Source organism: Kitasatospora sp. NPDC056531, from assembly GCF_042794375.1.
In the GTDB taxonomy this organism is placed as follows: Bacteria; Actinomycetota; Actinomycetes; order Streptomycetales; family Streptomycetaceae; genus Kitasatospora.
The window spans coordinates 220236-274488 of sequence record NZ_JBHTTU010000002.1 but is presented as its reverse complement, the minus strand read 5'-3'; the positions used below and the strand labels follow the sequence as shown (position 1 = coordinate 274488).

57 protein-coding genes and 1 riboswitch (2 of these 58 only partly in view) are annotated in these 54253 nt (G+C 71.7%); of the genes, 22 read left to right on the top strand and 35 right to left on the bottom strand.

The annotated features are described in order from the left end of the window. From ACFQ87_RS03930 to ACFQ87_RS03910, 5 genes are all read right to left on the bottom strand, one after another. Positions 1-264, bottom strand: the 5' end (the start) of a protein-coding gene (locus ACFQ87_RS03930) for a sensor histidine kinase (protein WP_380608963.1). The gene continues 1248 nt to the left of window position 1, outside the view; the window shows 264 of its 1512 coding nt (coding positions 1-264); it begins with the start codon at positions 262-264; its stop codon lies off the left edge, out of view. A gap of 12 nt (positions 265-276) precedes the next feature. Continuing rightward, positions 277-1104 (bottom strand): response regulator transcription factor, encoded by an 828-nt coding sequence (locus ACFQ87_RS03925; protein WP_380608962.1) that lies wholly within the window; start codon positions 1102-1104, stop codon positions 277-279. Positions 1105-1290: 186 nt separating this feature from the next. Next, positions 1291-1767: a carboxymuconolactone decarboxylase family protein gene (locus tag ACFQ87_RS03920; RefSeq protein WP_380608961.1), complete on the bottom strand. Its 477-nt coding sequence runs from the start codon at positions 1765-1767 to the stop codon at positions 1291-1293. Positions 1768-1910: 143 nt separating this feature from the next. Then, the gene (locus tag ACFQ87_RS03915) at positions 1911-3095 is read right to left on the bottom strand and encodes a damage-control phosphatase ARMT1 family protein (RefSeq protein ID WP_380608960.1); all 1185 of its coding nucleotides are present in this window, start codon (positions 3093-3095) and stop codon (positions 1911-1913) included. Between the two features lie 53 nt (positions 3096-3148). Continuing rightward, complete coding sequence (locus tag ACFQ87_RS03910) at positions 3149-3907, bottom strand: helix-turn-helix domain-containing protein (protein ID WP_380608959.1); 759 nt, start codon at positions 3905-3907, stop codon at positions 3149-3151. Between the two features lie 248 nt (positions 3908-4155). Between ACFQ87_RS03910 and ACFQ87_RS03905 the strand changes: the two genes are divergently transcribed. Both ACFQ87_RS03905 and ACFQ87_RS03900 read left to right on the top strand, forming a co-directional pair. Continuing rightward, the gene (locus tag ACFQ87_RS03905) at positions 4156-4818 is read left to right on the top strand and encodes a DUF4097 family beta strand repeat-containing protein (RefSeq protein WP_380608958.1); all 663 of its coding nucleotides are present in this window, start codon (positions 4156-4158) and stop codon (positions 4816-4818) included. Between the two features lie 47 nt (positions 4819-4865). Beyond that, on the top strand, positions 4866-5678 hold the full coding sequence (locus ACFQ87_RS03900) for an alpha/beta fold hydrolase (RefSeq protein WP_380608957.1): 813 nt from the start codon (positions 4866-4868) through the stop codon (positions 5676-5678). 183 nt (positions 5679-5861) lie between these two features. Here the strand turns inward: ACFQ87_RS03900 and ACFQ87_RS03895 are convergent, their stop codons facing one another. Both ACFQ87_RS03895 and ACFQ87_RS03890 read right to left on the bottom strand, forming a co-directional pair. Next, complete coding sequence (locus ACFQ87_RS03895) at positions 5862-6368, bottom strand: His/Gly/Thr/Pro-type tRNA ligase C-terminal domain-containing protein (RefSeq protein WP_380608956.1); 507 nt, start codon at positions 6366-6368, stop codon at positions 5862-5864. 72 nt (positions 6369-6440) lie between these two features. Continuing rightward, complete coding sequence (locus ACFQ87_RS03890; protein ID WP_380608955.1) at positions 6441-6866, bottom strand: hypothetical protein; 426 nt, start codon at positions 6864-6866, stop codon at positions 6441-6443. Between the two features lie 269 nt (positions 6867-7135). On the opposite strand from ACFQ87_RS03890, the gene ACFQ87_RS03885 reads away from it, so the two are divergent. After that, positions 7136-8362, top strand: coding sequence for a cytochrome P450 (locus ACFQ87_RS03885; protein ID WP_380608954.1), 1227 nt, complete (start codon positions 7136-7138; stop codon positions 8360-8362). A gap of 8 nt (positions 8363-8370) precedes the next feature. Further along, positions 8371-8565: a ferredoxin gene (locus tag ACFQ87_RS03880; protein WP_380608953.1), complete on the top strand. Its 195-nt coding sequence runs from the start codon at positions 8371-8373 to the stop codon at positions 8563-8565. A gap of 5 nt (positions 8566-8570) precedes the next feature. Here ACFQ87_RS03880 and ACFQ87_RS03875 read toward each other — a convergent pair whose 3' ends face one another. The 5 genes from ACFQ87_RS03875 to ACFQ87_RS03855 form a co-directional block, all read right to left on the bottom strand. Beyond that, positions 8571-9080 (bottom strand): GNAT family N-acetyltransferase, encoded by a 510-nt coding sequence (locus tag ACFQ87_RS03875; protein WP_380608952.1) that lies wholly within the window; start codon positions 9078-9080, stop codon positions 8571-8573. Positions 9081-9158: 78 nt separating this feature from the next. Beyond that, the gene (locus ACFQ87_RS03870; RefSeq protein WP_380608951.1) at positions 9159-11309 is read right to left on the bottom strand and encodes a transglycosylase domain-containing protein; all 2151 of its coding nucleotides are present in this window, start codon (positions 11307-11309) and stop codon (positions 9159-9161) included. Positions 11310-12058: 749 nt separating this feature from the next. Next, positions 12059-13180 carry a hypothetical protein gene (locus ACFQ87_RS03865; protein ID WP_380608950.1) on the bottom strand — a complete coding sequence of 374 codons (1122 nt, stop codon included), beginning with the start codon at positions 13178-13180 and terminating at the stop codon, positions 12059-12061. A gap of 41 nt (positions 13181-13221) precedes the next feature. Further along, entirely contained in the window at positions 13222-14301 is a 1080-nt protein-coding gene (locus tag ACFQ87_RS03860) for a hypothetical protein (protein ID WP_380608949.1), read from the bottom strand. A gap of 183 nt (positions 14302-14484) precedes the next feature. After that, positions 14485-14862: a DUF4267 domain-containing protein gene (locus tag ACFQ87_RS03855; RefSeq protein ID WP_380608948.1), complete on the bottom strand. Its 378-nt coding sequence runs from the start codon at positions 14860-14862 to the stop codon at positions 14485-14487. A gap of 102 nt (positions 14863-14964) precedes the next feature. On the opposite strand from ACFQ87_RS03855, the gene ACFQ87_RS03850 reads away from it, so the two are divergent. Beyond that, on the top strand, positions 14965-15534 hold the full coding sequence (locus ACFQ87_RS03850) for a TetR/AcrR family transcriptional regulator (protein ID WP_380608947.1): 570 nt from the start codon (positions 14965-14967) through the stop codon (positions 15532-15534). Positions 15535-15585: 51 nt separating this feature from the next. Here the strand turns inward: ACFQ87_RS03850 and ACFQ87_RS03845 are convergent, their stop codons facing one another. Beyond that, positions 15586-15786, bottom strand: coding sequence for a DUF397 domain-containing protein (locus ACFQ87_RS03845; RefSeq protein ID WP_380608946.1), 201 nt, complete (start codon positions 15784-15786; stop codon positions 15586-15588). A 46-nt stretch (positions 15787-15832) separates the two neighbouring features. Between ACFQ87_RS03845 and ACFQ87_RS03840 the strand changes: the two genes are divergently transcribed. Continuing rightward, positions 15833-16570: an NDP-sugar synthase gene (locus tag ACFQ87_RS03840; RefSeq protein ID WP_380608945.1), complete on the top strand. Its 738-nt coding sequence runs from the start codon at positions 15833-15835 to the stop codon at positions 16568-16570. Positions 16571-16644: 74 nt separating this feature from the next. Here the strand turns inward: ACFQ87_RS03840 and ACFQ87_RS03835 are convergent, their stop codons facing one another. Continuing rightward, positions 16645-16848 carry a DUF397 domain-containing protein gene (locus tag ACFQ87_RS03835; protein ID WP_380608944.1) on the bottom strand — a complete coding sequence of 68 codons (204 nt, stop codon included), beginning with the start codon at positions 16846-16848 and terminating at the stop codon, positions 16645-16647. After that, entirely contained in the window at positions 16841-17707 is an 867-nt protein-coding gene (locus tag ACFQ87_RS03830) for a helix-turn-helix domain-containing protein (RefSeq protein ID WP_380608943.1), read from the bottom strand. The genes ACFQ87_RS03835 and ACFQ87_RS03830 overlap by 8 nt, the downstream gene beginning before the upstream one ends. A 248-nt stretch (positions 17708-17955) precedes the next feature. Between ACFQ87_RS03830 and ACFQ87_RS03825 the strand changes: the two genes are divergently transcribed. The 3 genes from ACFQ87_RS03825 to ACFQ87_RS03815 are packed head-to-tail and all read left to right on the top strand — an operon-like array spanning position 17956 to position 18685. Continuing rightward, positions 17956-18318, top strand: a complete 363-nt coding sequence (locus ACFQ87_RS03825; protein ID WP_380608942.1) for an ATP-binding protein — start codon at positions 17956-17958, stop codon at positions 18316-18318. Beyond that, complete coding sequence (locus ACFQ87_RS03820; RefSeq protein ID WP_380608941.1) at positions 18315-18566, top strand: hypothetical protein; 252 nt, start codon at positions 18315-18317, stop codon at positions 18564-18566. The genes ACFQ87_RS03825 and ACFQ87_RS03820 overlap by 4 nt, the downstream gene beginning before the upstream one ends. Beyond that, positions 18554-18685 carry a hypothetical protein gene (locus tag ACFQ87_RS03815; protein WP_380608940.1) on the top strand — a complete coding sequence of 44 codons (132 nt, stop codon included), beginning with the start codon at positions 18554-18556 and terminating at the stop codon, positions 18683-18685. The genes ACFQ87_RS03820 and ACFQ87_RS03815 overlap by 13 nt, the downstream gene beginning before the upstream one ends. Positions 18686-18747: 62 nt before the next feature. On the opposite strand, the gene ACFQ87_RS03810 is transcribed toward ACFQ87_RS03815, so the two are convergent. The 5 genes from ACFQ87_RS03810 to hisC all read right to left on the bottom strand — a co-directional run bounded on the left by ACFQ87_RS03810 (position 18748) and on the right by hisC (position 24187). Next, complete coding sequence (locus ACFQ87_RS03810) at positions 18748-19374, bottom strand: hypothetical protein (RefSeq protein ID WP_380608939.1); 627 nt, start codon at positions 19372-19374, stop codon at positions 18748-18750. 13 nt (positions 19375-19387) lie between these two features. Next, entirely contained in the window at positions 19388-20599 is a 1212-nt protein-coding gene (locus tag ACFQ87_RS03805; RefSeq protein WP_380608938.1) for an ABC transporter permease, read from the bottom strand. Then, on the bottom strand, positions 20596-21399 hold the full coding sequence (locus ACFQ87_RS03800) for an ABC transporter ATP-binding protein (protein WP_380608937.1): 804 nt from the start codon (positions 21397-21399) through the stop codon (positions 20596-20598). Before ACFQ87_RS03800 ends, ACFQ87_RS03805 begins: the two co-directional genes overlap by 4 nt. A gap of 2 nt (positions 21400-21401) precedes the next feature. After that, positions 21402-22823 (bottom strand): efflux RND transporter periplasmic adaptor subunit, encoded by a 1422-nt coding sequence (locus ACFQ87_RS03795; RefSeq protein ID WP_380608936.1) that lies wholly within the window; start codon positions 22821-22823, stop codon positions 21402-21404. A 278-nt stretch (positions 22824-23101) separates the two neighbouring features. Next, complete coding sequence (gene hisC, locus ACFQ87_RS03790; RefSeq protein ID WP_380608935.1) at positions 23102-24187, bottom strand: histidinol-phosphate transaminase; 1086 nt, start codon at positions 24185-24187, stop codon at positions 23102-23104. A 336-nt stretch (positions 24188-24523) separates the two neighbouring features. Here hisC and ACFQ87_RS03785 point away from each other — a divergent pair, with 336 nt between their 5' ends. The 3 genes from ACFQ87_RS03785 to ACFQ87_RS03775 all read left to right on the top strand — a co-directional run bounded on the left by ACFQ87_RS03785 (position 24524) and on the right by ACFQ87_RS03775 (position 28259). After that, positions 24524-25681, top strand: coding sequence for a LacI family DNA-binding transcriptional regulator (locus ACFQ87_RS03785; protein WP_270145572.1), 1158 nt, complete (start codon positions 24524-24526; stop codon positions 25679-25681). Between the two features lie 158 nt (positions 25682-25839). Further along, positions 25840-27153 carry a metallophosphoesterase gene (locus tag ACFQ87_RS03780; RefSeq protein WP_380608934.1) on the top strand — a complete coding sequence of 438 codons (1314 nt, stop codon included), beginning with the start codon at positions 25840-25842 and terminating at the stop codon, positions 27151-27153. A 248-nt stretch (positions 27154-27401) separates the two neighbouring features. Continuing rightward, the gene (locus ACFQ87_RS03775) at positions 27402-28259 is read left to right on the top strand and encodes a hypothetical protein (RefSeq protein WP_380608933.1); all 858 of its coding nucleotides are present in this window, start codon (positions 27402-27404) and stop codon (positions 28257-28259) included. A gap of 36 nt (positions 28260-28295) precedes the next feature. Here ACFQ87_RS03775 and ACFQ87_RS03770 read toward each other — a convergent pair whose 3' ends face one another. From ACFQ87_RS03770 to ACFQ87_RS03760, 3 genes are all read right to left on the bottom strand, one after another. Continuing rightward, positions 28296-28598 carry a putative quinol monooxygenase gene (locus tag ACFQ87_RS03770; protein ID WP_380608932.1) on the bottom strand — a complete coding sequence of 101 codons (303 nt, stop codon included), beginning with the start codon at positions 28596-28598 and terminating at the stop codon, positions 28296-28298. 149 nt (positions 28599-28747) lie between these two features. Next, positions 28748-29716 carry an aldo/keto reductase gene (locus tag ACFQ87_RS03765; protein ID WP_380608931.1) on the bottom strand — a complete coding sequence of 323 codons (969 nt, stop codon included), beginning with the start codon at positions 29714-29716 and terminating at the stop codon, positions 28748-28750. Positions 29717-29729: 13 nt separating this feature from the next. Further along, positions 29730-30326, bottom strand: coding sequence for an NADPH-dependent FMN reductase (locus tag ACFQ87_RS03760; RefSeq protein WP_380608930.1), 597 nt, complete (start codon positions 30324-30326; stop codon positions 29730-29732). Between the two features lie 101 nt (positions 30327-30427). Between ACFQ87_RS03760 and ACFQ87_RS03755 the strand changes: the two genes are divergently transcribed. Further along, positions 30428-31264 (top strand): helix-turn-helix domain-containing protein, encoded by an 837-nt coding sequence (locus ACFQ87_RS03755; protein ID WP_380608929.1) that lies wholly within the window; start codon positions 30428-30430, stop codon positions 31262-31264. Positions 31265-31321: 57 nt separating this feature from the next. On the opposite strand, the gene ACFQ87_RS03750 is transcribed toward ACFQ87_RS03755, so the two are convergent. After that, on the bottom strand, positions 31322-32209 hold the full coding sequence (locus ACFQ87_RS03750) for a LysR family transcriptional regulator (protein WP_380608928.1): 888 nt from the start codon (positions 32207-32209) through the stop codon (positions 31322-31324). Positions 32210-32345: 136 nt separating this feature from the next. Between ACFQ87_RS03750 and ACFQ87_RS03745 the strand changes: the two genes are divergently transcribed. Next, positions 32346-32732 carry a VOC family protein gene (locus tag ACFQ87_RS03745; RefSeq protein WP_380608927.1) on the top strand — a complete coding sequence of 129 codons (387 nt, stop codon included), beginning with the start codon at positions 32346-32348 and terminating at the stop codon, positions 32730-32732. Positions 32733-32796: 64 nt separating this feature from the next. Here the strand turns inward: ACFQ87_RS03745 and ACFQ87_RS03740 are convergent, their stop codons facing one another. The 3 genes from ACFQ87_RS03740 to ACFQ87_RS03730 form a co-directional block, all read right to left on the bottom strand. Next, complete coding sequence (locus ACFQ87_RS03740) at positions 32797-34047, bottom strand: hypothetical protein (RefSeq protein WP_380608926.1); 1251 nt, start codon at positions 34045-34047, stop codon at positions 32797-32799. A gap of 334 nt (positions 34048-34381) precedes the next feature. Next, positions 34382-36196, bottom strand: coding sequence for a phosphomethylpyrimidine synthase ThiC (gene thiC / locus ACFQ87_RS03735; protein ID WP_380608925.1), 1815 nt, complete (start codon positions 36194-36196; stop codon positions 34382-34384). Further along, positions 36191-36326, bottom strand: a riboswitch (TPP riboswitch). (Overlaps the previous gene by 6 nt.) 161 nt (positions 36327-36487) lie before the next feature. After that, positions 36488-36688 carry a DUF5326 family protein gene (locus tag ACFQ87_RS03730; RefSeq protein WP_380608924.1) on the bottom strand — a complete coding sequence of 67 codons (201 nt, stop codon included), beginning with the start codon at positions 36686-36688 and terminating at the stop codon, positions 36488-36490. A gap of 265 nt (positions 36689-36953) precedes the next feature. On the opposite strand from ACFQ87_RS03730, the gene ACFQ87_RS03725 reads away from it, so the two are divergent. Next, positions 36954-38237, top strand: a complete 1284-nt coding sequence (locus tag ACFQ87_RS03725) for a hypothetical protein (protein WP_380608923.1) — start codon at positions 36954-36956, stop codon at positions 38235-38237. Between the two features lie 62 nt (positions 38238-38299). On the opposite strand, the gene tenA is transcribed toward ACFQ87_RS03725, so the two are convergent. Further along, the gene (gene tenA / locus ACFQ87_RS03720) at positions 38300-38971 is read right to left on the bottom strand and encodes a thiaminase II (RefSeq protein WP_380608922.1); all 672 of its coding nucleotides are present in this window, start codon (positions 38969-38971) and stop codon (positions 38300-38302) included. Positions 38972-38988: 17 nt separating this feature from the next. Next, positions 38989-39306, bottom strand: coding sequence for a cupin domain-containing protein (locus ACFQ87_RS03715; protein WP_380608921.1), 318 nt, complete (start codon positions 39304-39306; stop codon positions 38989-38991). A 108-nt stretch (positions 39307-39414) separates the two neighbouring features. Here ACFQ87_RS03715 and ACFQ87_RS03710 point away from each other — a divergent pair, with 108 nt between their 5' ends. Beyond that, positions 39415-39795 carry a phage holin family protein gene (locus ACFQ87_RS03710; protein ID WP_380608920.1) on the top strand — a complete coding sequence of 127 codons (381 nt, stop codon included), beginning with the start codon at positions 39415-39417 and terminating at the stop codon, positions 39793-39795. A 187-nt stretch (positions 39796-39982) separates the two neighbouring features. Further along, positions 39983-40525: an NUDIX domain-containing protein gene (locus tag ACFQ87_RS03705; RefSeq protein WP_380608919.1), complete on the top strand. Its 543-nt coding sequence runs from the start codon at positions 39983-39985 to the stop codon at positions 40523-40525. Here the strand turns inward: ACFQ87_RS03705 and ACFQ87_RS03700 are convergent, their stop codons facing one another. The 4 genes from ACFQ87_RS03700 to pdhA all read right to left on the bottom strand — a co-directional run bounded on the left by ACFQ87_RS03700 (position 40526) and on the right by pdhA (position 46039). After that, a complete protein-coding gene (locus ACFQ87_RS03700) occupies positions 40526-42202 on the bottom strand; it encodes a globin domain-containing protein (protein WP_380608918.1) in 1677 nt (558 codons plus the stop codon). A gap of 293 nt (positions 42203-42495) precedes the next feature. Continuing rightward, complete coding sequence (locus tag ACFQ87_RS03695) at positions 42496-43848, bottom strand: dihydrolipoamide acetyltransferase family protein (RefSeq protein ID WP_380609124.1); 1353 nt, start codon at positions 43846-43848, stop codon at positions 42496-42498. 5 nt (positions 43849-43853) lie between these two features. Next, positions 43854-44816: an alpha-ketoacid dehydrogenase subunit beta gene (locus tag ACFQ87_RS03690; RefSeq protein WP_380609123.1), complete on the bottom strand. Its 963-nt coding sequence runs from the start codon at positions 44814-44816 to the stop codon at positions 43854-43856. An 83-nt stretch (positions 44817-44899) separates the two neighbouring features. After that, the gene (pdhA, locus tag ACFQ87_RS03685; protein WP_380608917.1) at positions 44900-46039 is read right to left on the bottom strand and encodes a pyruvate dehydrogenase (acetyl-transferring) E1 component subunit alpha; all 1140 of its coding nucleotides are present in this window, start codon (positions 46037-46039) and stop codon (positions 44900-44902) included. 149 nt (positions 46040-46188) lie between these two features. On the opposite strand from pdhA, the gene ACFQ87_RS03680 reads away from it, so the two are divergent. Beyond that, positions 46189-46650 carry an Lrp/AsnC family transcriptional regulator gene (locus ACFQ87_RS03680; RefSeq protein WP_380608916.1) on the top strand — a complete coding sequence of 154 codons (462 nt, stop codon included), beginning with the start codon at positions 46189-46191 and terminating at the stop codon, positions 46648-46650. Positions 46651-46790: 140 nt separating this feature from the next. Here the strand turns inward: ACFQ87_RS03680 and ACFQ87_RS03675 are convergent, their stop codons facing one another. Beyond that, positions 46791-47378 (bottom strand): TetR/AcrR family transcriptional regulator, encoded by a 588-nt coding sequence (locus ACFQ87_RS03675; RefSeq protein ID WP_380608915.1) that lies wholly within the window; start codon positions 47376-47378, stop codon positions 46791-46793. Between the two features lie 147 nt (positions 47379-47525). Between ACFQ87_RS03675 and ACFQ87_RS03670 the strand changes: the two genes are divergently transcribed. From ACFQ87_RS03670 to ACFQ87_RS03660, 3 genes are all read left to right on the top strand, one after another. Then, on the top strand, positions 47526-48791 hold the full coding sequence (locus ACFQ87_RS03670; protein WP_380608914.1) for a hypothetical protein: 1266 nt from the start codon (positions 47526-47528) through the stop codon (positions 48789-48791). 150 nt (positions 48792-48941) lie between these two features. Then, on the top strand, positions 48942-50642 hold the full coding sequence (gene paaN, locus ACFQ87_RS03665; protein ID WP_380608913.1) for a phenylacetic acid degradation protein PaaN: 1701 nt from the start codon (positions 48942-48944) through the stop codon (positions 50640-50642). A gap of 149 nt (positions 50643-50791) precedes the next feature. Further along, positions 50792-52279 (top strand): FAD-dependent monooxygenase, encoded by a 1488-nt coding sequence (locus ACFQ87_RS03660; RefSeq protein ID WP_380608912.1) that lies wholly within the window; start codon positions 50792-50794, stop codon positions 52277-52279. A 59-nt stretch (positions 52280-52338) separates the two neighbouring features. Here the strand turns inward: ACFQ87_RS03660 and ACFQ87_RS03655 are convergent, their stop codons facing one another. After that, positions 52339-52905 carry a CGNR zinc finger domain-containing protein gene (locus ACFQ87_RS03655; protein ID WP_380608911.1) on the bottom strand — a complete coding sequence of 189 codons (567 nt, stop codon included), beginning with the start codon at positions 52903-52905 and terminating at the stop codon, positions 52339-52341. Between the two features lie 255 nt (positions 52906-53160). Between ACFQ87_RS03655 and ACFQ87_RS03650 the strand changes: the two genes are divergently transcribed. Beyond that, on the top strand, positions 53161-54253 hold the 5' portion of the coding sequence (locus ACFQ87_RS03650; RefSeq protein ID WP_380608910.1) for a protease pro-enzyme activation domain-containing protein. 1064 nt of this gene lie beyond the right edge of the window; 1093 of the gene's 2157 nt are visible here — the first part of the coding sequence; its start codon is at positions 53161-53163; the stop codon falls past the right edge of the window.

Below are 54253 nucleotides of genomic sequence, written 5' to 3'. Positions count from 1 at the left end.
GACCAGGTACTGGCTGGGCAGGCTGATCCGCCGCCCGGTGACGGCGGGCTTGCCGGCGTCCGGTGCGGTGAGCCGGCCGGGGGGTTTGCGGGACAGCGGCAGCCCGTACCGCTGGAGCTGTTCGTCCAGCTGCTCCACCAGCTGTCCCCGTACGGTGCCGAGCACGAAGGTGTCGCTGACCGCGAGCCCGGTGGTGACCAGCGCGAGTGCGAGGACCAGCAGCCGGGCGCGCAGCGACAGCCTGGAGGAGAACCGGGCGAACACGGGCGGGTCCGGTCAGCCCTGCGGGGGGCGGCGCAGCGCGTAGCCGATGCCGCGGACGGTGTGGATCAGCTTGGGGCCGTGGGCCGGGCCGGAGTCGAGCTTGCGGCGCAGGTAGGAGATGTAGGACTCGACGATGGAGAGGTCGCCGCCGAAGTCGTAGGCCCAGACGTGGTCGAGGATCTGCGACTTGGACACCACCCGGCCGACGTTGGCCATCAGGTAGTGCAGCAGCTTGAACTCGGTCGGGGAGAGCGCGACGGGGGTGCCGGCCCGGGTGACCTCGTGGGCGACCGGGTCGAGGCTGAGGTCGGCGACCACCAGCCGGCCGTCCTCGGCGGGCCCGCCGGCCCGGCGCAGGATCGCGCGGATGCGGGCGATCAGCTCTTCCAGGCTGAAGGGCTTGGTGACGTAGTCGTCCGCGCCGGCGGCCAGGCCCTGCACCTTGTCGCCGACGCCGTCCTTGGCGGTGAGGAACAGCACCGGCAGGTGGTCGCCGGGGTGCCCGTGCGCGGGGCCGGCGATCTGGCCGCGGGTGGTGCGCTCGCGCAGCTTCTCGACGACGGTGAAGCCGTCGAGGTCGGGCAGCATGACGTCGAGGACCACCAGGTCCGGGCGCTCGACGGCGATCAGCTCCAGTGCCTCGGTCCCGCTCGCGGCGGAGGCGACCCGGAATCCGGAGAAGCGCAGCGAGGCGGCGAGCAGTTCGCGGATGTTCGGCTCGTCGTCCACGACGAGGAGGAAGGCCTCGCCCTGGCCCCCGGCCACGGTGGAGCCGCCCGGTGTGGTGACAGTGCCTTGCACGGGGGTTTCGCCTCCCGGTCGGACGATGACGTTCAGCATGAGGCTAGCTCTCGGAGGCTATGCGGCATGGATGAATGTTGGATTAACACCTTATCGGTCGGTTTTTGGGCGACATAGCCCACAGGGGTGGGCTCGGTGGTGTGCGCACGGGCTTCGGGGGTCGGCGGGGAACGCCGACGGCCGGGGAGGGGGCTCCCCGGCCGTCGGTGCGGTGGCGACGGGCTCTCAGTGCTGGGCGAACTGGCCGGGCCGGTAGTCGCCGGCGGGCTGTCGGATCATGACGTTGGCCCGGTTGAAGGCGTTGATCAGCGCGATGACGCAGACCAGCGCCGCGAGCTGCTCCTCGTCGTAGTGCTTCGCCGCGTTCGCCCAGGCCTCGTCGCTGACCCCGCCCCCGTCGGCCAGCCGGCTGCCCTGCTCGGCCAGCTCCAGGGCGGCCCGCTCGGCGTCGGTGAAGACGGTGGCCTCGCGCCACACCGCCACCAGGTTGAGCTTGGTCGCCTCCTCACCGGCGTGCACGGCGTCCTTGAAGTGCATGTCGACGCAGAAGCCGCAGCCGTTGATCTGGCTGGCCCGCAGTCGCACCAGCTCCTGGGTCACGTACGGCAGGGTCGAGTCGGCGAGCGGCTTGTTGGCCGCGATGAGGTGCTTGTAGACCTTGCCCATGACCGGGCTGGCGAAGGCGTTCAGACGGGCTTCCATGGTGTGCTCCCTCTCGTTGCTGCTCACTCGTCGCTGCTCACTCGTTGCCGCTTTCGGCGTCTTGCCCTTTAAGACACGGCAGCCGGGAGGGTTGTGACAGCCGCCGGTGTGTCCCGCGTCACTCCGCTCGCGCGCAAGGACTCTCAAGTGCCGCGGTTGACCTGGACGACGGCATGGCGACCGCTGGTGCGCCATGCCTCGCCCGTACCGTCCAGGGCGGCGGCGGTGGCCGCGTCGAGGCCGACGATCACGTCCGACTTCAGCGTCCGCAGGGCGGCGACCGGGGACGGGAAGTGGCCGGTGACCCCGGCGAAGGAGGTGGTCGGCGGCCAGAGCCGGTCGCCCACCAGGCGGCGGTAGTTGAGGTCGCCCTTGAGGATCGTCATCACCGCCCCGGCCAGCTCCGCCCGCAGATCGGCGGGCAGGTCCCGGTACGGCAGCGGCGCGCAGAAGAACGGGTGGGTGCGGACCGCGAGTCGGCCACGGTCCAGGGCCCGCCAGAGCCGGCGCCCGATCGCCTCCGCGTGGCCCGGGGCCGCCCGCAGGCGCCGCACCGTAGCGAGGACGTCGGCCATGGTCGCGTCCGAGACGAAGTACGGCTGGGGCTTCACGTACAGGACGACCTCGGCGGCCCGTCCGCCGGTGAGGAGGTGGTCGATCAGCACCAGATCGGGCAGCAGTTCCCGGCCGGCGTTGTCCGCGATCACGGCGACGCGGCCGTCCGGGGCGTCGTCCAGCGCGGCCCAGAGCGCCTCGCTGTCGTCGCACAGCAGGCCGGAGGCCGCCGGGCCGTCGCCCTGCGCGTCACTGCCTTCCTCTGCCGTGATGCGGAAGCTGAGGTCCGCCCGGTTGCCCCACAGCGCGGAGGACAGCAGCGCATCCGCGTGCCGCCGCTCCGCCCCGCCCCCTTCGAACGTGTCGAGGGCCGCCAGTTCGTCGTCCACCGCCGCCCCGGCCAACTCGGCCTCCTTGAAGGGCGCGAACGGGTCGACGCCCTGCCAGGCACCGGGCCCGAAGTAGCCGGTGGCGTCCAACAGCCGCCGGTAGAAGTAGCTCTCCGCCCACAGGAACGGCGCCTCGCCCCACGGGCGCCCCCACAGGCCCTCGCCCCATGCCGACCACTGGACGCGGTCGTGGGCGCCCGCCGGCAGCGGCTCCAGGACGCCGGCGGTGCTCTCCGCCAACAGCCGCTCCAGCGAGGCCCGTTCGGCCGGTCCGTACGGCAGCGCGTCGAGTACCTGTCGGATGAGCTCCGGATGGCGTTCGTGGAACACGCCCCGGGCGAAGGACCCGGGGACGTCGCTACGGATCACGGGTGCGGTCGGCACGGGGAGGTCCTCGCTTCTCTCGCGACTCTTCCGACGGTGGCTCAGGCGGCGGCTCAGGCGGTGCTGTCCTCGGGGGCCTCTTCGCCGCTGTCCGAGGGCGCTTCGGGCTTCGTGTGGAGGATTTCACGGGCCTGCTCGGCGGCCCGGGCGATGCTCTCGGAGACGAAGTCCATGAAGCGGGCGACGTTCTCCAGGCGGGTGCCGGCCGGAGTGGCGGGGCCGAGGACCCCGGCGCCCTGTCGGGCGATCTGGACGAACTGGGCGTTGGCGCGGGCCGTGGACATCATCGACTGGTACCAGACGTCGTCGTCGACCACGTAGCGCTCACGGCGGCGGTCGTCGCGCTCCCGGCGGACGAGGCTCTGGCTCTCCAGGAACGCGATCGCCTTGGAGACGGACGCCGGACTGATCTGCAGGCGCTGGACGAGTTCGGAGGCGGTGAGGCTGCCCGCGTCGGTCGTGAAGAAGCAGGCCAGCACGCGGGCCGTCATCTTGGGCAGGCCCGACTGGATGAAGACGGAGGCGAACATCTCCTCGTACTCGCGCACGGCCTCGGCGTCACGGCCGTGCTCCGACGAGGGCGCGCCCGCCGTCCGGGGTGCGGGCTGCCTACGGCGCTGGGCGCGCTGTTCGGTGGCGCGGTGGGCGAGTTCGGCGCGGTAGCCGGCGGGGCCGCCGTTGCGCATCACCTCGCGCGTGACGGTCGAGGTCGGGCGCTCCAGGCGGCGGGCGATCTCCGCGTAGGCGAGGCCGTCGGCCAGGCCCAGCGCGATCTGCTGGCGTTCCTGCTGGGTGAGTCTGCCTCCCGGCATCGCGGCCTCCTTCGTGGTGTCCGTGGATGGCTTCAGCATAGCGTTCATTTCACATCCATTGCAACGGACGGGATGGCGCTTGTTGCATTCGATTCACACCCACTGCAACGATTTTCCCGCCTTTACCAGCAGCGATGGCGTTTTGACGCAACGAACGTGTTGCCAGATGTGCGAACGCAACGTAGCTTTTCCGTTGTCGAAAACGACGGGCCGACAAGGGGCCCGCCGCCGGAGAAGGAGAAGGAACCATGCAGAAGTTCGCCACCGCCGCTCCGATCGCCGCCGTCCTGGACATCCCCGCCGGCCGCATCCAGTTCATCGCCGCCGACCGCACCGACATCACCGTCGAGGTCCGCCCCGCCAACCCCGGCAAGAACCGCGACGTCCAGACCGCCGAGCAGACCGTCGTCTCCTACACCGACGGCGTCCTGCGCATCCACACCGCCGAGGCCAAGAACCCGCTGCTGGGCCCCGGCGCCGTCGAGGTCACCGTCCAGCTGCCCGCCGGCTCCCGCGTCGAGGCCCGCACCGACAGCTGCGAACTGCGCGTCGTCGGCCGCCTGGGCGACGTCGACTTCCAGGGCGCCTACCGCCAGATCAAGATCGACGAGACCGCGAGCCTGCGCCTGAAGGCCGTCGACGGCGACATCGAGATCGGCCGCCTCACCGGACCCGCCACCATCAGCACCGCCCGCGGCGACATCCGCGTCACCGAGGCCGTACGAGGCACCCTCACCCTGCGCACCGAGATGGGCAGCATCACCGTCGGCGCCGCCGCCGGCACCTCCGCCACCCTCGACGCCGGCACCAGCCACGGCCGCGTCACCAACTCCCTGCGCAACGACGGCACCACCGACCTCGACATCCACGCCACCACCAACCACGGCGACATCACCGCCCGCAGCCTCTGAACCCCCACCCCCGTCAACCGCTCCATAGCGCGAAGGAAGCCCCCGCCATGACCAGCACGCTGCACTTCGCCCCCGCCTGGACCGGCATGGTCGAGGTCGACGACACCGCCCTGGCCGTCACCGACACCGGCGGCTCCGGCACCCCGGTCGTCTACCTCAACGGCTCCTACGCCGACCAGTCCCACTGGCGCCGCGTCATCGCCGACCTCGGCCCCGGCTACCGCCACATCACCTTCGACGAGCGCGCCCGCGGCAAGTCCCGCACCGCCGGCGACTACTCCTTCGAGGCCTGCCTGCGCGACCTCGACGCCGTCCTGACCGCCCGCGGCGTCGAGCGGCCCATCCTGGTCGGCTGGTCCTACGGCGCCCTGATCGCCGTCCACTGGGCCGCCCGCAACCCCCACCGCACCCTCGGCGCGGTGTCCGTGGACGGCGCCTACCCCACCGACCCGATCGACGACGCCACCCGCATCCAGGTCCGCGGCCTCTTCCGCCGCCTCAGCCCGATCTTCCCGATCGCCCGCCGCCTGGGCATGGCCGCCCGGATGAGCGCCGCCCAGCACGCCGAGATCAACCTCGAACTCATCGACCTGTGCTCCCCCGCCGCCCTGAACCCCGTCCTCGACCGGGTGAGCGTCCCCACCCGCTACGTCATGGCCAGCGGCGGCAACCTCGGCGCCGACGCCAAGACGATGGAGAAGCTGCGCGCCGACCTCACCCCCGTGCTCGCCCGCAACCCCCACATCAGCGTCCACGCCAGAGTCCCCAGCAACCACTCCAAGATCCTGCGCAAGGACTCCCCCGCCGTCGCCGACGCCATCCGCGGCCTCACCACCACCCACGACCAGCAGGCCGCGTGAGGCCGCTCCCGTCGACTTCCAGCAAGGAACCGGCGATCCGAGCCATCCGCAGCACGAACAACTCCGCGAGCCCAAGTTCTAGTTGGCCAGTACGCCGGGTTCTGTCCCCCGTCGAACCCTCCTCCGTCGAACCCTCCCGCCGGCGGCCCCTTGCGAAGAGCAAGGGGCCGCCGCGCCCGTTGCTCACACCGCGGCGGTCAGCAACTTCCGGACGTGTTCCGCCGCCTCCGCCACCGGGACGGCCCGGGTCTCGCCGGTGGCCCGGGTGGTGACCTCGACCGTCCCCCCGGCGAGGCCACGGGCGCCGACCGTGACCCGGTAGGGGATGCCGACCAGCCCGGCGTCGCGGAACTTCACACCCGGGCGCTCGTCGCGGTCGTCCAGCAGCACGTCGATCCGCTCATCCCGCAGCCGCCGGTAGAGGCTCTCGGCAGTCACTGCCGCCTCCGCGTCGCCACCACCGAGGACCACGACGGCCACCTCGAAGGGAGCGACCGAGACGGGCCAGACGATGCCCTTGTCATCGTGGTGGGTCTCCACGATCGCGGCCAACGCGCGTTCCACGCCGGTCCCGTAGCTGCCCGTGATCGGGACGACGCGCCCGCCGTCCGGGCCCAGCACGGAGATGCCGAGGGCCTCGGTGTACTTGCGGCCGAGCTTGAAGATGTGGCCCACCTCGATGGTGGCCACTTAGCCGCCCCCGGAAGCGCCGGATGGCCGGGTGCCGCGGGTGCGGACCGGCCATCTGCGGGGCGTGGAGCGTCAGTTGGGCTTGGGGAAGGCGGTGCTCAGGGCGGCGCCACGGGTGAGGACTGCGACCGGGACCAGGGCGAGGGCGGAGAGGCCCTGGAGGACGGCGTACCAGGGCGGGCAGAGGCCGGGGATCAGATCAACGCCGATGATGGCGATCGGCATCACGGTGGTGAGGGTCCGGACGCGGTCGAAGGCCCGGTAGGAGCCCTCGGCGGCGCGGGCCAGGATACGGAGCAGTACCAGGGCGATCGCGGGGAAGAGGGCGCCGCGGATCCACATGAACGGCGTCGTCCCGTGGCCGAGGGAGGCCATCACGGCGACGGTGGCGAGGACGATGACGCCGACGGTGGCGAAGAGCGTGACGCACTTCCTCGCGGTGGTGAAGGCGTCCTGGGTGCGGGAGTTGTCGAGGTTCGCCGGCTCGGTCGTGGCCATGGTGTCCGTTCCTCCGTGTCGCGGTGCTGGTGTGGCTACGACGCTACGGAGCGGGCGACCGGGCCGACACGGGTCTGGCCCCCCAGCTGGGGTGGGGCCAGACCCACCCGTCAGGCGCGGCCGGGGCGGCGGTGGCCGAGGGCGGCGAGGGTGAAGAGCAGCCCGCCAACCAATTGACTGATGAAACGTCAAACACATTGATTCATACGCGACTTGAAGCTACTCAACGCCGTCATTCGCGGACGGACCATCTGGCATGATTGATGGTCGTGACAGCTACCGGCAGCCGATCGAGCGAGGCCCCCGCCTATCCGATGGCACGCGGCTGCCCCTACCGGATGCCCGACGGCTACGAACGGCTTCGCGCGGACGGGCCGTTGTCACGGGTGACGCTGTACGACGGCCGGGAGGTCTGGCTGGTCTCCGGGAGCGCGGAGGGCCGCGCCCTGCTGCTCGATCCCCGGGTCTCCGTCGATGTCCGGCACCCGTCCTTCCCCGCCCTGACCCCGCAGTCCGCCGAGCAGGCCGAGGCCGGGTTCTCGCCCCCGCTCAGCGGCGTCGACGACCCCGAACACGCCCACCAACGGCGGATGGTGATCCCTGCCTTCGGCGTCCGGCGGATCGCCGCGCTACGTCCGAGGATCGAGGAGCTCGCCGAAGGGCTGGTCGACGCGATGCTCGCCCGGGGCGACCGGGCCGACCTGGTCTGCGCGTACTCGCTGCCACTGGCCTGCGCGGCCAACTTCGCGCTGCTGGGCGTCCCCGAGGACGACGGCCGCTACATCGCGGAGCGCACCCGCCAGGTGCTCGCCCCCTCCGACGGGAACGCCCCCGGGGAGGCCGGGAAGCTCTTCGGCGAGATCCTGACCCGCCTGCGCGACCTCATCGCGCGCAAGGAGCAGCAGCCCGGCACCGGGCTGATCGACGACCTCCTGGCGGCCCGGCCGGACGAGGGCGGCATGGAAGGCGACCAGCTGGTGGCGCTCTGCGCGATCCTGCTGACCGGCGGCGACGACACCACCTCCAGCACCATCGCCACCGCGACCCTCGCCCTGCTCGAACACCCCGACCAACTCGAAAAGCTGCGCCGCGAACCGGAGTTGACACCCGGCGCGGTCGACGAACTCACCCGGCTCACCTCGGTCGCGGACGTACTGCCCCGCGTCGCCACCGCGGACATCGAGCTCGCCGGGCACACCATCCGGGACGGCGACGGCGTCCTCGTCTCGCTGATGCTGATGAACCGGGACCCCGACACCTGGCAGGAGCCCGACGCCCTGGACATCCACCGCAAGGCCGGCCGACACGTCGCCTTCGGGTACGGCATCCACCAGTGCGTCGGCCAGAACCTCGCCCGGGCCGTCATCGAGACGGCACTGACCGTCCTGCTCCGCCGCGTCCCCACCCTGCGGCTCGCCGTACCCGCCGACCAGGTACGGGCCAATCCCCCGTACGTGCTGCAGGGCAGCCTGTCCGAGCTGCCGGTCGCCTGGTAGGAGGCGCCGTGGACATCGAGCTCGACACCGGCCGGTGCATCGGCGCGGCCATGTGCACCCGCCACGCGCCCGAGGTGTTCTCCCAGGACGACGAGGGCGTCGTGGAACTCCTCCCGGGCGGCGCGGCCCGGTCCGGCGACCCGATGGTCCGAGAGGCGGCGGAGGCCTGCCCGGTGCAGGCCATCACCCTGAACGCGGGCTGAAGTCGTCAGCCGAGGGTGCGCTGCATCAGGACGGTGTCGATCCATCGGTCGTGCTTGAAGCCGACGGCGGACAGCCGGCCCGCATCGGTGAAGCCGTACCGGCGGTGGAGCGCGACCGAGGCGTCGCTGCCGGAGTCGGCGATGACGGCCACCACCTGCCGCAGGTCGGTCTCGCCACAGGCTGCCAGCAGGGCTTCCAGCAGGGCGCCGCCGAGGCCCCGACCGGTGTGGGCGGGAGCGAGGTAGATCGAGTTCTCGGCGGTGTACCGGTAGGCGGGCTTGGGCCGCCAGGGAGCCGCGTACGCGTAGCCGGCGACCTCGCCGGACACCTCGGCGATCAGGAACGGGAGCCCCCGGGCGGCGAGGTCCTCGAACCGCTGCTGCCAGACGGCGGGCGCGGGCGGCGTCTCGTCGAAGGTGATCACGGTGTCGCGGACGTAGTGCGCGTAGATCCCGGCCACGGTGCCCAGGTCGGCCGGGACGGCGGGGCGGATCACTGCGTCTATGGCTGTCATGGCCGGGATTGTAGGAGGTGCCGATTCGCCCATCGGCGGCCCCTCGCCAAGAGCAAGGAGCCGCCGGTGGGACCGTCGTCAGTCCTCCGAGTCGGGCGGGGTGGTGCCGCGCGGGGTGGTGCCGCGCGGGGTGGTGCCGCGCGGGGTGGCGGGCGGCGTGGCCGTGCCGGTCCCGGTGTTGCTCGGGTCGGGCTTGGACGTCGGGTCGGGCTTGACCACCGGGTCGGGGATGTCGGCCATCGGCAGGGACTGCTCGGGCGTGCCGCGCAGGGCCTGGTTCATGGCCATCTGCCAGATCGGGCCGGGGCCGTCGGCGCCGAACACCTCGCCGTGGTAGTGCCCGTTGATGGTGATGTCGCGCATCTCGACGCCGCCGGCGGGACCGCCGAGCCAGACGGCGGTGGCGAGCTGCGGGGTGTAGCCGTCGAACCAGGCGGCCTTCTTGTGGTCCGAGGTGCCGGTCTTGCCGGCGATCTGCCGGTCGTCATCCAGGTTGAGCGCGGCGCCGGTGCCCTTGTTCTCGGTCACGCCGTTCAGGACGGTGTTCAGCGCTCGTGCCGTCGTCTCGGAGAACACCTTCTCGCAGTGGCCGGCCGGGACGGGGACGTCCTTGCCGTCCACGGTGGTGATCCTGTTGATGGCGATCGTGGCGCAGTGCGTGCCTTCGGCGGCGAAGGTCGCGTAGACGTTGGCCATGGTCAGCGGGCTCATCTCCTCGACGCCCAGGGCCATCGCGGGGACCTCCTCCAGCGGCTTGCCGCTGGCCTTGGTGGTGATGCCGAGCTTGTTGGCCATCTGCTTGACCGCGCAGAGGCCGATCTCCTGCTCCATCTGCACGAAGTAGGTGTTGACCGAGAGCGCCATCGCCATCTTCAGCTGGTAGGGGCCCTTCTCGCTGGCGGATTCGTTGGGCACCACCGTCTTGGGCCGGGCCTCGTTCTTCCAGGTCCCCTCGCAGGTCTTCATCGTCGGGTACTCGAGCGAGTTCGGGGCCGAGTACTCCTGGATCGGCGACAGCCCCGCCTCCAGTGCCGCGGCCGCGACGATCGGCTTGAAGGTCGAACCGGGCTGGAAGCCGTTGCCGCCGCCCATCGAGGCGTCGACGTTGAGGTTGACGACGGTCTGGTTCTTCTCCGTCACCAGACCGTACGGCCGGGTCTGGGCCATCGCCAGGATCTTGCCGGTGCCGGGCTCGACCATGGTGGCGGCGGCGGAGACGGTGTCGGTGACCCGCACGTTGTCGCTCACCGCTTTCTGGGCGGCGGCCTGCTTGTCCGGGTCCAGCGTGGTGTAGATGTTCAGACCGCCGGTGTCCCAGAGCTTCTTGCGCTCCTCGGCGCTCTTGCCGAAGGCCGGGTCCTGCTTGACCACGTGGCGGACGTAGTCGCAGAAGAAGCCCATGCCGGCCTGGGCGGTGATGCAGCCGTTCCGCGGCTCCTTGTACTTCAGGCCCAGCGGGGCGGCCTTCGCCTCCTTCGCCTGGTCGGCGGTGATGTGCTTGTTCTCCACCATCTTGTCGATGACGGTGTCCCGGCGCTTCTGGGCAGCCTGCGGGTGCAGCTTCGGGTCGTACTGCGACGGGTTCTGCACCAGACCGGCGAGGGTGGCGGCCTCGGCGATGGTCAGGTCCTTGTTGCTCTTGCTGAAGTAGCGCTGGGACGCGGCCTCCACGCCGTAGGCGCCGTTCCCGTAGAAGGTGATGTTGAGGTAGTTGGTGAGGATCTGATCCTTCGGCAGGTCCTCCTCCAGTTTGATCGCGACCTTGAGCTCCTGGATCTTGCGGCCCAGGGTCTTGCGCTGGGCCTCCAGGACGGCGTCCTTGTCGTCGCCGGCCTTCTCCACGTTGACGTTCTTCACGTACTGCTGGGTCAGCGTGGAGGCGCCCTGGGCGGCGGTGCCGCTCTCCGCGTTCTTGCTGAGCGCGCGCAGGACACCCTTGAGGTCGACGGCGCCGTGCTCGTAGAACCGGGCGTCCTCGATGTCGACCTGGGCCTGCCGCATGAACGGCGACATCTGGTCGGCGGTGAGGACGGTGCGGTCGCGCTCGTAGACCTTGGCGATCAGGCCGCCCTTGGCGTCGAAGATCTGCGTCGCCTGGGTCAGCGGCGGGGTCTTGAAGTCGTCGGGGATGTCGTCGAAGCCCTCCGCCGTGCTCTTGGCGGTCAGCCCGATGCCGCCGGCGACGGGCAGGACGAGGCCCGCCAGCAGCACACCGGACAGGACACTCACACCCAGGAAGGTCGCACCGAACCGGGCCAGCCGAAGCGGCCCGTTGCGGGACGGGCGGAGATCCGCGTCATCGGACGAATTCCGTATCGGAGGGAGATTCGATTCCATTCCGGAATGCTAACCCTGGAACCCCGCCGGTCGAACGGTTTTTCGCGCGCGACCGTCACGGCTCTGCAACAGTCCCCGGAATCGACCCGGGCGCGTAATATCGCACACGAACTGAATGAATATGACGGAATTCCGCAGACTGAACAGAATTCAACCCGCCCCGCGTGCGCGCCTCTCCCCTCCCGCAGCCCTCCCATCACTCTGATGCCGCGAGCGGGGCGAAACGTTGCATGCGTCCGGGCAACCCGGCCCGAGCGCGGTGGCCGCCACCCACCCCCACCGGGGCGCCGGACCCGCCCCCCGGACCGGCGGACCACCCTCGCCCTGTCCGCCCGACCGATGACGGCACCTGCCTTGCCGGTTATGCGTCCAGATCTCCGTTCTAGGGGAGTTCCGACCCAGTTTTCGGCAATGCGACGTCAACCACCCCGCAGCACTTCGCCCCGCCGAGCACAAGCTCGGCGGGGCGAAGTGGTCAAGGATCGAATGAACTGGCAGCACCTGAGGAGCAAGGGGCCGCCGGAACGATTCAGAAGTCCCAGCGGTCCGACGTGCCATCCGGAGCGGTGTAACTCAAGTCGGGCGGGCCGACTTCCTGCATGATGTCCTTGCCGCAGCCCGGATGCCGTCCGGCCGGCCGCCTAACGCCCGTTGCCCGCTCCGTGCCGGGTGTCCAGGCAGAGCGCCCACACGTCGGTGTAGGTGTCCGGCGAGGGCGAGCCGCCGACGTGGACCGAGGCCGTCCAGGAGGCGGGTTCGGTGGCCCCGTCGGCGACCGGGGTGCCGGCGGCGTCGCTGGGGTAGCTGCCGGTGAGGTGGGTGCCACCGGAGCCGGCCTTGCTGAAGTCCGTGGTGGTCACGTTGCCACCGCTGGCCGCCGCACCTCCGCTGACCAGGTGCCATTCGCTGTGCCGGCGCTGTTCGTCCGGGGAGTCGCAGCCGACCGTCGCCGTCCGGTGGGTGCCGGCCACCGTCGAGCCGCTGAGTTCGCTGAAGCGCACCTCGGTGGTGATGCCCTTGACGTGCTCGCCTTCGCCGCTGCAGATCGCGTAGGCGTAGGTCGTGTTGCCGCCGTCGCGACCGCCGCCGATGCCGCCGACGGCCGTCCAGGAGTCGGGGTTGGTCTCCCCGTCGGCGGCGGCCTTCTTCCCGAAGTCGTGGGCGGCGTCGTCGAAGGTGGGGAAGCTCGCGATGGGCTTGAGGCTGCCGACGCTCGCCGGGGTGGTGCGGGCGCCGCCGCCGATCAGGAGGGTGCCGGCCGGGCAGGTGGCGGTGACGAGCTTCGCGGTCTGCGAGACCGTCGGGCCGGCGATCTTGTTCATGACGACCTGGGTGTGCCGGATCCGGTTGCTGGACAGGCACAGCGCGTACGGCGTGCTGGAGAAGTCGGGGCTGTAGTTGCTGCCGCTGCCGCCGAAGGCGAGCCAGTGGGTGGCGTCCTGGCCGACGACCCCGGGCGCGCCGGTGAACTCGCTCAGGTCGTCCGCGCCGGGCGCCACGCCCATGACGTGGTTGCCGTTGCCCGCCCGGTCGTCGCCGGTGGTCTGGGTGATGCCACCGCCGGAGACGAGACCGTCCGCGCAGTCGGCGTGCGCGGAGACGCCGGTGAACGGGGTCCCGGGGCCGATGGTGGCGCCGGGGGAGGTGACGGTGACGCTCGCGGTGTCCGCGTAGGCGAGGTGCGGTACGGCCAGGGCGAGCAGCGCGCCCGGGATCGCGGCCTTCGCCAGCGTGGCCGCCCGCAGGGGCCTCTTCGTGGTCATCGGTTCGTGCCTTTCATGGGGGAGGGACTCCGGGGAGCGGCTCAGACGCCGTCGTTGGCGCACAGCGCCCAGGCGTCGGAGTGGGTGCCGCTCGACGCCATCCCGCCGGTGTGGGTGTAGGCCGTCCAGGAGGCCGCACTGGTGGTGCCGTTGCTCACCGGGTTGCCGGAGGAGTCGCTGGGGTAGCTGCCGTTGAGGTGGTCGCCCGCCGAGCCGGGGCCGGTGAAGTCGGTGGTGGTGACGCCTCCCCCGCTGATCGCGGCGCCGCCGCTGACCAGCGTCCCGTCGCCGCTGCCACAGCTGACGGTGGTGGTCTGGCCGGTGCCGCCCGTGGTCGGGCCGCTCGCCTCGCTGAAGCGGACCTTCACGGTGACGCCGCTGACGTTGATGCCGCTGCCGCTGCAGATCGCGTACGCGTAGGTCTCGTTGGAAGCGTTGGTGCTGTTGTCCCAGCCGACCGCGCTCCAGGAGTCGGGGTTGGTGTCCCCGTCGGCGGCGGCCTTCTTCCCGAAGTCGTGCGCGGCGTCGTCGAAGGTGGGGAAGCTCGCGATCGCCTTCAGGTTGCCGGTGTTGCCCGGGGTGACGAGCGCGCCGCCGCCGAGCAGGGCGGAGCCGGACGGGCAGCTCGCGGTGACCAGGCCGACGGTCGCCGCAGTGGTCGGCGTGTTGGCCTTGTTCATCACCACCTGGGTGTGGTTGATCAGGTTGCTGGTCAGGCACATCGCGTAAGGAGTGGTGGAGAAAGCGGAGTTGAGCTGTCCGCCGCTGCCGCCCTTGGCGATCCAGTAGGTGAGGTCGGTGCCGACGACTCCGGTGGTGCCGGTGTACTCGGTGGTCCCGTCCGAGCTGGGCTCGGTGCCCAGCACGTGGTTGCCGTTCGAGCCGGCGCCCGTTCCGGTGGCCTGGTCGATGCCACCCGCCGAGACCAGGCCGCTGCCGCAGTGTGCGCTGGTGGAGATCGACGAGTCGATGGCGGTCGGGCCGAGGGTGGCACCCGGGGTTTGCACCGTGACCGCTGCGGTGTTGGCGTACGCCGTGCCCGGCGCCGCCACGGCGAGCAGGGCGCCGATGAGTAGGGCTTTTCCGGCGGTGAAGCGCCGCTGGCTCTCAACGTCCTGCACTGGGTGGGATGTTGTGCGCTGGTCCATGCCGGTTCCTCCGTGTCGGGTTGCGCGAGGCGGTCCGAATTGAAGCAACGGGCAGATCGTAGGGACTACTGGTCCGGCGTGCAGGGCGAACCGCGCCGAACTGGGTGATTCACCAGCGGCGCGGCCCCGACCCCGAGTGCTGCTGGCGCGGCTCGGCTACGCGACGAGCAGGAGCAGGCTACTCACCAGCGTCACGGCGGCGGTGGCGCCGTGGACGCCGTAAGCGGCCGCCTTGGGCCCGTTGTTGCGCAACACGGTCAGCATGTCCCCGACGGGAATGCCGGTGGCGGCCAGCATGAACCAGCCCAGCAGGTGGTGCGTCGCTCCAGCCAGCAGGATGAAGATGAACAGTCCCGAGACGATGTCGCGCGCGGCCTTGACGGACAGCCAGGCCTGGAAGTTGCCGTCCTCGACCGGCGTGCCGGGGATGCCGAAGCCGGCTGAGGCCTGCGGCCGCCAGATCTCCTGCACGCCGACGAGGATGATGCCGACGCCGATCAGTCCGGCGAGCACGTTGGCGATGTTGATGAGCATGCGTTTCCCCCTTGGTGACAGCACCAGCACCTAGCGGCGCTAGCAGTGAGAGCGACGTTACGCTGCCCCCGACAGAATGTCTAGCGTTGCTATCATCAAGTCATGTCCGCCATCAGCAATCGCCGCGAACGTGAACGCGCCCACCGTCATCAGCTGATCGTCACGGCCGCACGCGAACTCGCGGAGGCCGAAGGCTGGGAGGCGGTGACGACAAGACGGCTGGCCGAACGCGTCGAGTACAGCCAGCCGGTGCTGTACAGCCACTTCAACGGCAAGGACGCCATCGTGGGCGCCGTCGCGCTCGACGGATTCAGCGAACTCGCCACGCAACTGCACCGCGCACGGCAGGCCGTCCCCGAACCCAGCCAGGCCCTGCGCGCCGTCTGCCACGCTTACCTGGCGTTCGCGACCGAGCGACCCGCCCTGTACCAGGCGATGTTCATCCTGCCCACCGACTTGAAGTTCGCGAGCGCCGAGACACCACTCCCGATGCGGGCCTGCTTCGAGGAGTTCGTCAGCTGCTTCCGCCCTGACAGCGAGCGACGCGAGTTGTTCGCCGAAGTCACCTGGAGCGCGTTGCACGGCATGGCCGTCCTGGCGGACAGCGGGCGCATCCCGGCGGACTGGCAGGAGGAACGGCTCGACTTCCTCGTCGCCCGGATCCGGGACTGAAAGACCATCGGCGGCCTCTTGCGGGGAGCGAGAGGCCGCCGGACCGATTCGCTAGGCGCTGGTAGTGATCAGGTGGTCGAACTCGCCCGCCTTGGCACCCTGGAGGAACTTGGCGAACTTGAGGGGCGTGGTGCGGACGATGACGTCACCCTCGTCGGACTCACGGAGTTCGATCAACCCGTCGACGGCCCGAACCTCAACGCAGTTGAGGTTCGCCTCGCTGAAGCTGGACTTCCGCCATGTACTCGTCATGAGAGCCAGGTTAGCCACCAAGCCCCATGGCGTACGCTGAGTAGCCATGTCGCAACTCACAGGCATAACGGATGCCGGGGGCCCGAGCCGAGGTGCGGTGCGTCAGGCCGTGGTCCTCGCCGGCGGCTGCGGCAGCCGGTTGCGGCCGCTGACACAGACCCTGCCGAAGACGATGGTCGAGGTGCACGGCATGTCGATCCTGCGCCATCAACTCGACTGGTTCGCCGAGTCGGGCGTGGAACAGGTCGTCGTGTCCGCGGGCCACCTGGCTCAGGTGATCGACGACTACCTCGCATCCCACTGCCTGCCACTGCGCGCGACCGTGGTGACCGAGGAGCGGCCCCTGGGGCGGGGCGGGGGGCTCAAGCTGGCCGCCGCCGCCCTCGACCGGCCCGACGAACCGTGGTTGGCGGTGTACGGGGACATCTGGACGCGATTCCCACTCACCGGGATGTTCGCCCACCACCGACATCACGCCGCGCTGGCCACAGTTGCCCTACCGCGCCCTTGGCTGCCCAGGGGCACCGTCGACTGCGACGAGCGGGGCCAGGTGACCACACTCGCCTCGCACGTGCCACCGCCGCTACGGGTCAACGGCGGCGTCTACGTCTTCGACCCGCGGATCGTGGAGTTGCTGCCCGACGAGGGCGACCACGAGCAGACCACCCTTCCCCGGTTGATTCGAGCGCGCCAGCTGATGGGCTATCGGGTCGACGATCCCTGGCGGGCCATCAACACGCCTCGCGACCTGGACGACCTCGAACAGGAACTCGCCGGCCACTGAGTCCTGGCTGCCGACGGGAGGTTGGCGTGGCCGGCGGCCTCTTGCGAGGAGCAAGAGGCCGCCGGAACGATTCGCTAGGCGATGGCGGTGATCAGGTGGTCGAACTCGCCGGCCTGCGCGCCCTGGAGGAACTGGGCGAACTTGAGGGACGAGGTTCGGACGATGACGTCACCCTCGTCGGACTCGCGGAGCTCGATCACCCCGCCGGCTTGACGCACCTCAACACATTCGGAGTTCGCGCCGGAGTAACTAGACTTCTGCCAAATAGAGTTAGACATGCTTGCTTTCCATATCCTTCTTGATGGATCGAATGAACTCTCGGGACTCCTCTTCTGAGAGGGCTGCCGAATCGATCCGGGCGAGCAGTGAACGGAATCGGGCGGTATGGGCCGGGGCGTCGAAGAACACGTTGCCGAGGCCTGAGTCCATCTGCGCCGTGTCGAGCTCAGAAATCGGGCCTTCAACGTACGTGAAGTTCTCGTGGGTGACCGGAAGTGTGTCCACGTCGAACAGCACGACTCGAACGGAGATGGTCGACCGCTCGGAGTCATCGATGAGGCTGCCGAGCTGTTCGGCTTGGACCTTTGGTCCGCTGAACTGCATGCGCAGCGCTGCCTCGTGGATGTAGGCGGAGTACGGCGTTTCGCCGGATCGGATGATTCGCTGCCGCTCCACCCGAAAAGCTGTACGCAGATCGACCTCGGGGCGCGGAAGAGGTGGGACGTCTCGCGCAAAGACGGCCGAGGCGTAAGCGTTGGTCTGGAGCAGCCCAGGGATGAAGGCCATCGTGTAGGTCGAGAGCGCGTGTGCACGACTCTCGATCTCAGCGATCTCAAGGAAGTCCTGTGAGAGACTTCCGCGGTACTCCTCCCACCAGCCACCCTTGTCTCGGTCCGTAATGATCTCCACCAGGGCATCGATCAGAGGCTCATTGACGCACATGCACAACGCAGCGATCGTGCGCAGGCGTTCGACGCTGATCCCGGTCTTCCCGCTCTCCATCTGCGTCACATGGGCAGGGTTGATGCCCAACGCGCGGGCGAGCTGACTGCCTCCGAGGCCCGCCTGCTCCCGCATCCTGCGCAGCTCAGCACCCAAGCGCAGTTGGCGGAGAGTTGGGTTCGATCGAAGCGCCATGGCGTCCTCTCTGCAGGTCGTGGGACCAGTGTGCCTCAGAGCCGCTGCCACGTCAGAGGGAACTTCTCGCTGTCCGCCACAAATCTGTGGCGGACAGCGCTATCGTCGCCCCCAGACAGATCCGACGGATCGTCAGCAATGCTTCCGTTCCGGGCAGTAGGCGCCTGCTACCCGCACGCCGAAGAGCAACCATCGCCTGGCCTGGCTCACGGCTCCCCCTCTCACACCACCGCCTCACGGAGGTTCCCGTGTGCACCCGTAACACCCCCTCGCTCACCCTCTCCAAGCAGGCCCTGCGGAACGCCCTGACCCGCAGCAACTGCGACCCCGAGACCATCTTCAACGCCGAACTCGCCCTCGCCGAGCTGATCGTCAACGCCTGGCGGTACGGCGACACCACCGCCCCCGTCGTCTTCATCTCCATCCTCGGCTGCACCCTCCACGTCTCCGTCTCCGACGAGTCCGACGCCCTCCCCCACCAGCGCACGCCCGCCGACTTCGCCGAGACGGGCCGGGGCCTCCAGCTCGTGGAGGGTCTCACCCACCGCTGGGGCGTCGACCCCCAGAAGCGCGGCAAGAGCGTCTGGTACGAGCTGGACTTCGCCTCGTGAACCGCGACCCCATCGCCCCCGACGACCCCCGGATGCGCGACTACACCAGACTCCAGATCACCGCCCTCCTGGGCGAGTTGCACCGACGGGGCATCCCGCACGGACTCCTCTGGGGCTCCGCCGACACCCCCGAGACGACCCTCGACGGCCGCATCCTGGTCGACTTCGGCAACGCGCCCGTGAGCACTCTGCTCAACCTCCTCCACCTGCTCCGCGACCTGGACCGGAACGAGGCGTGGACCCCGTGAAGTTCTTCGTCGGCGCCGTCCTCCTCGCCCTCCTCGCCCTCGCGATCGCCACCGTGGCCCTGGGCGTGATCGCGACCCTGAGGATGCCGCGCCCCGACGACAGCGACAAGCCCCGCTGAACACGCGGAGGCCCTCGCCCCAAACAGGGCGAGGGCCTCGCGAGCGTCCGTCGGCTTCCGGGTTAGCCGCCGGACGGGTTCCGGTTACCCCCTCCGAAGCCACCGCCACCGCCACCGAAACCACCGGCAGCGCCGCCTTCGACGAGCTGGCTGGCGTTGTAGCCGCCGTTGGAGTCGGGCGTGCCGACGACGGTCACGCTCTGGCCGGGCTGGAGGTCGGCGACCTTGCCGTCCTTGTTGAGCTGGACCTTGGTGGTGTCGGCAGTCGTGACCTTGATGGTGTTGCCGTTGGAGTCGGTCAGGTAGACGGTCGAACCGTCCACGGCCTTGACCGTGCCCCGCGCGAAGCCGGGCTGTCCGCCCTGCCCCTGCCCGCCCTGACCCTGGCCGCCCTGACCCTGGCCGCCCTGACCACCTCGGCGCCCGGCGCCCTGCCCGCCGTAGCCCCCGTAACCGCCCGCCGCAGGGGCACCCGCAGCCGCGGCCCGAGGAGAGGAGGACTTCCCGCTCGGCGCCTGCCCCTGCTGGTACCAGACCCCACCGGCGAACGCACCCGTGGCGATCACACCACCCGCCAGCACCAAGCTCAGCCAAGGCAGCTTCCGACGCGGCGGAGCGGCCAGCTCACCACTGACGTCCCGCGCATCCGGGGGAGTGGCGAGCAGCGCAACCTGATCGGCCTGATTCATCGAAGAACTGCTCCTACTCATGCCGGAGGGCGTCGATCGGCCGCAGCGAGGCGGCCCGGTTGGCGGGGTAGCTGCCGAAGAACAGCCCGATGGCGACGGCGATGCCGAACGCGCCGAGCACGGACTCGGGGATCACCACCGGCTTGATGCCGACGATGCTGAAGTGCGAGCCGGCGATCCCGGCCGCCACGCCCAACCCCGCGCCGATCACCGACAGCAGCGTCGACTCGGTCAGGAACTGCCCGAGGATCACGGCCCTCGGCGCACCCAGCGCCTTGCGGATGCCGATCTCACGCGTTCGTTCGGTCACCGTCACCAGCATGATGTTGGTGATCCCGATCCCGCCGACCAGCAGCGAGATCGCCGCCACCGCACCCAGCAGCACGGTGAAGGTCTTCGTCGTGCTCTCCCGAGCGGTCAACAGGGACGCCTGGTTGGTGATCCGGAAGTCGGCCTTCGTCGGATCGGTGATCGCGTGCGTCCCGAGCAGCACCCGGGTGATCTCCGACTGCGCCGCCGTCGTCGTGTCGGCCGACGAGGCCTGCACCAGGATCTGGTTGACCGGCCCGAACCCGGTGAACGCGTTCTGCACGGTCGGCAGCGGCGCGATCACCACGTCGTCCGGGTCGGTGAAGCCGCTGCCGCCCTTGGCCTGCAGCACGCCCACCACCGTGAACGGCGTGCCGCCGAGCACGATCTTCTTCCCGACCGGGTCCTCGGCGTCGAACAGCTGCTTGGCCGTCGTGGCGCCGAGCACCGCGACCTTGCGCGACCCCAGGACGTCGTCATCGGTGAAGTACTCTCCGTGCGCGACCTTCTGGTTGGAGGTCTCGAAGTACGCCGGGTACGTGCCCACGATCGAGCCGGGACTGTACGAGATGTCGCCGTACAGCGCCGTCCCGCTCGTGGTGACCACCGGTGCGACCGACTTGATCGCCGAGGAGTCGCCGTCGCTCGCCAGCGCCTTGGCGTCGGCGACCGTCAGCTTCTTCACCGAGGACGTGGCCCGCGCGCCGCCGGCCGCCGAACCGGCGCTGACCGTCAGCGAGTTGGTCCCGAGCGAGGTGATCGAGTCCTTCACCGCCTGGGACGAGCCGTTGCCGACCGCCAGCAGAAGGATGACCGAGGCGACACCGATCAGCACCCCCAGCATGGTGAGCGCCGAGCGCACCTTGTTGGCGGCCAGGCCGCCGACCGCGAAGCGGAGCGTCTGCCAGAGGATCATGCCGGCACCCCCGCCTCGTACAGGGCGGGCGGCGGCCCGTCGACCGGTGCCTGTCGGACGTCGCTCACGATCTGGCCGTCGACCAGCCGCAGTACCCGTTTGGCGTGCCGGGCGACCTCGTCCTCGTGGGTGATCAGCACGACCGTGCGGCCGGTGGCGTTGAGCCCGTCGATCAGGGCCAGCACCTCGCCCGTCGAACGGCTGTCCAGGTTGCCGGTGGGCTCGTCGGCGAGCAGCAGCGCGGGGGCCGTGACCAGGGCGCGCGCCACCGCGACGCGCTGCTGCTGGCCGCCGGAGAGCTGGTTGGGCTTGTGCCCGCCGCGCTCACCCAGCCCGACCAGCGACAGCGCGGCCAGCGCCCGGCGCCGCCGCTCGGCGGCGCGCACGCCCGCATAGGCGAGCGGCAGCTCGACCTGGGCGAGGGCGGTGGTGCGGGGCACCAGGTTGAAGGACTGGAAGACGAAGCCGATCTTGCGGTTGCGGACCAGTGAAAGCTGCTGCTCGTCCAGGTGTCCGACGTCGATGCCGTCCAGCAGGTAGCGGCCGGCGGTCGGGACGTCCAGGCAGCCGAGGATGTTCATCAGGGTGGACTTGCCGGAGCCCGAACTGCCCATCACCGCAACGTAGTCGCCCTGCTCGATGTCCAGGCTGACGCCCATCGGGCCGCCGGTCGCCGGGTCGTCCGGACCGCGCAGGGCGTGCACGGTGGCGTCGCCGTGCCCGTACGACTTGGTGAGCCGGCTGATCCGGATCACCGGTACGGGATGCGCGGGGACGCGCTTGTCGATGACGTGCTGCATGCTCAGCCCTTACCGCCGCGGCCACCACCGGCGCCGCCACCGCCGCCGCCCGGGAAGCCACCGCCGCCACCGCCGCCACCCGGGAAGCCGCCAGCGCCGCCGGCGCCGCCGCCCCGGCCGCCCGCCCCGCCGCCGAGGCCCGGGAAGGACCCGTTCGGGAAGCCGTTGCTGCCGCTGGTGGTGGGGAGTTCGACCTTGTCGCCCTCCGTCAGCCCGGAGACGACCTGCACGGTGCTGTCGCCCTCGACGCCGACCCCGACGGTGACCCGCTCGGAGCTGCCGTCCGTGTGCACCACGGTCGCGGTCCGCGAGGTCCCGGTGCCCGACAGGGCGGAGGTGGGCAGCGAGAGCGCGTTGTCCGCCTCGCCGGTGATCACCTGGACGGTCGCGCTGAGGCCGGTGCGCAGGGTGCTGGTGTCGCCGCTGAGCTGCAGCGTGGCCGCGTACTGGACGGCCGACGAACCGGCGGCACCGCCGGAGCTGCTCGACGGCAGCGAACTGACCGACAGGACGGTCGCGTTGAGCTTGGTGTCGGACTGCGCGTTCAGGGTGACGGAGGCCGCCTCACCCTTCTTCAGCTTGAGCGAGTCCAGCTCGGAGAAGTTGGCGGTGACCTGCATACCGGTCGGGTTGGTCAGCACGATGAAGCCGCTGGGGGAGCCGGAACCGGCGCTCGTACCGGTCGACTTGGACGCCGAGGACGAGGATCCGGAGGACGACGTGGCCCCGACGGTGTCGCCGACCTTCGCCGAGATCGAGGCGACCGTCCCGTCCACCGTCGCGGTCAGGGTGGTGCCGGCCAGCGCCGCCTGGGCGTTGGTGAGGTTGGTCTGCGCGGTGGCGACCTGCTGCTGGGCCTGGGCGACGGCCGCGTCGTCGACCTTGGTGGTGGTGATGGTGGTGGTCTGCGGGGCGGGCACACTGCTCCCGCCCGCCCCGCGACCGCCGCCGCCACCGCTGCCCGACGCCGCGCCCGAGGGTGCGGGCGAGGGAGCGGAGGTCTGGGGCAGCGGCTCGGTGGTCGTCGTGGTGACCCCGGCCTGCGCCTTCGTGAGGTTGGCGTTGGCCGTGGTGAGGGCCGCCTGCGCGGCGTCCACCTGCTGCTGGGCCGCCGTGGTGTCGACGGTCGCGAGCACCTGCCCCTTCTTGACGGCGTCCCCCACCCCGACCTTGACGGCCGTGAGCCGCCCGCCGGTGGTGAAGTCCTGGGCCGCGTCGGTCGGTGAGACCAGGGTGCCGGTTCCGGACACAGTGGCCAGGACCGTGCCCTTGGTGACGGTCGCGGTACGGGCGACGGGCTTGGCCGCAGCCGTACCGCCGCTGCCGTCGACCGTGGCGTACACCAGGGCCGCACCGCCCAGTAGGGCCACGCCGAGCGCGGAGTTGACGAGGACGGCACCTCGCCGCCGTGGGAGCACCTTCATGGCGGACAGCTTCGCCGGGCGCTCTTGCGGCGCCCTGGGCGCGGGCTGGGAGAAGACTGACCGGCCGGATCCGGGCATTACGGACTTGTCGCCCACCCGTCGCGGGCGCCTTGGCCCGGGGCTGGCCAGCCGTTGGCCGAACTCCCAGCGCCCTCCCAGGATCCCCGGCCATCCGGCAGGGCATCCTCAGACGGCCCCGAAGACAGCCCCGGAAATGACCCCCGGAGACGCCGCAGGGACGCATCCCCGTGGAGTGCGCCCCTGCGAACCGGAGGACGTCAGCCGTTGATCTCCTTGCGGAACGCCTCCGCCACCGCCAGGAAGATCGAGTTGCCCTCGGCCTCCCCGATCGACACCCGCACACCCTCCGGGAACGGCCGGACGATCACGCCGGCCTCGGTGCAGGCCGCGGCGAACTCCGCCGAGCGCTCGCCGAGCCAGAGCCAGACGAAGTTGGCCTGCGAGTCCGGGATCTCCCAGCCCTGCGCGCGCAGCCCGGCCACCACCCGGTTGCGCTCCTCGACCAGCCCCTCCACCCGCTCCAGCAGGGCCTGCTCCGAGCGCAGCGAGGCGACGGCGGCGTCCTGGGCGAGCTGGCTGACGCCGAACGGGACGGCGGTCTTGCGCAGCGCGTTCGCCACCGGCTCGTGGGCGATCGCGAAGCCGACCCGCAGGCCGGCCAGGCCGTACGCCTTGGAGAAGGTGCGCAGCACGCAGACGTTCGGGCGGTCGCGGTAGAGGTCGATGCCGTTGGGCACCTCGGGGTCGCGGATGAACTCGATGTACGCCTCGTCGACGACCACCAGGACGTCGCCCGGCACGGCGTCGATGAAGCGCTCCAGCTCGGCGCGGTGGATCACGTTGCCGGTGGGGTTGTTGGGGTTGCAGACGAAGATCAGCCGGGTGTTCGGCGTGATCGCGGCCAGCATCGCGTCCAGGTCGTGGTCGCCGCCCGCGGTGAGCGGCACCGGGACGGGCGTGGCACCGGCGATCTGGGTGATGATCGGGTAGGCCTCGAAGGAGCGCCAGGCGAACATCACCTCGTCGCCCGGTCCGGCCGTGGCCAGGATCAGCGACTGGGCGACGCCGACCGAGCCGGTGCCGGTGGCGATGTGCTCGGCGGGCACGCCGAAGCGCGCGGCCAGCTCCGCGGTCAGCTCGCTGACACCCATGTCGGGGTAGCGGTTGAACGAGCCGGCCGCCGCGACCGCCGCCTCCAGCACACCCGGCAGCGGGTTGTTGGGGTTCTCGTTCGAGGACAGCTTGTAGGCGTCGGCGCCGGCCGGCTTGCCGGGCTTGTAGGTGGGGATGCCGTCCAGGGTCGGCCGCAGGCGCGGGCCCTGCGCTGACGTACCACTGCTCACGGTCGTACTCCTTCGTGTCTCTCCGGTCCGCCCGCCGTGCCACGGTCGGGATCACCGCCGTGCCCCGGGTACTCGGAACGCGCCCGGACCAACCCGGTCGGGTGCCTTGCACGATACCGACCGGCCCTCACCCGTAGGAGTGAGATGCCCGGACGGGTTACAGGCGCAGATCAGCCATTCTGCCCGGTTCCTATGGCACATGTCAGAGGTAAGACGGCCGGTTTCGAGCGGGTATCGAAGGGGCGCACCCCGGCTCACTAGCGGAGAAACGTATCTCCAAAGGCTCCCGATGCGCCGGTCACAGACCCTTGTCAGGAGCCATACGATCGGTCCGCCATGACAGCAGCAGCCAACCAGAGCGGTCGGCGTCCCACCACCTCACGGCGTTTGGAGCGGGCCGGCATCCGGGATGTGGCAGCAGCCGCCGGAGTGTCGATCACCACCGTCTCCGACGCGCTGAACGGAAAGGGCCGCCTGCCCGACGAGACCCGCAGCCGGGTGCGCGAGGTCGCCGAGCGCCTCGGCTACCGCCCCTCGGCGGCCGCCCGCACCCTGCGCACCGGACGGTCCGGCCTGATCGGGCTGACCGTCACGACGTACGGCGAAGAACCCTTCACCTTCACCGAGTTCGCGTACTTCGCCGAGATGGCCCGGGCCGCCACCAGCGCCGCCCTGGGCCGCGGCTACGCGCTGGTGGTGCTGCCCGCCTCCTCCCGGCACGACGTCTGGGGCAACATCGCCCTGGACGGCACCGTGGTGATCGACCCGCCCGACCAGGACCCGCTGGTCAGTGAGCTGTACCGGTCCGGCGTCCCGGTGGTCAGCGACGGCAAGCCCGGCAACTGCCCGGTCACCGCCTGGGTCGACAACGACCACGAGGCCGCCGTGCTCGGCATCCTCGACCACCTCTCCGAGGCCGGAGCCCGCCGGATCGGCCTGCTCACCGGCACCAGCACCGACACCTACACCCGGCTCTCCACCGAGGCCTACCTCGGCTGGTGCGCCAAGGTCGGCCAGGAGCCCGTGTACGAGGCCTACCCGGCGCACGACCCGGCGGCCGGCGCGGTGGCCGCCGATCGGCTGCTCGCCCGCCCGGACCGGCCGGACGCCGTCTACGGGCTGTTCGACCCCAACGGCACCGACCTGCTCGCCGCCGCGCGCCGCTACGGCCTGCGGGTGCCGGACGACCTGCTGCTGGTCTGCTGCAGCGAGAGCGACGTCTACGCCGCCACCGAACCGCCGATCACGACACTTTCGCTCAAGCCGCGCAAGATCGGCACCACCGTGGTCAACCTCCTCATCGACGCCATCGAGGGCGTCGACTCCGGGACGGGCGTTGACATCGCCCGGCTCTTCCCGCCCCGCTTCCGCACCGCCGGGAACGGCCCGCCACCGGGCACCCTGATGCCCACCGAGCTGATCGTCCGCGCCTCCTCCCAGCGGCGGAGTCCGCGCACCACCGTCAGCCCGCCCCGACCCCCGGGTGAGGTCTAGACCCCACTCGAACCGGGCCGACACCCTGTCGAGGCGCCGACGAGACCATACCGAGCCGGGACAAAACGGACCCCGCGGGACCGCCCGGCTGACGCTCCGGAGGATTGGATACCCACCAGGTGACGACGGCGGGAGAGTGGTCTTCCTATGATGGGCGAATGACACCCGAGGACCGCTTCCCCGGACCTGAGCACCCCCACTCAGGCCCCCGCCACCAGCCGGACCTCGATGTGCTGCCGTACGGCACCTACTACGAACCCGAGCCCGCCGCGGGCTACCAGGGCACGCCGTACGACGCGGAGACGTACAGCGGCTACGGCGGCGCCCGCTACCTGGAGCAGCACTGGCCCGCGGACGGCCAGGGGCACGGACACACCGTGCACGCCCAGGGGCTCAACACCGACCAGGCCCCGGAGTTCCCGCACCAGGGACAGTACGACGGCGCCTACGAGGGCCAGGACGTCTACGAGAGCCGGGACGCCTACGAGGGCCAGGACCGGAGCGGCTACGACGACCGCGCCGGCTACGAGCCCACCCTGCCCGACCAGCCCTCCCCCGCCCTCCAGCTCCCCGGCCGCGACGACCCGCCGACCATCGAGCTCGGCCCGCCGCTGCCCGACCCCGCCGCGCCGACCTACCCGTACCCGGCCCCCGGCCCCGACGAGCCGCCGGGCCCGGTCTACGTCGTCGGTGACGTGCACGGCTACCTGGAGGAGCTGCGCGCCGAGCTGCGCCACCAGGGCCTGATCGACGCCGACGGCCACTGGTCGGCCGGCCGGGCCCGGATCTGGTTCCTCGGCGACTTCACCGACCGCGGCCCGGACGGCATCGGCGTCATCGACCTGGTCATGCAGCTCGCCGCCGAGGCCGCCGCCGCCGGCGGCTACTGCCGCGCCCTGATGGGCAATCACGAACTGCTCTTCCTCGGCGCCGCCAAGTACGGCGACGAGCCCGTGCAGTCCACCGCCGGCACCGCCTCCTTCCTCGCCGCCTGGCGGCTCAACGGCGGCCAGCAGAACGACCTGGACCGGCTGGAGGCGCACCACATCAGCTGGCTCTCCCGGCTGCCCGCCGTCGCGCTGGAGGACGGGCACCTGCTGCTGCACTCCGACACCACCGCGTACCTGGAGTACGGCGAGTCCATCCCCGACGTCAACGACGCGGTGCACAGCCTGCTCTCGGACGGCAGCGTGGACGAGTGGTGGGACTGCTTCCGCCGCTTCACCAAGCGCTTCGCCTTCCGCGGCGACGCCGGGCCGACGGCCGTCCACGAGCTGCTCGACACCTACGGCGGCACCCGGATCGTGCACGGGCACAGCCCGATCCCGTACCTCACCGGCGCGGTGCACGCGGACGACGGGCAGCCTCCGCACATCCCCGGGCCGTACGTCTACGCGGACGACCTGGCGGTGGCGATGGACGGCGGGGTCACCATGGAAGGGCGTCTGCTGGTCGCGCGGCTGCCGATCTGACCATCCGACCAGTAGTCAACTCCTACCACTACTCGAACAGTTGTTCCCGGCGCTCGGGCCGCCACACGCGCGCGGCCCGGGGCGCGAAATTCCGGAAACCGACTGTCAGCACGGCTGCACCCACCCCTACCATGAGGCACACCACACCCGGCCGCCCGCCCGGCGGCCCGCCTCCGCGCCCGTTTCGGCGTCCCGAGGGTCCCCGCGTCCTCGATGCGCGTCCTTCCGCGATGCCGATCGGAGTCCGCATGAACGGGGTCCCCATGTCCAACCCCCCGCCGCTACTCGCCGAGGACCGCCCGGAGTACGAGCGCCTCCTCGGCGAAGCCCTGCGCGACCGCACCGTCCTCACCGCCCGGCGCGCCCCCGGCGCGCTCACCGCCGACCAGCTGCGCGTCCGCGCGCTGCGCGACGCCGACCGCATCAACGCCGCGGCCGCCACCGAGTACGCCCACTACACCGCGCTGCGCGAGAACCTGCACGCCACGCCCCCGCCACCGGCCGACGTCGAACCGTACGCCCCCGGCCTGCTCAGCCAGCTGCGCTCCGCCAACGGCGGCGCCGGGCTGTTCCCCGTCCTCACCGTGCTCACCCCGATCCTCGCCTGGACCGCCGCACTGGCCCTGCTGCTGATCGGCTACCTGCTGCGCGCCGCCGACTCCGGGCTCACCCTCGCCCGCTCCCTGGTCACCGCCGGCTGGGTGGCGCTCGCCGCCGGAGTCGCCGCGATGGCCGTCGGCATCATCGGGCTGCTCCTCACCGCCATACGCGACGGCGCCGCCGCAGTCCCGGCGGGCACCGACCGGGAGCTGGCCGCCGAACTCGCCGCCGCCCGCCACGAGTGGCGCACCGCCCTGCGCGAGCGCGGACTGCTGCCCTACCTGCTCACCCAGCTGCCCGCCGTCCCCGGCCGACCCGCACCCGGCTTCAGCAGCCCCGACTTCAGCAGCCCCGGCTACACCCCGCCCGCCTTCACCAGCCCCGGTCCGGACGGCCTCACCGACCCCGACGGCCACGCCCCCCGGCCCGCCGCCTTCACCCCGCCCGACTTCACCGGCCCCGGCTACACCTCGCCGGACTTCACCGGACCGGACGACGTGGGCTGAGCCCGCCCGGACGTCCTGGGCCGAGTTCGGCGCGGCTCAGCCGAGCCGGGCGTCCGTCAGTACCCGCAGCTCCGGCGGGCCGTCCAGCAGCTCGGCCGTACGCTCCAGCGAGCGCGCCAGGTGCGGGCTGGCCAGGTGCGCCTCGAAGGCCTCCCGCGACTCCCACTCCTCCACGACCACCCACGCGCGCGGATCGTCCGGGTCCACGTAGTTCCGGTACGACAGGCAGCCGGGCTCCACCAGGCTCGACGCCGCCATCGACCGCGCCTGCTCCCGCATCTCCGTCTCACGCCCCGCCCTGGCCCGCAGCCGCGCGACCGCCGTGATCCGCTGCGCCATCGTCGCCCCCGTTCCCCGCATCCGTGTGCCCCACAGCCGTGACCGCTCCGGCGGAGTCAACCACCGCCGGCGCCGGGGCCTTCCCCGTCGGCGACATCTTCCCCGCCCGGGAGACCGGGCGCACCCCGGAACCGCTCGACGGGTCGGGCTCAGAAGCCGGTCGGCAGCCGGGGCGTGTACGGCGCCTCCAGCGCCGCCACCTCCGCCCCGGTCAACCGGACGTCCAACGCGGCCACCGCGTCGTCGAGGTGGCCCGGGCGGGTGGCGCCGACGACCGGGGCGGTGACCACCGGATTGCCCAGCACCCAGGCCAGCGCGACCCGCGCCATCGGCACCCCGCGGGCCTCGGCGACGGACTGCACGGCGTCCACGATCGGCCGGTCGACGTCCGCGAAGAACCGCCCGGCCACCTGGTCACCGGCCGAGCGGGCCGTCGACTGCCCGTACGGGCGGGCCAGCCGGCCCGAGGCCAGCGGGCACCACACCAGGCTGCCCACCCCCTGGTCGGCGAGCAGCGGGAACATCTCCCGCTCCTCCTCGCGCTGCACCAGGCTGTACTGGTGCTGCATCGACACGAAGGCCGGGCCGCCGTCCCGGGCCGCGGCGTGCCGCAGCTTCGCGAACCGCCACGCCCACATCGAGGACGCCCCGACGTACCGGACCTTCCCGGCCGCCACCACCTCGCTCAGCGCCGCCACGGTCTCCTCGACCGGGGTCGCCGGGTCGAAGCGGTGCAGCTGGAAGAGGTCCAGATGGTTGGTGCCGAGCCGGGCCAGCGAACCGTCGACCTGCTCCAGGATCGCCCGCCGGGACAGCCCCGAGCCGCCCGGTCCGCCGTGCATCGGCAGGCCCGCCTTGGTCGCCAGGACGACGTCCTCGCGCCGGGTGTACCGCCGCACCGCGCGGCCCACCAGCTCCTCGGAAGCGCCGCCACCGTACACGTTGGCGGTGTCCCAGAAGGTGATGCCGAGCTCCACCGCCCGCCGGAAGACCGGCGCGGCCGCCTCTTCGTCCAGCGCCCAGGGGTTGTGCCCGCGGCCGCTGCCGCCGAAGCCCATGCAGCCGAGCGCGATCCGGCTGACTTCCAGCTCGGTACCGCCGAGCTTCACGTACTCCATCGTCGCCCCCGTCTCAGGCCGGGTACGGGGCGGCGGCCCGGGCGTTCTTCAACGCGCCCGTCCACCAGGACAGTTGGTCGAGCATGGCCTTGGCGTAGCCGGCCGCCTGCGGGTCGTCCGGGCGGCCGTCCGACCAGGCGGTGAAGTAGTTCGGGAAGGCCAGGCCGTCCCGGATGGTCACCGCGTGCAGCTCGGTCAGCACGTTCTCCAGGTGCAGCACCGCGTGCCGACCGCCGGCCGCTCCGCCGTAGCTCACGAAGGCGACCGGCTTGGCCGTCCACTGGGTGAAGTGCCAGTCGATGGCGGCCTTCAGCGAGGCGGGGTAACTGTGGTTGTACTCGGGGGTGACGATCAGGACGGCGTCCGCGCCCTCCAGGGCCCCGGTCAGCTTCGCCATCCCGGCCGGGCGGGGGTAGTCGGCGCCCGCGAACTTCGGCGGGGCGGCGGGCAGGGCCAGCGGCACGTCCACCTCCGCCAGATCGACCACCTCGACCTCGAACCCGCCGTGCGCGGCGGCCTGTTCGGCCACCCACGCGGACACCACCGGGCCGAACCGGCCCTCCCTGACACTGCCGACCAGGACGACCAACTTGTGCGTGTTCTTCTCCATGGCCACCACTCTCGGCCCGCCCGGCAGGCGCAGCCAGACCGTGCCCAGGCTGGCCCCCACAGGGCCACCCTCCGCGCCGCCCCGATCCGTACGATCGTCACATGGGCACACCACTGGGGGACTTCATCCGCGCCAAGCGCGACAGCATCCAGCCCGAGACGCTCGGCCTGCCCGACCACGGCCGCCGCCGCTCACCCGGACTGCGCCGCGCCGACCTCGCAATCCGCGCGGGCATCAGCGTCGAGTACCTCACCCGGATGGAACAGGGCCGCGACCGCAACCCCTCCATCGCCGTGGTCAACGCCCTCGCCGACGCCCTCAGCCTCGACCCCGCCGAGCGCACCCACCTGCGCTACCTCGCGAAGATCACCGGTGGCGCCTGCCCCAACCACGTCCGCCCGGCCCCGCCCTCCCGCGAGGTCCGCCCCACCGTCCGCGACACCCTCCGGCTGCTCGAACCGGGCATCGCCGCCGTCACCAACCGCCTCGGCGACATCCTCGCCCACACTCCCGGCTACGCCACCGTCCTCGGCGCCGCCGGCCTCCTCGACCACGCCTCCCCCAACCTCACCCGCTACGTCTTCACCGACCCCCGCGCCCGCGCCCTCTTCGCCGACTGGGACGACATCGCCGACGAACAGGCCTTCGACCTCTGGCTCGGCCCCTCCGCCGAGAGCTCCGAGTGGCTCAGCACCGAACTCGCCCCCGTCGCCGGCCCCGAGTTCACCCGCCGCCTGGGCAACCAACTCGTCCCCCGCCGCGGCCCGTTGCGCCTCCAGCACCCGACCGGACCCGAACTCCGGCTCCACCGCGAGATCCTGGAGTTCCCCGCCGACGCCCAACAGCTCCTGGTCCTCCTCCCCGCCGACCCCGAAACCGCCGCCCACCTCGACCGGTTGACCCGGCCGGCCCCGACCCGCCTGCGCGCGATCTCCTGACGCCCGGGCCGGGATCCCCGCCAGCGGGAGCCGGTTCACCCGGCTGCGGACGCCCCGCTACCCGCCGGCGGCCACCTCGGCCGCGGCCCGGGCGAACTCGCGGACCCGCGCGGTGGTGTTGCCCGACCGCCAGATCAGGCCGCGTTCGATCGGCGGGGCGTCGTGGATCGGGACGTAGGCCAGATCGGGGCGCGGGTAGTACTGGCGGCAGTGCTCGCCGACCGGGAGGACGCCCCGGCCCATGGCGACCAGGCTGAGCATCTCGGAGAAGGTCCCGCCGGACGGGCCCCTGGGGACGAGGCGCCCGGACGGGGTGCGGTCGGGGGTTCGGTCGCGCTTGAAGCCGATCGAGGTCACCGCCGGGTACTGCACCACCGGGTGGTCGGCGAGCACTTCGAGCGACACCGAGGCCTCCGCGGCCAGCGGGTGCCCGGCCGGGACGGCCAGGGCGCGCCGCTCGGTGAGCAGGACCGGGCCGAGGGTCATGCCGTCGAAGGGGTAGGAGGCGACCAGGATGTCGATCGAGCCGTCCTCCAGGCTCAAGCGGGAGTTGGAGAGCTGGACCTCACGGACGTCCACCCGGCAGTCGGGGTGGCGCTCACCGAACAGCGCCACCGCCCTGAGCAGCACCGGCGCCGTCCACTCCCCGAGGAACGCGACCCGCAGCTCGCCGGTCACCCCCCGGCTGGCGTCCACCGCCCGGCGCAGCGCCTCCTCCAGCGCTGCCACCACCGGAGCGAGGTCCTCGGCCAGCTGCCGCCCGACCGGGGTGAGCCGGACGGACCGGCTGGTGCGCTCGAACAGCGGGCCACCGACCCGGCGCTCCAGGGTCTTGACCACCTGGCTGACCCGCCCGGTGGTGAGGCGCAGCCGCTCGGCGGTCCGGCCGAAGTGCAGTTCCTCGGTCAGCGCGAGGAAGACCTCGATCTCCAGCCGCTCCAGCATGTCTCCCCCGTCGTCGAGCCCCGAACCGTTTAATCCGGCTCAACGATCGTACGGCGATCCGGCATTGATGATCTCCTCCGCGCGGAGGATCGTTGGACCCGTCCCCAGCGAACCCACCCCACCGGAGCCGATCACCATGCGCGTCGTCGCCCTCGACCACCTGGTCCTCAACGTCGCCGACATCGAGCGATCCCTCGCCTTCTACACCGGCCTGCTCGGCCTGGAGCCGGTCCGGGTCGACGAGTGGCGGGCCGGCAAGGTCTCGTTCCCGTCCGTCCGGGTCACCCCCGAGACCATCATCGACCTGTTCCACCGCCCCCGGCACGAGTCCAACGTCGACCACATCTGCCTCACCGTCGAGCCCCTCGACTGGCAGGAGGTCGTCGACTCCGGCGTCTTCACCGTCCTCGACGGCCCCGGCCCCCGCTACGGCGCCCGCGGCACCGCCACCTCCCTCTACGTCCAGGACCCGGACGGCAACACCGTCGAACTCCGCTGGTACCCGCAGGACGCCACCAGCTGAGCAGGGTGCCGCCCCGGCCGCTCGGGGGAGGGCCGGGGCGGCACCCGTTGTCGTCAAGCCGGTGTCAGCCGCGGCGGGTGCGGCGGGCCAGCACCACCGCGGCCCCACCGGCCGCCAGCAGGGCGCCGGCGACACCGGTGGTCAGGCCGAGGCCACTGGAGCCGGTGTCGGCCAGCTCGGAACGGTCACCGGTGCCGGCGGCCGAGGCCACGGCGGGCGCCGTAGTCGCCGAGGCGGTCGTGGGCGCGGCGACCGGAACGACGGCGGGCGCGGAGGTCGCGACAGGCGCGGTCGACGCGGGGGTGGTCGCGGTCGGCGCCGGGGCGGGCGCATCCGGGTTCACGCACTCGGGAGCGCCCTCGACCGGCGTGGCGGCGAACGGCTGCATGGCCCAGAACAGCATCGGCCCGGCGCCCGGGTAGTAACCGAAGCCGAGCGACGCGTCCTTGTCGGTCTTGAAGTTCCTGCCGAGCGTGATCCGGGCGTTGAGCACCCGGTTGTCCGCCGGACCGGTGGCCCACTTGGTCAGATTGACGTCCTGTCCGTCGACACCGGCGGCCGCCGTACCGACCTTGTGCCAGCTGCCGTCCTTCGGGTCCTGGACGTCCACCTGGGCGTCGCAGGCGGCCGGTCCCGGGCCGCTGCCGTACTTCTGGCCGGCCCAGACGAAGAAGGACGCCTGGGTGAGGTGCCAGTCGAAGCCGTTGGCGGTCTTGATCGAGACCTGGAAGGCGTGCGGCTTCCCGTCCGCCGGGACGTCCTTGGGCAGACCGGTGACGGTGGTGGTGAGCCCGGTCGTCTTGACGGTCTTCTGCGTCGTGGCCGTCCAGTCCTTGACCTGGCCCTTCGCGTCGAGCCCCGCTGCCAGCATGGCGTGGAGGGAGACGTCCTCCCACGGGCCCTCGTGCTTGGACTGCACCAGCTTGAACCGCAGCTTGAAGGTGCGGGCCGCATGCGGCTGGACATCGATCCCGGCGCCGGTCAGATCGGCTGCGACACCCTCGTAGCCCGTGGGCTGGTTGCTCATCGCCTGGTTGACCAGCTTCACCGGCTGCCAACTGCCGGAGGCGCCGTCCGCGTACTCGGCGACGACCTGGTCCGTACCGAGCATCTCGCTGCCGAGGTAGAGCACCAGGTGCTGGCCGCCGTACGGCGCGTCCGCGTCGTTCTTGACGGTCACCGTGCCCTCGGACCAACCGCCGCCGGCCTCCACCGAAGTGAAGCCGTCTACCTGGACGGAGTGCTCCTTGTCCGGGCCTGCGGCCTGGGCGGGAAGGGACAGTGCAATAGGGGACGCGATAAGCGAAGCCGCCACAATTGCATGCCGAAGTCTCAAATCAACCTCAAAAGTCCGAAATTGCCGCTATCTCCCGCGGCGACGCGGGGATTCCCCCCACCGCGTCGAGGCGGAGAATAACCGATCACAATTCCGTCGGCCAATCATCGACAAATCAATCCGGCCCGTGCTCCGCCCGTCCTCATCGAAGACGAATTCAGCCCGAAGACAGCACATTCAGCCCCTCCTCGGCTCATGACGCACGCGGACCGGGCCCGAACCATCACCCACTCCGGCCTCGGCCCGATGACGTGACGACAGAGCGCCGCCCCGAGGAGCGAAAGCTCTCGGGGCGGCGCTCGGGTGCGGTGTGTCAGTCCGCCAGCGGGAGGTAGACCCGGCTGCCCTGGGCCTTGAACTCCTCGGACATGGCCTGCATGCCGGCCTCGGCGTCGGCGTCGAACTCGCTGGAGACGGCCGTCGAGCCGTCGCCGTGCTCGTCGCGGATCTTCTGGGAGATCTTCATCGAGCAGAACTTCGGGCCGCACATCGAGCAGAAGTGGGCCGTCTTGGCGGGTTCGGCGGGGAGGGTCTCGTCGTGGAAGTCGCGAGCGGTCTCCGGGTCGAGGGCCAGGTTGAACTGGTCCTCCCAGCGGAACTCGAAGCGGGCGTCGGAGAGGGCGTCGTCCCAGGCCTGGGCGCCGGGGTGGCCCTTGGCGAGGTCGGCGGCGTGAGCGGCGATCTTGTAGGTGATCACGCCGGTCTTGACGTCGTACCGGTTGGGCAGGCCCAGGTGCTCCTTGGGCGTGACGTAGCAGAGCATCGCGGTGCCCCACCAGGCGATCATCGCGGCGCCGATGCCCGAGGTGATGTGGTCGTAGCCGGGGGCGACGTCGGTGGTGAGGGGGCCGAGGGTGTAGAACGGCGCCTCGTCGCAGATCTCCTTCTGGAGATCCATGTTCTCCTTGATCTTGTGCATCGGGACGTGGCCCGGGCCCTCGATCATCACCTGGACGTCGCGCTCGCGGGCGATCCGGCCCAGCTCGCCGAGGGTCTGCAACTCGGCGAACTGCGCCTCGTCGTTGGCGTCCGCGATCGAGCCGGGGCGCAGGCCGTCACCGAGCGAGAAGGTGACGTCGTAGCTCGCCAGGATGTCGCAGAGTTCCTCGAAGTTGGTGTAGAGGAAGTTCTCCTTGTGGTGCGCCAGGCACCACGCGGCCATGATCGAGCCGCCGCGCGAGACGATGCCGGTCTTGCGGCGCGCGGTGAGCGGGACGTACCGCAGCAGCACGCCGGCGTGGACGGTCATGTAGTCGACGCCCTGCTCGCACTGCTCGATGATGGTGTCCCGGTAGACCTCCCAGCTCAGGTCCTCGGCCTTGCCGTCCACCTTCTCCAGGGCCTGGTAGAGCGGCACGGTGCCGATCGGCACGGGGGAGTTGCGCAGGATCCACTCGCGGGTGGTGTGGATGTTGCGGCCGGTGGAGAGGTCCATGACGGTGTCGGCGCCCCAGCGGGTGGCCCAGGTCATCTTCTCCACCTCCTCCTCGATCGAGGAGGTCACGGCGGAGTTGCCGATGTTGGCGTTGATCTTCACCAGGAAGTTGGTGCCGATGATGGCCGGCTCCACCTCGGGGTGGTTCACGTTCACCGGGATGACGGCACGGCCGCGGGCCACCTCGTCGCGCACGAACTCGGGCTCCAGACCCTCGCGCAGCGCCACGAACTCCATCTCCGGTGTCACCACGCCCCGCTTGGCGTAAGCGAGTTGGGTGACGGCCACACCACCGCGACCGCGCAGCGGGCGGCGCGGGCGGCCGGGGAAGACGGCGTCCAGGTTGCGCAGGTTGCCGCCGCGCGGCGAGGTGTGCTTGATCCCGTCGTCCTCGGGGCGCGCCTCGCGGCCGTCGTACTCCTCGACGTCGCCGCGCTGGCGGATCCAGGAGTCGCGCAGGGCGGGCAGGCCGCGCCGCACGTCGGGCTCGTACGCCGGGTCGGTGTACGGGCCGGAGGTGTCGTACAGCGGCACGGTCCTGCCGTTGGTGAGCTGCACCTCGCGGTAGGGCACCCGCAGGTCCGGGCGGGACCCGTCCCGGTAGGCCTTGCGCCAGGCCGGGGTCGGGTAGCCGGTGCGCTCGCTGCTGGGGGTGGTCTGGGCAGACTGCGGCTGTGCTTCGAACGTGGTCATCTGACCTCTACTCCCTACGCCGGCATTACCCGGTCCAGGTTCCTGCGGTCGACGCAGCCGTCGGTCCGTCCGTCGACGTTCCGGTCAGCGCCCTCTCAGCCCGGTGCTCCGAGCTCCCGCGTCGCAGGCGGTGTTGCCTGCACATGACGCCCAACACGGTAGCGAGCCGATCGCCGCAGGTCCAGACGGCCCCCGAACCGAAATCCGGCCGGAAAGGCCGAGGCCCGGCCCCCGCTCACGGGGTGCCGGGCCTCCGGGGTGCTCCGCCGCGGTCCGCGCGGCGGAGCGGATTCAGCTCTTCGCGGCCTTCTTCACCAGGATCACCACGGCGGCCGCGATGCCCACCACGACCAGCAGCTTGATCAGGATGCTCAGCAGGGCGCCGACCACGCCGAAGACGAAGGCGATGATGTTCCAGGCCAGCACCAGGACCAGCACCGGGATGACGATGTTGCGCACCCAGGAGGGCAGCGACTTCCAGAGCTCAGCCATGTCGGTTCCTCTTCTCCCCTCGGGCCGGCTGCCGTCCGGTGCCGCATCCCGCTTGCTTTCGATGCTTCGATCGTACGGTGGCCGCAGCCCCGGAACGAGGCCCAACGGCCCGGAGAGAACCCCGAGATCACCCCGATCCCCACCCCCGGGGAGACCCCCGAAGAAACCTTCCGCCAGCACTACAACCCAGCCCGGGTTCAGGCGTCCAACAGGTGCCGAACTCTTCGGAACAGCCCGTACGACAGCCTCACCAGGGGGACCAGACATGCGTGTCCGCAGCGCCACCACCCTGACCGTCCTGAGCGCCCTCAGCCTGAGCGCCCTCAGCCTGACCGCCGCCCCCGCCCTCGCCGCTCCGGCCGCGTCGACGGCCTGGGGCGACAACGTCACCGCCGCCGGCGGCTTCGTCGGAATGAGCCCGACCCGCGTCCTGGACACCCGCGACGCCTACGCCGTCCCGAACGGCATGGTGCGCCCGCTCGCCGCGCAGGAGTACTACACGACCCCGCTCGTCGCGTTCAGCTCCCACATGCCGCCCACCACCTACCCGGTGGTGCCCGCCGACACCACGGCCGTGGTGGTCAACGTGACCGCGACCAACCCGACCGCGAACGGCTACCTCTCGCTCAGCGCCGCCCCGGGGGCGCCCGGCAGCATCCCGGCCGCTTCCAGCATCAACTTCGCGCCGGGCCAGACGGTCTCCAACCTGGTCACGGTCGCGGTCACCCCGGGCACCAGACCGACCATCACCGTCTTCAACAGCGCCGGCACCACCGACGTGGTCCTCGACGTGGTCGGCTTCTACAGCCCGACCGCCACCGACCGGCACACCGCGCTGACCCCGACCCGCCTCGCCGACAGCCGCACCGACGGCACCGGCCCGCTCGGCTACGGATCGGTCCGGACGATCCAGGTCGCCAAGCCCGAGCTGGGCACGGCCGACGCCCACGCGGTGGTCCTCAACGTCACCGCCACCGACCCCACCATGAACAGCTTCCTGACCGTCTACCCGGACGGGCCGGCGGGACGCCCGTACCAGGGCTCCAACGTCAACTTCCCCGCGGGCCGGACCGTTCCGAACCAGGTGGTGGTGCCGGTCGGCGCCAACGGGACGATCGACATCTACAACCACGTCGGCTCGGTCAACGTGATCGTCGACCTCGTCGGCTACTACGGCCCCTCGGGCACCAGCCTGTTCCGCGCCCTCAAGACGCCGGTCCGGACCTCCGACACCCGCGTCACCGGGTCACCGCTGGCGGCGTACTCGACCGAGCAGGTCCCGGCGGTCGCCTCGGACGGCTCCACGCCGGACGTCACGGCGGTCGAGGCCAACACCACGGTCACCGACGTCTCCAGCCCCGGGCACCTCACGGTGTTCCCGGGCGGGAGCACCGTCCCCGACACCTCCACCGTCAACGTCGACCCCGGCCTGACGGTCGCCAACTCCGCGACCACCGGAGTGGCCGCGGACGGCACCTACTCCATCCACAACCACGGCGGCCCGCTGAACGTCATCACCGACCTGACCGGCTACTTCACCACCAGCTGAGCGAACCGGCGCGGGCCCGCCGTCCGAGCACCTCCGGACGGCGGGCCCCTGCCGCGCGGACGTCAGACCGGCCAGCGCTCCCCGCGCCAGGCGGCGTCCCAGAACATCCACTCGTAGCGCGCGGTGGTCCTGAAGTGCTCGACCACCTTGCGGCGTTCGGCCGCGGACAGCTCCCCGCCGAGCCGGTCGGTGAGCGCCAGCACCCGGCGCACCACGGACTGGAAGGCCTCGTCGCCGTAGGTGGCGATCCACTTGGCGTACAGCGGGTCGGGGGAGCCCTGGGCGAGCAGCGCCTCGCCGACCCGGGCGTAGATCCAGTAGCAGGGCAGCACCGCGCCGAGCGCCTCGGCGAAGGACCCGCCGTAGACGGTGGCCAGCAGGTAACTGGTGTAGGCCCGGGTGGTGGGCAGCACCGGCTCGGCGGCGGCCTCCTCGGCGGTGCCGCCGAAGGCCGTGAGGAACTCGGCGTGCATGCCCTGCTCGGCGGCCAGCGCACCGACCGCGTCGTCGGCGAAGGCCCGTACGTCCTGCTCGCCGGGTGCCTTGGCGGCGCAGACGGCGAGCGCGCGGGCGTAGTCGCGCAGGTAGTGCGAGTCCTGGACGACGAAGTGGCGGAAGGCCTCGCGCGGCAGGGTGCCGTCGGTGAGGCCGCCGATGAAGGGATGGGCGAGGATCTCGGCGTAGACCGGCTCGATCGACGCCCAGAGTTCCTCGGTCAGGGTCCTGGTGCTCATGCTGCGACCCTAAGCGCTCAGTCCTCCGGCGGGGAGAACACGACCAGCACCCGCAGCTCCTCGGTGATGTGGTGGAACCTGTGCGGGGTGCCGGCCGGGACGTACACCACGGTGCCGCGCGCGACGGTCGCGGTCTCGGCGCCGACGGTCAGCTCGGCGCGGCCGCTGATCACCTGGTAGATCTCGTCCTGCTCGTGCGCGGTCTGCGGATCGGTGTCGCCGGGGGAGAGCGCGTACAGCCCGGCGGACATCCGCGGTTCGCGCAGGAAGCGCAGGTACGCACCGTCGTTGGCCGCCCGCTCGGCGTCCAGTTCGTCCAGCCGGAACAGCTTCACCGCTGCCGTCCTCCCTCGTCCGTACACCGCGTGGACCAGGTGCATTCAACACCAACTCGTCCGACGGGAGCTTCCCCCCGGGCTGGGCGCCTGCCAGGCTTGGGCGGCATGAAGGGTTTCGTCATCAAGACACTGATCAACGCGGCGGCCATCTGGGTCGCCGCCTGGATAGTCAGCGGCATCCAGCTCGGTGAGGGCAAGGCCGACTGGCAGCACAAGGCCCTGACGGTGCTCGCCGTCGCCGTGGTCTTCGGCCTCATCAACTGGTTGATCAAGCCGGTGGTGAAGCTGTTCTCGCTCCCGCTGTTCATCCTCACGCTCGGCCTGATCACCTTCGTGATCAACGCCCTGATGCTGCTGCTGACCTCCTGGGCGTCCACCAAGCTGTCGCTGGACTTCCACGTGGTCAACTTCGGCTCCGCACTGGTCGGTTCGCTGATCATCAGCCTGGTCGCCTGGGGCCTGCACCTGGCCCTGGACGACGACTGACCGCCGCCGTGCACGGACCGAAGCGGTCCGTGCGCGGATGCGGAAGGGGCCCGTGCCCGGGTGGCTCCACCCGGTCCGGGCCCCTTCGTCGTTCGGAACCCCGAACGGATGCACCCGGCCGGTCGGCGTTTCGATCCCCGCCCGGTGCGGGAGACTCCCGCACAACGCTCCAGCCCCGGAGGTCACCATGGGCCCCGACAACCGAACCCCGCCACCGCGCCCGGTCGTCAAGCGCACGGCCCGGGCCATCCTGCTGGAGCTGGACCCGGCCGATCCGCACGGCCCGGCCTCGATCGTGCTGATCCGGCGGGTCCGGCCCGGGGCGCCGCACCCGTACTGGATCACCCCCGGCGGCGGGGTCGAGCGCGGCGACCGGACGGTGGTCGACGCGCTGCACCGCGAGGTGGACGAGGAACTCGGCGGCAAGGTCGTGGACGTGGTGCCCGCCTTCGTCGACACCATCAGCCACACCCACCACGACGACGGCACCCTGCTGCACCCGCACGGGGTCAAGGTGCAGCACTTCTTCGTCTGCCGGCTGGCCTCGATGGACCTCAGCCGCCGGCACGGGCCCGAGGTGTCGGACCCGAACGGCGAGTACGAGGTGGTCCGGCTGCCGTTCACCCGCGAGGGCGTGACCTCGGTGAACGTCGTCCCGCCCAAGCTGCGGGCGTACCTGGCGGCCAACATCGAGGGCATCCGCGCGCTCCTCGCACCCGACCTGGGGTGATCACCGGGAAGCCAGGTCGCCCACCAGGTCGTGCCGGATCCGCCCGGCCGGCACGCCCGCCCGCAGCAGCGCCTCGACGCCGCGGCGGACCATCGCGGGCGGCCCGCTGAGGACCGCGTCGCGGCCCGCCCAGGAGCCGAACCGACCCACCACCTCGGGAAGTTCACCGGTCAGCGCGTCCTCGGCCGGCCCGGTGCCGGACAGCACCGGGCGCACGGTCAGCCAGGGGTTGCGGGCGGCCAGCTCGCGCAGCCCGTCCAGCTCGTACAACTCGGCGGCGCGGCGGGCCCCGTAGAACACCTCGACGCTGCGGCCGGGCACGCCGTACTCGGCCGCCTCCTCGACCAGGGCGCGGATCGGCGCGATGCCGGTGCCGCCGCCGAGGCAGAGCAGATCGACACCGGCGCTGTGGTCGACGGTCATCGCGCCGGCCGCCGGGCCCAGCCGCAGCACGTCCCCGGGCGCGGCCCGGTGCACCAGCGCGTTGCTCACCCAGCCCGCCTGGACGGCCTTGACGTGGAAGGTCAGCAGCCCGTCCGGGCGGGGCGCGGCGGCGAAGGAGTAGTGCCGCCAGACCCTCGGCCACCAAGGCGTCTCCAGGCTGCAGTACTGGCCGGCCCGGAACGGGTACGCCTGGTCCGGGCGGACGGTGACCACCGCGACGTCCCGGGTGCGGCGCTCGTGCCGGACCACCTCACCCTGCCACCAGGGCGGCGAGGTGCGGGCGGCCTCCTCGGCGGCCTCGATCATGATGGTCGAGATCAGCCGGTAGGCCCGGCGCCAGGCCAGCTCGGTGTCGGCGTCCCAGCGGCCGCCCGCGTACTTGGCCAGCGCCTGCACCAGACACTCCCCCACCGGCGCGTAGTGGCCGGTCAAGGTGCCGTAGCGGCGATGGCCGCGGCCGAGCGCGCTCAGCCCGGCGCGCAGCGCCGCCGGGTCCTCGGCGCCGCGGGCGGCGGACAACAGGGCACGGAACAGCCGGTCGCGCTGGACGTCCATGGCGGCCGGGAAGAGCGAGCGGACCTCGGGGTGGTGCAGGAAGAGCAGCGCGTAGAAGTGCGCGGTGGCCCGGTCGGCGACCGGCTCGACCACCGCGAGGCTGGCCCGGATCAGCTCGATGTCCCGTGCGGTCAGGGGGAGCTCGGCGGCGGGGCTGCTCTGCGTGGCGCCGATCCGTGCGGCGCCGATCTGTGCCGCGCCGATCTGCCCGGAGGGGAGTTCGGCCGGGAGGTGCCGGGCGGGTGGCTGCGCGACCCATGCCTCGCTCCAACTGTCGCCGGGTCCAGCCCAGTTGAGACTGGGAGCATCGGCGAACAGGGGCTGGAAGGCGGGGGAGGTGCCGGTGGTCGAGGGTGGCTCGGGGTAGCTCGGCGCGGGAACGATCGGCGGCTGGGCGGGCGGGTCCGGGATCACCGGGCGGACGGGCGCCGGGCTCAGCACGGGCGCGGCCGGCTCCGCGAGGCCCGTCAACGGCGGCAGGACGGCCGTCGGCGCGTCCGCCGCGACCAGCGGAGGGAGGTCCGGTGGGTCCAACGGCATCGGCGGCCGGACGGACTGCGCCTCGATCGGGCTCTCCGCCACCGCCGGTCCGGGCGGCAGCTCCGGCAGGCCCGGGACGGAGGCGGCCCCTGCCGAGCCGTGCCTGGTGCGGATCAGGAGTGTTCTGCGGGACTTCACCGCTACGTTTCGAGTACCCAAGAGAATCGTTTCGCCTCCGGCCGGCCTGCGCCACCACCTGGCTTGTCTCTGCTGACGCCTAGGCAGCGTGGCACGCCCGAACTGCTCATCCGACGAATCACGCGAAGCCCGGACACCCGGCCCGGGGACGCGCTACTCTCGCTCGATCGGCGGTCGCCCTGAGTGCCGAGCAGCACACCCAGGGCGACCCCTCCCTGACCAGGCCCGCCGACCTGATCAGATCCGTCTGCTCACAGCCGTCTGCTCACAGCCGCCCGCTCACAGCTGCCCGCTCACAGCTGCCGCAGCAGCATCCCCGGCTGCTCGACGCAGTCCGCGACGAAGCGCAGGAACCCACCGGCCGTCCCGCCGTCGCAGACCCGGTGGTCGAAGGTGAACGACAGCTGCGTCACCTCGCGCACCGCCAACTCACCGCCGTACACCCAGGGTTTGGCCACGATCCGGCCGACCCCGAGCATCGCCGCCTCGGGGTGGTTGAGGATCGGGGTGGAGCCGTCCACGCCGAACACCCCGTAGTTGTTCAACGTGAAGGTGCCGCCGGTCAGTTCGGCCGGGGTGAGTGAACCCTTGCGGGCCGCCTCGGTCAACCGGCCCAGCTCCTCGCCGAGTTGCTCGGTGCTGCGGGCGTGCGCGCCCCGCACCACCGGGACGACCAGGCCGCGTTCGCCCTGCGCGGCGAAGCCCAGGTGCACCGCCGAATGCCGGACGATGCCCGAACCGTCCTCGGTCACACTGGAGTTGAGCTCGGGGAAGCGCGCCAGCGCGACCGTGCAGATCCGGGCCAGCAACGCCAGCACGCTCACCTTCGGACCCGGCGTCGCGTTCAACTGCCGCCGCAGCGCCATCAGTTCGGTGGCGTCGACATCCACCCAGCAGGTCGCGGCGGGGATCTCCCGGTGGCTGCGGCTGAGCTTCTCGGCCACCGCCTTGCGCAGTCCGCGCAGCGGGACGACACCCTCCTGAGCCGCCGGAGCGACGGCGGGCGCGGCGGGCGTCGGAGCCGCCACCTTGGCCGCGACCGCCCGTTCGACGTCCGCCCGCATGATCAGCCCGTCCGGCCCGCTTCCGGCGAGCGCGGCCAGATCGACCCCCTGCTCCCGGGCCAGCCGCCGCACCAGCGGCGAGATCACCGGCACCACGACCGGAGCGACCGGAGCGGCAGGAGCCGGAGCAGCTGCGACCGCAACCGGCACAGCAGCAACCGGCACAGCAGCAACCGGCACAGCAGCAACCGGCACAGCGGCGACCGGTGCCGGAGCCCCGACCCGACGCCGCCGCCCGCCCTTGCTCTCGACGACCCCGTACCCCACCAACGGCCGCTCGACCTCAGCGGCGAGCGCGGCGGCCGGCGCCTCGGGAACAGCCCCCTCCGTCGGCGCCGCCGCGACCGCGACCGTCACCAGCGGCGCGCCCACGGCGATCTCCTCGCCGAGCTCGCCGTACCGCGCGGTGACCACCCCGCCGTACGGGCAGGGCACCTCCACCACGGCCTTGGCCGTCTCGACCTCCACCACCGGCTGGTCGACCGCGATCACCTCGCCGACCTCGACCATCCAGCGGACCACCTCCGCCCCGGTGAGTCCCTCACCGAGGTCGGGCAGCCTGAACTCCCGCACGACGGGCATCATCCTCAGTCCTCCCACTGCAGCCGGGCGACCGCGTCCAGGATCCGGTCCACCCCGGGGAGGTGGTGGTGCTCCAGCATCGGCGGCGGGTACGGGATGTCGAAGCCGGTGACCCGCACCACGGGCGCGGCCAGGTGGTGGAAGCAGCGCTCGGTGACCCGCGCGGCGATCTCCGCGCCGGTGCCGCCGAAGCCGCTCGCCTCGTGCACCACCACGGCCCGGCCGATCGAGCGCACCACGCGGGTGACCGTCTCGTCGTCGAAGGGCACCAGGGTGCGCAGGTCCAGCACCGCGAGGTCCCAGCCCTCGGCCTTCGCCGCCTCGGCCGCCTCCAGGCAGACCGGCAGCGAGGGGCCGTAGGTGATCAGTACGGCGGAGGTGCCGGTGCGCCGCAGCGCGGCCCGGCCGATCGGCTCGACCGGCGCGGCCGGGTCGAACTCGGCCTTGCCCCAGTAGAGCCGCTTGGGCTCCAGGAACACCACCGGGTCGTCGGAGGCGATCGAGGCGCGCAGCAGCCCGTACGCGTCCGCCACCGTCCCCGGGGTGACCACGTGCAGGCCCGGGGTGCTGGTGTAGTAGGCCTCGGAGGCGTCGCTGTGGTGCTCGACGCCGCCGATGCCGCCGCCGTAGGGGATGCGCACGGTGATCGGCAGCGGGAGCCTGCCCGCCGTGCGGTTGCGCATCTTGGCGACGTGCGAGAACAGCTGTTCCAGCGCCGGGTAGGCGAAGGCGTCGAACTGCATCTCGACCACCGGGCGCAGTCCGTACATCGCCATGCCGATCGCGGTGCCGAGGATGCCGGCCTCGGCCAGCGGGGTGTCCAGGCAGCGCTCGGGGCCGAACTCGGCGGTGAGCCCGTCGGTGATCCGGAAGACGCCGCCGAGCTGGCCGACGTCCTCGCCGAGCACGTGCACCGTCGGGTCCTCGTGCATGGCGTCCCGCAGTGCGGAGTTGAGCGCCTGCGCCATGCTGGCGGTACGGGCACCAGAGGGGTGCCGCGCAGCGGCTCGGCCAAGGGTGGGGGTGGGAGACGGGTGGGAGGCGGTGGACATCAGTGCTGCACCTCGGCCTCAGCGGCCAGCTCGGCGGACAACTGGGCGGCCTGCTCCCGCAGTTGCGGGGTGGGCTCGGCGTAGACGTGGGCGAACAGCGTCATCGGGTCGAGCTCCGGGTCGGCGTGGAACTCGGCCCGCATCCGGGCCGCCAGCGCCTCCGCCTCGTCCGCCGCCTCCTGCACCAACCGGTCGTCCAGCACGTCGAGTTCGCGCAGTGCGCGCTCCATCAGCAGGATCGGGTCGTGCTCCCGCCAGGCGGCCACCTCGGGCTCGGTGCGGTAGCGGGTGGCGTCGTCGGCGTTGGTGTGGGCCTCGATCCGGTAGGTCAGCGCCTCGATCAGGGTCGGGCCCTCGCCGCTGCGGGCCCGCTCGACCGCCTCGCCGAGCACGGAGTGCAGCGCGGGAGCGTCGTTGCCGTCGACCAGCCGGCCGGGCATGCCGTAGCCGACGGCCTTGTGGGCCAGGCTGGGCGCGGCGGACTGGGCGCTGAGCGGGACGGAGATGGCGTAGCCGTTGTTCTGCACCAGGAAGACCACCGGGGCCCGGAGCACGGCCGCGAAGTTCAGCGCCTCGTGGAAGTCGCCCTCGCTGGTGCCGCCGTCGCCGAGCATCGCCAGCGCGACCACCGGCTCGCCGCGCAGCCGGGCGGCGTGCGCCAGTCCGACGGCGTGCGGCGCCTGGGTGCCGAGCGGGGTGCAGAGCGGGGCGGTGCGGCTGGCGCGCGGGTCGTAGCCGGTGTGGGCGTTGCCGCGCAGCAGGGTCAGCGCCTCCAGCGGGTCGACGCCCCGGGAGACCACGGCGAGGGTGTCGCGGTAGCTGGGGAAGAGCCAGTCGCGCTCGCCGAGCACCAGCGCGGCGGCGACCTGGCAGGCCTCCTGGCCGGTGGAGGCGGGGTAGACGGCGAGGCGGCCCTGCTTGGTGAGGGTGGTGGCCTGCTGGTTGTAGCGGCGGCCGACCACCAGCCGGCGGTAGAGCTCGCGCAGCAGCGCCGGGTCGTACTTCTCCAGCGCGGGGGTGCCGAGCACCCGGACGGGGGAGACGTCCGGGAGGAGCGGGGCCGGATCGGTGCGCGGGGCGGTGGCCCCGGGCAGCCAGCCGGGCACCGCGGTGTGGTGTCTGTGGTCGAGAACGGTCATCTCGGGGCACCTCCTGGGGTGGCGGGGGCTCCCTACCGATTGTTCGGTCGTCTGTTCATCTTGACCAGAACCGTGACAAGGTGGTGGACATTCGGCCTGTGCGGGGGTCGACTGGTGGCAGTGCGTCCAATCGGTGAGGGTGGGGGGTCATGTCGGCTGAACAGATGTCCAGACTCGACCGGGTCGACCGGTCGATCCTGCGGCTGCTGCAGCAGGACGGTCGCGCCTCGATCCGCTCGGTGGCCGAGCGGGTCCACGTGTCCCGGGCCAATGCGTACGCCCGGATCTCCAGGATGGTCGAGGACGGCATCATTCGCGGCTTCACTGCCAGGGTGGACCACGAACGGGCCGGTCAGGGCGCGTCCGCGTACATCACCCTGAAGATCGTCCAGAACTCCTGGCGCACCGTGCGCGAGCAGCTGCTGGGGCTGCCCGGGGTCGCCCACATCGCCCTGGTCGGCGGGGACTTCGACGTGCTGCTGCTGGTGCACACCGCCGACAACCACGCCCTGCGGGAGCTGGTGCTCAACCGGATCCAGTCCATCCCACAGGTGCTTGGTACGCGAACCATGCTGGTGTTCGAGGAGACCGACCAGGTGCCTCCGGATTAGGCGCCCCCTGATTAAGGCGCCCTTCGCCTCCGGGGCGCTCTGACCCGGTGCCGACGGTCGTCGCTCCGGCGCTCGTTCCTCGCTGGTCGCTCCTCCCTTTCGGCACCGGCGCGCCCCTTCGGCTCAGCGCGCGCGAGCCGTCAGGTGCGCGCCCGCAGCCCGTCGAAGGCCAGGTGCACCACCGCGTCCGCGACGCCGTCGGCCGCCTTCAACCCCGGCCGGTACCACTCCACGATCGAGTTGATCATCCCGAACAGCAGCCGGGTGGCCAGCCGCGGCTCCACGTCCGCGCGCAGCGCGCCGTCCGCGACCGCCGCCCGCAGCAGCTCGGCGACCTGGTGGTCAAAGTCCCGTCGGCGCTCCAGCGCCCACAGCTCGGTGGCCGTGTTGCCGCGCACGCGCAGCAGCAGCGTCACGTACGGCAGCTCCTCCAGCAGCACCTCGGCGGTGCGCCGCACCACGTGCTCCAGCCGCTCCACCGCAGGCCCCTGCACCGCGGCCGGCTCGGCCAGGATCGCGAACAGCCCGTCCAGCGCCCGCCCCACGGCCAGCCGCAGCAGCTCCTCCTTGCCGCGGACGTGGTGGTAGATGGAGGACTTGGAGATCCCGGCCGCCCGGGACAGGTCCTCCATCGAGGTGCCGTCGTAACCGCGCTCGTTGAACACGTCGACGGTCACCGCGAGCAGTGACTCGACGGTGTAGGCGGTGCGCGTGGTGTGATCGGCCATCCTCCGAGTATCCCCGGCCGTCCCGGACCCCACGCGATCGGGTCGGTCGGTCCGTGCCGGACCGCTCGGTCCATGCCCGGCCGGGTACCGACCGCCTAGACTTCGGCGGACGATCGTCCACGTCCAGCAGGCTGGGGTCCACCGCTGATGAACGCAATACCGGCAGTCTCCTCCGACGTGCCCGAGCAGCGCAGCGAGGAGCCGGAGGGCGTCCCGGACACCTGGCAGGAGCGCGCCCGCGCGCTGGTGGTCCGCTTCGGCCCGGCCGTGTGGTGCTATGCGGTGCTCAAGCTGATCGGCTTCACCGTGTTCATGAAGCTGCTCTCCTTCGCCGGGGACTACGCCAAGAAGCCGGCCCGGTTCGGCGGTGGCGCCAACACCTGGGACGTGCTGGCCAGCTGGGACGGCTGGTGGTACCAGCAGGTCGCGCAGTTCGGCTACCACCCGGCACTGATCCCGGTCCCGGGCGGGCAGCCCGGCTTCTCCATCGAGCAGAACTCGGCCGCCTTCTTCCCGCTCTACCCGGGCCTGATGCGGCTGACCTCGGACGTCACCGGGCTCGGCCTGTACGGCGCCGGGATGTTGGTCTCGGTCCTGGCCTCGCTGTTCGCCGCCGCCGGGATCTACGCCGTGGTGGAGAAGATGTCCGGCCCCCGGGCGGGCGTGATCGCCGCCGGGATCTGGGCGATCGCCCCGGGCTCGGGCGCCGAGTGGGCGGTCTACTCGGACTCCCTGTTCGTCGCGCTGGCCGCCTGGGCCTGCTACTTCGTGATGACCAAGCAGTGGGTCACGGCCGGAGTGATCACCCTGATCGCCGGGCTCAACCGGCCGACCGCGGCGGCGCTGATCGGCGCGGTCGGCCTGGCCGCGCTGGTCGAGCTGTACCGGCGGGAGAGCCGCGTGCTGCGCCCGCTGGCGGCGATGCTGCTGGCCCCGGTCGGCCTGCTCGGCTACGTGGCCTGGGTGGGCTGGCGGACCGGCGAGTGGGGCGGCTACTTCCGGCTGCAGCACGACGCCTGGCTGCACTACTTCGACTGGGGCCAGGGCACCTGGCACTCGATCCGCGGCGTGCTGCTGGGCCGTAACGACTACCCCTTCGCCTTCCCGGTGCCGGACCTGCTGGCCACCCTGATCGTGTTCAGCCTGCCGGTGCTGATCGTGCTGCTGATCCGGCTGCGCCCGCCGCTGGTGCTGACCGCCTACACGCTGGCCACGATCGTCTCGGTGCTCGGCAGCCTGGGCATCTTCGGCAACGTCTCGCGCTATCTGCTGCCGGCGTTCCCGCTGTTCATCGCGCTCGCGGTGGGGATGCGCAAGCTCAGCTGGCCGGTGCTGGCCGCCGTGCTGGGCACCGGCGCGGCCGCCTCCGGCTGGTACGCCGGGTACGTGCTCTTCGAGCTCGGCGTGCCGTAACCACGACGCGTACGAAGCAGCAGGGGGCGCGTCCGCCGAGGACGCGCCCCCTGCTTTTCTGTCGGGATCCGACCCCTGCACCCTCTTGAGCCGACCGATCGTTCGGTTACTCTGTGAGGTGTCCCGTCCTCCCCTCTGAGGAGCGCACAGATGTCCGCAGCGGTCACCCACCCCCTCGTCAGCGAGCTGGTCGAGCGCCACCAGGCCACCCTGGACGCCGCGCTCGCCGCCGCCGCGAAGCGCGACTACTGGTCCCCGTACCCCGAGTTCCCCAAGGCCTACGGCGAGACCGGCCCGGCGGACGGCAAGGCCGCCTTCGACGCCCTGCTCGGCAGGCCCTTCGCCATCGACGGCCACCCCACCGACGGCGACCAGGTCGGCGGCGAGGCCTCCCCCTACGGCGTCGAGCTGGGCATCACCTACCCGCACGCCGACCCGGACGCGCTGATCGCCGCGATGCGCGCCGCCCAGCCCGGCTGGGCCGCCGCCGCCCCGCTGGAGCGCGCCGCCGTCTGCCTGGAGATCCTGCACCGGATCAACGCCCGCTCGCACGAGTTCGCCCAGGCCGTCATGCACACCACCGGCCAGGCCTACGGCATGGCCTTCCAGGCCGGCGGCCCGCACGCCCAGGACCGCGGCCTGGAGGCCGTCACCTACGCCTACGCCGAGCAGACCCGGCTGCCCAGGCAGGCCGGCTGGACCAAGCCGCAGGGCAAGCGCGAGCCACTGGTGATGACCAAGGAGTTCACCGTCGTGCCGCGCGGCCTCGCGCTGCTCATCGGCTGCAACACCTTCCCCACCTGGAACGGCTACCCGGGCCTGTTCGCCTCGCTGGCCACCGGCAACCCGGTGCTGGTCAAGCCGCACCCGCGGGCCGTGCTGCCGCTCGCGCTGACCGTGGCGATCGCCCGCGAGGTGCTCGCCGAGGCCGGCTTCGACCCCAACCTGGTCTGCCTCGCCGCCGAGCACGAGGGCGGCACCGTCGCCCAGACCCTCGCCGTGCGGCCCGAGATCAAGATGATCGACTACACCGGCTCGACCACCTTCGGCGACTGGCTGGAGGAGCACGCCAAGCAGGCGCAGGTCTACACCGAGAAGGCCGGCGTCAACGCGGTGGTGATCGACTCCACCGACGACTACAAGGGCATGCTCGGCAACCTGGCCTTCGCGCTCTCGCTCTACAGCGGCCAGATGTGCACCACCCCGCAGAACCTGCTGATCCCGCGCGGCGGCATCGGCACCGACCAGGGCGACAAGTCCTTCGACCAGGTGGTCTCCGACCTCGCCGCCGCCATCGAGGGCCTGCTCTCCGACGACGCCCGCGCCGCCGCCGTCCTCGGCGCCGTGGTCAACCCGGGCGTGCTGCAGCGCTCGGCCGCCGCGGCCGGCGGCGAGTACGGCGAACTCGCCCTCGCCCCACGCGCGGTGACCTCGCCCGACTTCCCCGGCGCGACCGTCCGCACGCCCGCGCTGATCAAGCTCAACGCCGACAAGCCGGACGACCGCTCGGTGTTCCGCAGCGAGTGCTTCGGCCCGGTCTCCTTCGCCGTCGCCGTCGAGTCCACCCCCGCCGCCGTGGAGCTGCTGCGCACCACCGTCCGGGAGAAGGGCGCGATGACCGCCTCCGGCTACACCACCTCGCCCGAGGTGGAGGCCCTGCTGGTCGAGGCCGCGCTGGACGCCGGCGTCTCGCTCTCGCTCAACCTCACCGGCGGCGTCTACCCCAACCAGACCGCCGCCTTCTCCGACCTGCACGGCACCGGCGCCAACCCGGCCGCCAACTCGGCCTACTGCGACGGCGCCTTCGTCGCCAACCGGTTCCGCACGGTGGAGATCCGCCGGCACAGCTGAGCCGGCGCACGGGCGGTACCCGGTCCCCCGGTGGTCATCGGCCACCGGGGGACCGGCGGTTCACAGCGATCGTCGGGCCCGGGATGATGGAGGCTGGGAGAACGCCGGGAACGGCGTCCAACCGCCCTCTGAACAACGGGAGCTGATACATGGCCGTGAAGCCGACGACCGAGACCGACGTCGTCATCGTCGGTGCCGGACCGACCGGACTGCTGCTGGCCGGCGACCTCGCCGCCGCCGGAGTCGGCGTCACCGTCCTGGAGAAGCGCACCGCCGAGTCCAACCTGACCCGCGCCTTCGCCGTGCACGCCCGCAGCCTGGAGCTGCTGGACGCCCGGGGACTGGCCGACGAACTCATCGCCACCGGCCGCCCGCTCGGCTCGCTGCGGATGTTCAACCGCGCCGTGATCGACCTCAGCGCGCTGCCCACCCGCTTCCCGTTCGTCCTGATCACCCCGCAGTACAACGTCGAACGGCTGCTCCAGGACCGCGCCGAGAAGGCGGGCGCCACGATCGTGCGCGGCGCCGAGGTCACCGGCCTGCGTCAGGACGCCGAGGGCGTCACCCTGGAGACCCGCGACGGGCAGACCCACCGCGCCCGGTACGCGGTCGGCACCGACGGCGTCCGCTCCGCGGTCCGCGACCTGCTCGGCATCCCGTTCCCCGGCGAGGCCGTGGTCGAATCCGTGCTGCTGGCCGACGTCCGGCTGGAGCGCGAGCCCGCCGACGCGATCGCCGTCGGCGCCAACAAGAGCGGCTTCTCCTTCGTCGTCCCGTTCGGCGACGGCTGGTACCGGGTCATCGCCTGGGACCGCAACGCGCATTACGCCGACGGCGCCACCCCCACCCCCGAGCAGCTCACCGCGATCGTCCTGGCCACCCAGGGCGAGGACTACGGCCTGCACGACGTGCGGTGGAGCTCCACCTTCCACAGCGACGAGCGCCAGGCCCCCAACTACCGCTCCGGCCGGGTCTTCCTGGCCGGCGACGCCGCCCACTGCCACTCCCCGGCCGGCGGCCAGGGCATGAACACCGGCCTCCAGGACGCCGCCAACCTCTCCTGGAAGCTCACCGCCGCCCTCCAGGGACGGACCACCGACGCGCTGCTGGACACCTACCAGACCGAGCGGCACCCGGTCGGCAAGACGGTGCTGCGCTCCTCCGGCGCGCTGATCCGGATCGCCCTCGCCGAGTCCGCCCCCACCCGCGCCCTGCGCGGGGCGCTCACCGCGCTCGGCAGCCACCTCGACCCGCTGAGCGAGCGCGGCGCCCGGCTGGTCTCCGGCATCGAGGTCTCCTACCCGGCCCCCAAGGGCGCCCACCCGCAGGTCGGCAAGCGCGTCCCGGACCTGCGGCTGACCGCGCTGAGCAAGCCCGAGGAGGGCGCCCCGGCCGGTCCCGAGCGGCTCTACGAGGCGCTGCGCGCCGGGCAGTTCGTGCTGGTCAGCAATGACGAGCTGGCCGCCGCCGAGCCCTGGGCGGACCGCATGGTCTGCGCCGCCCCCGCCGACCCGCACGGCAAGCTGGCCGACACCGTCCTGCTGATCCGCCCGGACGGCTACGTCGCCTGGGCCGCCGTCGACCCCGGCCAGGGCGAGCTGAGGGACGCCCTCACCACCTGGCTGGGCGCGGTCTGACACGCGGTCGGCGGGTGCGGCACCTCACCGCATCCGCCGACCATTCGTTCGGTCGTCCCTTAACCCCGCGCCTTCACATAGTGCCGCGCCGCCTTCGCCCGGTTCCCGCAGACCGCCATCCGGCACCACCGCCGGCGGCCGTTCTGCGAGGCGTCGAAGAAATGCAGAATGCACGCCTCGTGTGCGCACTGCTTCACCCGGTGCGCGCCCTGCCCGAGCAGCGTCAGGAAGTCGTCCGCCGCCAGCCAGGGCGCCAGCCACTCCGGCCGGTCGGCCTCCACCCGGTCCTCGGCCCCGCCCGGTCCGGCCGTCCGCCGGATCCTCCCGTGCGCCAGCACCGCATCCAGCCCTTCGCGCGCCCGTAGGCTCAACTCGCTCTGGTCACGGGCTTCCTGGGCGGCCAGCCGGATCGCCTCGCGGGTCTCGCGGATCGCCGCCAGCCCGGCCTCGTCGGCCGCGCAGCGCCCGCTCAGCCCGTTGCTGGAGAGCCAGATCCCGTACTCCTCGACGCCGGTGAGCAGGTCGTTGACGGGCGTCCCGGCCCAGCGCGTGTTGAGCAGGTCGAGCGCGAGCGGCTCGCCGGTCAACGGTCGGGGGTCCCTCGGGTCTGCCGTCACGTCAGTCATCCCTCTCCCTCGGCTCCGCCCGATTCTACGTCCGCGCCCGGTACCACGAATTGGTATGGACCGGTGCCGGAATTCCGGCCATTCACTGTATGGAACCACCTTCCTTCCAGGGCTCCACAGTTGACTGTTTTTTAGCAACCAATTACTTGATCATGATCCAATCAACGGACTTGTTCTGTCATGTTCTAGCCAGCGTTCTACCCCGGAACGCCCTGGCCCCTTGCCGGCCCCCACAGCCGGCCAGAGGAGGATCCGTTGCGCCCCCGCACCCTTGCCCTCGCCGCGGCGATAGCCGTCCTGCCGCTGACCGCCGTCTCGCTCGGCGTCTCCACCGCGCAGGCCGCCCCCGCCCCACGCGTCGCCCTGCCGAACACCGTGAACCCCGCGGTGGCCCACTCGGAGAAGAAGGGTGACGTCCCGGCCGAGCAGCAGATCTCGGTTGCCGTCAGCCTGAAGCTGCGCAACGCCGACGCCCTGGACCGCTTCCTCACCGCGGTCACCACGCCCGGCTCGCCGCAGTTCGGCGCGTACCTGACGCCGGAGCAGTTCTCGGCCCAGTTCGGCCCGGCCCAGCAGGACGTCGAGAAGGTCAAGGCCTACCTGACCGCCCAGGGCCTGACCGTCGGCGACGTCAGCGCCAACCGCCAGGTGGTCAACGCCCACGGCACCGCCGCGCAGATCTCGCAGGCCTTCGGCACCCACGAGAGCTCCTACGTCGACCCGCAGCTGCAGCGCGCGTTCTTCGCCAACGACGGCGCCGCCTCGATCCCCGCCGACCTGGCCACCGTGGTCCAGGGCGTGAGCGGCCTGGACAACCACGCGGTGCGCAAGACCCACCTGGCCAAGCCCAACGCGGTCACCCCGAGCGCCGCCACCGCCACCCCGAGCGGCATGAGCCCGGCCCAGTACACCGGCGCCTACAACCTGAACAAGACCGGCGCCGACGGCACCGGCACCACGGTCGCCCTCTGGGAGTTCGACGGCTACAAGTCCTCGGACCTGACCACCTACGACTCGCAGTTCGGCCTGACCGGCCCGGCCGTCTCCACCGTCTCGGTGGACGGCGCCAACTACGACTCCGCGCCCGGCCAGGGCCAGGGCGAGGTCGAGCTGGACAGCGAGATCGTCCGCGGCGCGGCCCCCAAGGCCACCCAGCTGATCTACGAGGCCCCGAACAACGACCAGGGCGAGATCGACATGGCCAACAAGATCGTGGCCGACAACAAGGCCTCGGTCATCTCGATCTCCTGGGGCTCCTGCGAGCCGGACACCACCGCCGCGTCGATGACCGCGGTCGACAACGCCTTCAAGCAGGCCGCCGCCCAGGGCATCTCGATCTTCTCCGCCT

What these genes read in the sequence shown, in the direction of transcription:
- ACFQ87_RS03925 (WP_380608962.1), bottom strand. Translation starts at nt 1,104, where the DNA reads ATGCTGAACGTCATCGTCCGACCGGGAGGCGAAACCCCCGTGCAAGGC.
- ACFQ87_RS03920 (WP_380608961.1), bottom strand. Translation starts at nt 1,767, where the DNA reads ATGGAAGCCCGTCTGAACGCCTTCGCCAGCCCGGTCATGGGCAAGGTC.
- ACFQ87_RS03910 (WP_380608959.1), bottom strand. Translation starts at nt 3,907, where the DNA reads ATGCCGGGAGGCAGACTCACCCAGCAGGAACGCCAGCAGATCGCGCTG.
- ACFQ87_RS03905 (WP_380608958.1), top strand. Translation starts at nt 4,156, where the DNA reads ATGCAGAAGTTCGCCACCGCCGCTCCGATCGCCGCCGTCCTGGACATC.
- ACFQ87_RS03900 (WP_380608957.1), top strand. Translation starts at nt 4,866, where the DNA reads ATGACCAGCACGCTGCACTTCGCCCCCGCCTGGACCGGCATGGTCGAG.
- ACFQ87_RS03890 (WP_380608955.1), bottom strand. Translation starts at nt 6,866, where the DNA reads ATGGCCACGACCGAGCCGGCGAACCTCGACAACTCCCGCACCCAGGAC.
- ACFQ87_RS03875 (WP_380608952.1), bottom strand. Translation starts at nt 9,080, where the DNA reads ATGACAGCCATAGACGCAGTGATCCGCCCCGCCGTCCCGGCCGACCTG.
- ACFQ87_RS03865 (WP_380608950.1), bottom strand. Translation starts at nt 13,180, where the DNA reads ATGACCACGAAGAGGCCCCTGCGGGCGGCCACGCTGGCGAAGGCCGCG.
- ACFQ87_RS03855 (WP_380608948.1), bottom strand. Translation starts at nt 14,862, where the DNA reads ATGCTCATCAACATCGCCAACGTGCTCGCCGGACTGATCGGCGTCGGC.
- ACFQ87_RS03850 (WP_380608947.1), top strand. Translation starts at nt 14,965, where the DNA reads ATGTCCGCCATCAGCAATCGCCGCGAACGTGAACGCGCCCACCGTCAT.
- ACFQ87_RS03845 (WP_380608946.1), bottom strand. Translation starts at nt 15,786, where the DNA reads ATGACGAGTACATGGCGGAAGTCCAGCTTCAGCGAGGCGAACCTCAAC.
- ACFQ87_RS03840 (WP_380608945.1), top strand. Translation starts at nt 15,833, where the DNA reads ATGTCGCAACTCACAGGCATAACGGATGCCGGGGGCCCGAGCCGAGGT.
- ACFQ87_RS03835 (WP_380608944.1), bottom strand. Translation starts at nt 16,848, where the DNA reads ATGTCTAACTCTATTTGGCAGAAGTCTAGTTACTCCGGCGCGAACTCC.
- ACFQ87_RS03830 (WP_380608943.1), bottom strand. Translation starts at nt 17,707, where the DNA reads ATGGCGCTTCGATCGAACCCAACTCTCCGCCAACTGCGCTTGGGTGCT.
- ACFQ87_RS03810 (WP_380608939.1), bottom strand. Translation starts at nt 19,374, where the DNA reads ATGAATCAGGCCGATCAGGTTGCGCTGCTCGCCACTCCCCCGGATGCG.
- ACFQ87_RS03805 (WP_380608938.1), bottom strand. Translation starts at nt 20,599, where the DNA reads ATGATCCTCTGGCAGACGCTCCGCTTCGCGGTCGGCGGCCTGGCCGCC.
- ACFQ87_RS03800 (WP_380608937.1), bottom strand. Translation starts at nt 21,399, where the DNA reads ATGCAGCACGTCATCGACAAGCGCGTCCCCGCGCATCCCGTACCGGTG.
- ACFQ87_RS03795 (WP_380608936.1), bottom strand. Translation starts at nt 22,823, where the DNA reads ATGAAGGTGCTCCCACGGCGGCGAGGTGCCGTCCTCGTCAACTCCGCG.
- ACFQ87_RS03785 (WP_270145572.1), top strand. Translation starts at nt 24,524, where the DNA reads ATGACAGCAGCAGCCAACCAGAGCGGTCGGCGTCCCACCACCTCACGG.
- ACFQ87_RS03780 (WP_380608934.1), top strand. Translation starts at nt 25,840, where the DNA reads ATGACACCCGAGGACCGCTTCCCCGGACCTGAGCACCCCCACTCAGGC.
- ACFQ87_RS03775 (WP_380608933.1), top strand. Translation starts at nt 27,402, where the DNA reads ATGAACGGGGTCCCCATGTCCAACCCCCCGCCGCTACTCGCCGAGGAC.
- ACFQ87_RS03770 (WP_380608932.1), bottom strand. Translation starts at nt 28,598, where the DNA reads ATGGCGCAGCGGATCACGGCGGTCGCGCGGCTGCGGGCCAGGGCGGGG.
- ACFQ87_RS03765 (WP_380608931.1), bottom strand. Translation starts at nt 29,716, where the DNA reads ATGGAGTACGTGAAGCTCGGCGGTACCGAGCTGGAAGTCAGCCGGATC.
- ACFQ87_RS03760 (WP_380608930.1), bottom strand. Translation starts at nt 30,326, where the DNA reads ATGGAGAAGAACACGCACAAGTTGGTCGTCCTGGTCGGCAGTGTCAGG.
- ACFQ87_RS03755 (WP_380608929.1), top strand. Translation starts at nt 30,428, where the DNA reads ATGGGCACACCACTGGGGGACTTCATCCGCGCCAAGCGCGACAGCATC.
- ACFQ87_RS03750 (WP_380608928.1), bottom strand. Translation starts at nt 32,209, where the DNA reads ATGCTGGAGCGGCTGGAGATCGAGGTCTTCCTCGCGCTGACCGAGGAA.
- ACFQ87_RS03745 (WP_380608927.1), top strand. Translation starts at nt 32,346, where the DNA reads ATGCGCGTCGTCGCCCTCGACCACCTGGTCCTCAACGTCGCCGACATC.
- thiC (WP_380608925.1), bottom strand. Translation starts at nt 36,196, where the DNA reads ATGACCACGTTCGAAGCACAGCCGCAGTCTGCCCAGACCACCCCCAGC.
- ACFQ87_RS03730 (WP_380608924.1), bottom strand. Translation starts at nt 36,688, where the DNA reads ATGGCTGAGCTCTGGAAGTCGCTGCCCTCCTGGGTGCGCAACATCGTC.
- ACFQ87_RS03725 (WP_380608923.1), top strand. Translation starts at nt 36,954, where the DNA reads ATGCGTGTCCGCAGCGCCACCACCCTGACCGTCCTGAGCGCCCTCAGC.
- tenA (WP_380608922.1), bottom strand. Translation starts at nt 38,971, where the DNA reads ATGAGCACCAGGACCCTGACCGAGGAACTCTGGGCGTCGATCGAGCCG.
- ACFQ87_RS03710 (WP_380608920.1), top strand. Translation starts at nt 39,415, where the DNA reads ATGAAGGGTTTCGTCATCAAGACACTGATCAACGCGGCGGCCATCTGG.
- ACFQ87_RS03705 (WP_380608919.1), top strand. Translation starts at nt 39,983, where the DNA reads ATGGGCCCCGACAACCGAACCCCGCCACCGCGCCCGGTCGTCAAGCGC.
- ACFQ87_RS03695 (WP_380609124.1), bottom strand. Translation starts at nt 43,848, where the DNA reads ATGCCCGTCGTGCGGGAGTTCAGGCTGCCCGACCTCGGTGAGGGACTC.
- ACFQ87_RS03690 (WP_380609123.1), bottom strand. Translation starts at nt 44,816, where the DNA reads ATGGCGCAGGCGCTCAACTCCGCACTGCGGGACGCCATGCACGAGGAC.
- pdhA (WP_380608917.1), bottom strand. Translation starts at nt 46,039, where the DNA reads ATGACCGTTCTCGACCACAGACACCACACCGCGGTGCCCGGCTGGCTG.
- ACFQ87_RS03680 (WP_380608916.1), top strand. Translation starts at nt 46,189, where the DNA reads ATGTCGGCTGAACAGATGTCCAGACTCGACCGGGTCGACCGGTCGATC.
- ACFQ87_RS03675 (WP_380608915.1), bottom strand. Translation starts at nt 47,378, where the DNA reads ATGGCCGATCACACCACGCGCACCGCCTACACCGTCGAGTCACTGCTC.
- ACFQ87_RS03670 (WP_380608914.1), top strand. Translation starts at nt 47,526, where the DNA reads ATGAACGCAATACCGGCAGTCTCCTCCGACGTGCCCGAGCAGCGCAGC.
- paaN (WP_380608913.1), top strand. Translation starts at nt 48,942, where the DNA reads ATGTCCGCAGCGGTCACCCACCCCCTCGTCAGCGAGCTGGTCGAGCGC.
- ACFQ87_RS03660 (WP_380608912.1), top strand. Translation starts at nt 50,792, where the DNA reads ATGGCCGTGAAGCCGACGACCGAGACCGACGTCGTCATCGTCGGTGCC.
- ACFQ87_RS03655 (WP_380608911.1), bottom strand. Translation starts at nt 52,905, where the DNA reads ATGACTGACGTGACGGCAGACCCGAGGGACCCCCGACCGTTGACCGGC.